Origin of the sequence: Pseudomonas phytophila (genome assembly GCF_025643095.1) — a bacterium.
In the GTDB taxonomy this organism is placed as follows: domain Bacteria; phylum Pseudomonadota; class Gammaproteobacteria; order Pseudomonadales; family Pseudomonadaceae; genus Aquipseudomonas; species Aquipseudomonas quasicaspiana.
Map to the genome: position 1 here is coordinate 3155167 of NZ_CP081201.1, position 54080 is coordinate 3209246.

The following is a 54080-nucleotide window of genomic DNA, read 5'->3' on the forward strand; positions in this document are numbered from 1 at the left end:
GCCCCTGAGTAGGATGGCTTGAGGGCAGCCTGCTCGGACAGAGTGGATCCTCTATGAAACCCATGCCTTTACAGGAATGGCAATCCTCGCGGAGTTCGAAGCGGTCGCAACAACTCGAACACTGCCTAAAAATTGAGAATTGCTCCCGCTCCCATAGCGCGACGTAACGGACCATGTCGCCTTCCTCCAGCGCAATCAGCCCTGCATCAATGATTGATCTGTAGGTATCAGGATCATCCAAGCGCTTGATCATCTTCCCGTCAACCAACTTCCAAGTCTCTACAAGGGTGAGCTTTTGGCCAGTCTCGGTGTAAATGTAGCGATCCCTGAAGACGCCATATTGAGCATAGGTTCTGGTGATGACGGGTCTGTCTCCGTCTGCCTCGAGGATCTGCGCGAAGAACTCCATAGGACCTGGCTTCACGCCTGGCCCATGAAGAAATACCCGGTTTCCGCTGATGCTGCCTGTCTGAACCCCGGCTTCGTTGTAGATATCGTAGTCCGCTGCTGGATTCCTCCAGGCGAGCGGAGCCTCCTCAATGTGGTGACAGAACGCGCCAGTGGCCAGCTCAAGCATTTCGAATCGCTCCATTTCGTCGACGCAACCCATCTTTAATAAGTTGTCAGCAAACCTCATCAGGTACCGGTAGTTGGCACTGGGGTTGGTCCAGGCGCTGGCATTCCAGCATGATCGATACCACTCCTCAGTGTGGCTTTGGGGTTTGAAGGGTTGCATCATTACTGCTCATTATACTGTTTGGATATACAGTAATCGAGTGGCGCGATTTCGGACAGGTCCGGGTGACGAGTAGCACGTTTTGGGGTTTGGTTTTAGTTGGCAGAACGCCGGGGAGGTTGGACCAGATTTTGGACCAGTTGTGAGTTTTGTTGGGGGTTGGTGCAGGCTACAACCCCCGTAATTGCGCTCTATAACCCTCAGAGAACCCCAATGCAAACTGCATGGTGATATTCGCTGTGGAGATCAATTACCTTACCTTTCAATAACTTGGAGTTGGCTGGGTGCAGCCGGTACCGATTTGATGCCCGTTTCCGTCTTTGCCCTGGCGATTTTTATCACGGGCCGAGGCCATTCTTTGGGCCATATCTAGCCAGCATCTGCGACGTAAAGAGTCGGATGACTGGAAATGAATGCGGGATTCATGCCGAATTTGGCGCGCATTGTCGCATAGAGTGAGTGGCAGTTGTATGGCAAGCCGGATTAATCATCCATCGCGCGCACTGCGGGTAGGAGCGAACTTGTTCGCGAGGCGGCGTACCGGGTACACCGGCAAGTGAACGGCTAGAGGACGCAGAGCGCAAACAGCGAATTTGCAATGCTCAAAGACTGAACTGCCGCTTTCCCGAAGATGTCTAGTAACCATCGCTTCCACATTCGGAAGCTGTCCCTGGAGTACAGCCCGTGAATATTTTTGAAGCCTTGAGAGAAAGCCATGACCGTCAGCGTAACTATGCCGACATTCTGGTCAAGACCAGCGGTGATAACGCTGAGCGCGTTGAAGCCTACAAACAGCTGAAAGCTGAACTTCAGGCCCATGAAACCGCCGAAGAGCGCTTCTTTTATATCCCTCTGATGGAACACGATAACGGCGTGGACCTGAGTCGCCACGCGATCTCGGAGCATCACGAGATGGACGAGATGATGGAAACGCTGGATGAGACCGAGATGTCCAGCCCCGCTTGGCTGGCTACTGCCAAGAAGCTGTCCGAGAAGGTTCACCATCACCTGAAAGAAGAAGAGCAGAAGTTCTTTCAGATGGCGGGTAAGCTACTCGACGAGAAGCAGAAAGAATCCCTGGCTGGCAAGTACGTCAAGGAATACGAAGAGCAGCTTACCGAAGCGTGAAAACCGGGGCGGGGCGCATGTCTTGTTCATGCGCTTTGCCGGGCGGTGTAGAATCCGCTTTTTTCGCGTTCAAGGAATGTCATGAAATTTCTGATTTCGGCAGTCGCTCTGACGGTGTTGGCAGGTTGCACCTCGCCATCCAATCAGGCTCGGGCTGTTGGCCCTTACAAGACGTATTCGAGTCAGAAAACTGCGGCTGTGGTTGCGCAGTGCATTGAGTATTCGTGGCAGGACGAAGCTCTGATGGGGGCTGAAGCCGATGCTTTCATGCAATCCAGTGAAAAGGGCTTCACTGTTTACAACACGGGCGCGGAGTTCTTCGCGGATGTCCAGCCTCAAGGCGGTGCAAGTGCGATTCAGTATTACGCGCCGTCTTCAAATCTTGCGACTGAGCGTCGTGGTGCTGCTCTGGCGACTTGTTTGTAAGCATTGACCCAACGTGCAGCGCAAAAAAAGCCCGGCTTCAATAGCCGGGCTTTTTCACGCTCGCACCGATCAATTGTCGGGGGAGCCAGCAGCACCGCCACCGGTGCCGTTAGGGCCGTTCTTGCCAGGACCGCCAGTTTTGCCAACAGCACTGCCAGTGGTGCCGCCATCAGTTGACTTGCCTGCGCCTGAACCTGTGGCTCGACCATTTGCGTCAGCGCTTTTGGTGCTGCCCGACGCCGGTGCTGGGTGAGTACCAGGCGGCACTGCCGAACCAGTCTGGACGCCACCAGTTTCAGGTTTTACCGGACCTGTGCTGGAGGAAGCTGCAAATGCGGAACCAAACGAAAGTGAAAGCAGGCCTGCGAGCAAAAAGTTAGTCGTCTTTGACTTCATCATGGTACGTCTCCAATTTATGAGCGTTACCTGATATTGGTCAGCCACGCCCTCGCAAGAGTGCCCTTGATGGCGACGAACGGTCACATCGCGCTGATCAGGTTCAAGGTTCCAGCTTGTTCAACTCGCAATATTCCAACCAGTCCATACCGGCCATCTGCGCCACTTCCTTATGGACCTCACGCCGCTGGCTTTGATATTCCTCAGGGTTGGCAGCGGTCAGTTGCAATGTCAGCTCCCAGGCAAACAGACCCTGGCGTTCAGCCTCGGCCTCGAAGGCCTCATGCAAACACTCTTCGCGGTATTGCTCACGTGTCAGACCAGCAGCCTGCGCGGCTAGTGGGTTGAGCTTTTCCAGTTCCTGCTGCAATTCAGGATGCTGAGACAGGAAAGTTTCCAGCGCTAATGTGTGGGGATGTTCTGCTGTAGCCATTGGATCTCCGTAGTGTATTTCCAGGCATGTCATCAAACAGACCGTCACTGATGATACTCGTTGGTTTTTTTCCATCCAGTGCTGTGGCACACTCAAAACATATTTCCGCTATTTCAGATTGTGTTCCGATATAGCGGAAAGACCAACGACTTTATTTGCATTAAAACGCAGTCCCTGTAGGAGCTCAGCGAGGTTACGAGGCCAGCGATGACGGTGTGTCAGACATACCTTGATCGCTGGCCTCGTAACCTCGCTGAGCTCCTACAGGATTCGGTTTAATTCGGATTGTATTTTTTACAGGAGACCTTCATGAGCATCACTCGTTATGGCGCAGGTAGCGTCGCTGGGGGCGGGCAGCCGCGTCCTTTCGCTCGTGCTGTTGAAGCCGACGGCTGGCTCCATGTGTCGGGCCAGGTGCCCGCAGAAAACGGCGAAATCATTGTAGGCGGCATCGTTGAGCAGACGCACAAGACCCTGCAAAACCTGGTCGCGATCCTCACTGAAGCGGGCTATGGTCTTGAAGATGTGGTCCGGGTTGGCGTCTGGCTTGAAGATCCGCGGGATTTCTGGAGTTTCAACAAAGTGTTCGGTGAATACTTCACACCCGAACATGCCCCGGCGCGTGCCTGCGTGCAGGCAAGCATGATGGTTGACTGCAAGGTCGAGATTGACTGCGTGGCGTACAAGAAAAAGGCCTGATCTAGAGGAGCTATCCCGGTGTCCATGACACCGCGCTATCTCGCGGCAAATATTGAATGGGTAGGAGCTGCCGAAGGCTGCGATGGCGGTGTCAGGGTGAACGCTTCGCAGCCTTCGGCAGCTCCTACATAAGTACGCAAGGGTTTCCAGACATGACCGAAGACACCATCAAACGCCGGGCCCGCGGGCTCGATCGGGCGTTCGATATCCTCGACTTTCTCAAGGAGCAGGGCAAGCCCATGCGCCCCAACGAGATCGCCAACGGTATCGGCGGCCCCAAATCGACGGTTTATGAACTGGTCGGTTCGCTGCTGGAGCGACGCATCCTGGAGTCCGTGGGCAAGGATGGGCATGTCTACCTGGGGCGTCAGTTGTACTTTCTCGGTCAGGCTCACTTGCGTCATTTCGACTTCACCCGTGAGGCGCAAGTCTGCCTGGGCGATATCGTCAGCCAGACCCGCGAAACCGCGCAGATGTGTCTGCTCAATGGCCGCAAGTACACCGTCGCGTTAATGAAAGAGGGTGAGCGACACTTCCGCATTTCCTCCAACATCGGCGAAAACGCGCCGATTCCGTGGACGGCTTCCGGGCGTTTGCTCCTGTGCCACCTGAGCGATCAGGAAATCGTCGACCTGATCGATGCCGACGACTTCGTGTTGCCCGACGGTCAGCTTCTGCCGATTGAGACCTTCCTTGGCGAAATCCGCAAGGCGGGTGAGGAAGGCTTCTTTTCCTTCAATAGTGTTGCTGACACTTTCACCCATTGCTTCGCTGCTCCGGTCAAAGACAAACATGGCGTGTGCATTGCAACGCTGTGCATCGTTGCTCCGCGAGCCGATGCAAAAAAACACTACGCCGACTACCGCAGAGTGCTGATCGAGAGTGCCAACGGGCTAGCGGCTCGCATCAATGATTAATATCCGGGAGACCACCATGACTATTGCAGCTGTAGAAAAGGGCGCCGCCGCTCCAGGCGATCATCTGGTGCGTGACGTAAGTTTGCCCGCGCTGGTGATCCATCGTCAGGCGCTGGATCACAACATCCGGTGGATGCAGGCGTTCGTCACTAACAGCGGCGCTGAACTGGCGCCCCACGGCAAAACCAGCATGGTTCCGGCGCTGTTTCGGCGGCAACTGGAAGAGGGCGCCTGGGGGCTGACGCTGGCTACGGCGGTTCAGACCCGGGCTGCCTATGCACACGGGGTTCGTCGGGTCTTGATGGCCAACCAGTTGGTCGGCACTGCAAACATGGCGCTGATCGCCGAAATGCTCGCGGACTCTATGTTCGACTTCCATTGCATGGTCGACCATCCGGATAACGTGGCGGCACTGGGCGAATTTTTTGCGGCCCGCGGTTTGCGCCTGAACGTGATGATCGAATACGGCGTAGTGGGGGGGCGTTGCGGTTGCCGTACCGAGCAACAAGTTCTGGAACTGGCCGAGGCGATCGCCGCACAACCGGCCCTGGCGCTAACAGGCATTGAAGGCTACGAAGGCGTGATTCACGGCGATCAGGCTGAAAGCGGCATTCGTGCTTTCGCGGCCTCGCTGGTGCGTCTGGCGGTGGATCTGCAGGATCGTGGAGCATTTGCGCTGGAGCGGCCCATCGTCACAGCGTCGGGTTCGGCCTGGTACGACTTGATCGCCGAAGCTTTCGACGAGCGTCAGGTGCGTGAGCGATTCCTCGGTGTTTTGCGTCCCGGCAGCTATGTCGTGCATGACCACGGCATCTATAAGGACGCGCAATGCTGCGTACTGGATCGCCGTGCTGATTTGCATGAAGGCCTGCGCCCGGCAATGGAAGTCTGGGCTCACGTGCAATCGATGCCAGAGCCTGGCTTCGCCGTGATTGCCATGGGCAAACGCGATGTTGCCTATGACGCGGGCTTGCCAAGTCCATTGCTCTGCTACAAGCCCGGTGTTGTACCGGCGCAAGGCGTGGACGTCAGCGCCTGCAAGGTGACAGCTGTGATGGATCAACACGCATTCATGACCGTCGCGCCGGGATGTGAGCTGAAAGTCGGCGACATCATTGCGTTCGGTTCCTCCCACCCGTGCCTGACGTTCGACAAGTGGCGCAGTGGCTGTCTGGTGGATGAAAACCTGCAAGTCATTGAAAGTTTCGACACGTATTTCTAGTTCGGGAGTCGCACTCAATGAGTGAGCTGATCAGCCATAGTCACCCACGGATCGCCCTGATCGGCGAATGCATGATCGAGCTGCAACAGCATGCCAGCGGCGCACTGCAACAGAGCTTCGGCGGCGATACGCTCAACACGGCGGTTTATATGACCCGCCAATTGGGCAGCAGCGCACAGGTGGATTATGTCACCGCGCTGGGCGATGACAGTTTCAGTGATGCAATGTGCCAAGGCTGGGCGCAGGAGGGCATTGGGCTGAGCAAGGTGCAGCGTCTGTCTGGGCGGTTACCAGGGTTGTACTGCATTCAGACTGACGCCAGTGGCGAGCGTCGTTTCCTGTATTGGCGCAACGAAGCTGCGGTGCGTGACTGTTTCAACACTCCGGACGCTGAAAAGATTCTTGGGGCATTGCCGGACTATGACCTTCTTTACCTGAGCGGGATCACTTTGGCGGTGCTGGGCGAGCAGGGGCGGCAACGTCTGTTCTCAGCGCTGGCTCAAGCGCGTGCTTCAGGTGCCAGGGTGGCCTTCGACAACAATTACCGGCCACGTCTCTGGGCATCGGGTGAACAGGCACGCGAGGCGTATCGTGCGTGTCTGGCCCACGTCGACGTGGCGTTGCTTACCGAGGACGACGAGCAGGCACTGTTTGGCTATACCGACAGCGAGCAATTGTTGAGCGCCTACCGCGAACTGGGCATCAGCGAAGTCGTCGTCAAGCGAGGCTCGCAGAGCTGTCTTGTTGAGTCGGGCGGTGAACGCTTTGAAATTCCTGCTCGACGTGTTGAGCGAGTGATCGACAGCACTGCGGCGGGTGATTCGTTCAGTGCGGCTTATCTGTCAATGCGCCTGCGAGGCGGCAGCCCGGTGCAGGCCGCCGAAGCCGGACATCGTCTGGCGAGTGTGGTGATTCAGCATCCAGGGGCTTTGATTCCCAGGAGTGTGATGCCGGGGTTGTAGGTGATTCCGCTGTCGCGTCTTGTGCAACCTGTGGGAGCCGAGCTGCTCGCGATAAAGTGCCTGATAAATGCAGCGCCCTTATCGCGAGCAAGCTCGGCTCCCACAGGAAAGCATTTCTGTCCTGATGCTTGTGAGGATTTAAAAAAACTCAATCCCGATAAAACACCTGAACCAGGTGATAACCAAACTTGCTCTTGATCGGGCCATGCACCGTGCGCAGCGGCTTTTTGAAGATCACCTGATCAATCGCGCCCACCATCTGCCCAGGGCGGACTTCGCCCAGGTCGCCACCGCGTTTGCCTGAGGGGCAGGTCGAGTGCTTCTTGGCCAGCACATCAAATGCTTCGCCCTTGGCGATGCGCTGTTTGAGTTGTTCGGCCTCTTCGGCGGTTTTCACCAGAATGTGGCGTGCTTGGGCTTTCATGGGGCAGGGGCCTGAAGAAAAAACGGCGGCTATTATCACACAGCAGGCAGACCTTGTTTCCAGGTACTGCCCCTAATGACAAAAAATACGCGCTCTGTTGCACAAGCAGCCTGATCAATCATTGCGTACCGAGGTGTTCTACCGCCAAGCTATGCGCACTCATCCCGGATCGTGATCCGGTTGAACGTCGCACGAGAGGCGGCCTCTTTCAGTCAAATCATTTGTGCGGTGTTGCTTATGGATTTCCCGGCGTTGTTGAAGACTCTGGCCAGTCAGGATGGATCGGACCTTTATCTTTCTACTGGGGCACCGCCCTGCGCCAAGTTCAATGGCGTGCTCAAGCCGTTGGGCACTGAGTCCCTCAAGCCTGGTCAGGTGGCTCTGGTTGCCGACGGGTTGATGGATGCCGAGCAGAAGCGGGATTTCCATCGAGATCTTGAGATGAACCTCGCGGTGTCCATGGCAGGGATCGGGCGTTTCCGTATCAATATCTTCATGCAGCGCAACGAAGTATCGATCGTGGCGCGAAACATCAAGCTGGATATCCCGCGCTTCGAAGACCTGCACCTTCCTCCGGTGCTGCTCGACGTGATCATGGAGAAGCATGGCCTGGTGCTGTTTGTGGGCGCGACCGGTTCAGGCAAATCCACCTCACTGGCGGCGCTGATCGATCACCGCAACCGCAATGCCAGCGGGCACATCATTACCATTGAAGACCCGGTGGAATTCATTCACCGGCACAAGAAGTCGATCGTCAACCAGCGCGAGGTCGGGGTTGATACCCGCAGTTTTCGTGCTGCATTGAAGAACACCCTGCGCCAGGCACCGGATGTCATCCTGATCGGTGAAATCCGCGATCGGGAAACCATGGAACATGCGCTGGCCTTCGCCGATACCGGACACTTGTGCCTTTCCACACTGCACGCCAACAACGCCAATCAGGCGCTGGACCGAATTATCAACTTCTTCCCGGAAGAACGACGCCAGCAACTGCTGCAGGACTTGGGCAACAACCTCAAAGCGTTCGTTTCCCAGCGTCTGGTCAAGACTCTGGATGGCAACCGCAGGGCGGCCGTGGAGGTCATGATGGGCACGCCGACCATTCGCGACCTGATTCAGCGCAATGAGTTGACTGAACTCAAAGGCATCATGGAAAAGTCCGGAAATCTCGGCATGCAGACCTTCGACGGTGCACTGTTCGAGCTGGCAGCAGCCGGTGTGATCAGCGAAGAGGAAGCGCTCAAATACGCCGATTCCCAGAACAACCTCCGCCTGCGCCTCAAGCTGCATGGTGAAGGCGTGACGGCCAACCCCACCGCCGCGCCGAGCGCTCCTGTCGGTACCTCCAGCGTGAACGTGTCGGATTGGGGGTTGGTGGATGAGCGCGATGAGGGTGGGCAGAACTGATTTAATACCGGGCCCGCGATGCAGACGCCGCGACTCTGCAGTTGAATCGAGTTGATTTTATCGCGGGCAAGCCCAGCTCCCACAGGGTTGTGTGCTGGCAGCGAGATAGCTTCTCTGAAGTCAGCTGTCGCGGCCAGCGTTGCTTTGACAGGCGATCATTTTCTCCTGTGGGAGGCGGGCTTGCCAGCGATGCAGACGCCGCGACTCTGCCGTTGAACCGAGTTGATTTTATCGCGGGCAAGCCCAGCTCCCACAGGGTTGTGTGCTGGCAGCGCGATAGCTTCTCTGAAGTCAACTGTCGCGGCTAGCGTTGCTTTGACAGGGGATCGTTTACTCCTGTGGGAGCCGGGCTTGCCCGCGATGCAGACGCCGCGATTTTGCAGTGGAACCGAGTTGCCTTTATCGCGGGCAAGCCCAGCTCCCAAAGGGTTATGTGCTGGCAGCGCGATAGCTTGTCTGAAGTCAGCTGTCGCGGCCAGCGTTGCTTTGACAAGCGATCGTTTTCTCCTGTGGGAGCCGGGCTTGCCCGCGATGCAGACGCCGCGATTTTGCAGTGGAACCGAGTTGCCTTTATCGCGGGCAAGCCCAGCTCCCACAGGGTTGTGTGCTGGCAGCGAGATAGCTTCTCTGAAGTCAGCTGTCGCGGCCAGCGTTGCTTTGACAGGCGATCATTTTCTCCTGTGGGAGGCGGGCTTGCCCGCGATGCAGACGCCGCGACTCTGCCGTTGAACCGAGTTGATTTTATCGCGGGCAAGCCCAGCTCCCACAGGGTTGTGTGCTGGCAGCGCGATAGCTTCTCTGAAGTCAACTGTCGCGGCTAGCGTTGCTTTGACAGGGGATCGTTTACTCCTGTGGGAGCCGGGCTTGACCGCGATGCAGACGCCGCGATTTTGCAGTGGAACCGAGTTGCCTTTATCGCGGGCAAGCCCAGCTCCCACAGGGTTATGTGCTGGCAGCGCGATAGCTTGTCTGAAGTCAGCTGTCGCGGCCAGCGTTGCTTTGACAGGCGAGCGCTTTCTCCTGTGGGCGCCGGGCTCGCCCGCGATGCAGACGCCGCGATTTTGCAGTGGAACCGAGTTGCCTTTATCGCGGGCAAGCCCAGCTCCCACAGGGTTATGTGCTGGCAGCGCGATAGCTTCTCTGAAGTAAGCCGTCCCGGGCTAGCGTTGCTTTGACAGGCTAGTGCTTTCTCCTGTGGGAGCCGGGCTTGCCCGCCATGTAGACGCCGCGATTTTGCAGTGGAACCGAGTTGCCTTTATCGCCGGCAAGCACCGCTCCCACAGGACTGTATTTCAAATTTCGAGTGGTCTGATTACCTCACCGCGCCAGCCACCCACCATCCACATTCCACGCCGCGCCACGCACCTGGCTGCCAGCCTCGCTGGACAGGAACAACACCAGTTCGCCCAGCTGTGACGGGGTCACGAACTCAAGCGACGGCTGTTTCTCGGCCAGCAGGTCATGTTTGGCCTGATCCGCATCGCCACTGGCCGCTGCCCGGTCATCAATCTGCTGTTGCACCAGCGGCGTCAGCACCCAGCCGGGGCAAATCGCATTGCAGGTGACATTCGTCGTGGCGGTTTCCAGGCCGACGACTTTGGTCAGGCCAATCACCCCGTGCTTGGCCGCCACGTAGGCCGCTTTACCGGTGGACCCCACCAGACCATGCACCGAAGCAATGTTAATGATTCGCCCCCAGTTTTTACTGCGCATGCCCGGGAGGCATAGGCGCGTGCTGTGGAAGACCGAGGACAGGTTGATTGCAATGATCGAATCCCAACGCTCAACGGGGAAGTCCTCGACGGCGTCAACGTGCTGAATGCCTGCGTTGTTGACCAGAATGTCGACCCCACCAAACTCGCGCTCGGCGTAATCGATCATCTCCGCGATCTGCTCGGGTTTGCTGACATCGGCGGGATGATGACCCACCTTGCCGCCGAACTTCGCAACTTCGGCAATGACTGCCGAAGCATCGCCGAAACCGTTGAGGATCAAGTCAGCGCCAGCTCTGGCAAGCGACAGAGCGATGCCCAGCCCGATACCGCTGGTGGAACCGGTGACCAGTGCCGTTTTACCTTTAAGACTCATACGTTGCGCCTCACACAATGCCAGTAGCGTAAAAAGTGCCGATCACCACAAACACTGCTAGTGTCTTGATGATGGTGATACCGAAAATGTCTTTGTAAGCCTCGCGATGGGTCAACCCGGTGACCGCCAGCAAGGTAATCACCGCGCCGTTATGCGGCAGCGTGTCCATGCCGCCGCTGGCCATGGCCGCGACCCGATGCAGCACCTCCAACGGGATATTGGCGGCATGAGCTGCATTGATGAAAGTTTCCGACATGGCCGCCAATGCGATGCTCATACCGCCTGACGCCGAGCCGGTGATCCCGGCCAGCAACGTCACGGTGATGGCTTCGTTGACCAGCGGATCTGGAATGCCCTTGAGCCAGTCTGCCAGCACCAGAAAGCCGGGCAGGGAGGCGATGACTGCGCCAAAGCCATATTCCGAAGCGGTATTCATTGCGGCCAGTAACGCACCGTTAACCGCACTTTTGCTGCCTTCCGCCAGACGACTTCGAATGGCCGTGAAGCCGAACGCGAGCACCATCAGGATCCCGATCAGCAAAGCGGCCTCGACTGCCCAGATGGCGGTGAGCTTGGCAATCTCGGTCTGGACCGGTGTCGCCATGCCCGGCAGGGCGAGGGTATGCGTCTTGCCGTACCACTGAGGGATCCACCAGGTGAACAGCAGGTTCATCACGCCAACCAGCAGCAAGGGCGAAATCGCGATCCACGGATTTGGCAGCTTGATGTCTTCCGGCGTATCCGGTTCGTTGCGCAGCGCAGTGCCGTAACCTTCACCGGCGCGCTGGGCTCTATTGCGCTGGCGCTGCAGGTAAAGCATGCCTGCGCAGAACACGAAAATAGTGCCAATCACGCCCAGCCACGGCGCGGCCCACGCGGTGGTATTGAAGAACGTGGTGGGAATGATGTTCTGGATCTGCGGGGTGCCGGGCAGGGCGTCCATGGTGAACGAAAACGCACCGAGGGCGATGGTCGCCGGTATCAAACGCTTGGGGATGTCGCTCTGGCGGAACATTTCAGCGGCAAATGGATAGACTGCGAATACCACCACGAACAGCGAAACGCCTCCGTAGGTGAGCAGGGCGCAGACCAGTACGATGACCAGCATGGCCTGGCGCGTACCCAGCACGCCGATGGCCGCCGCGACGATAGCCCGGGAAAACCCGGACAACTCGATCAGCTTGCCAAACACGGCACCCAGCAGAAACACCGGAAAGTACAGCTTGATGAAGCCGACCATCTTGTCCATGAACACCCCGGTAAAGGCCGGGGCGACGGCGGACGGATCTGTCAGAAGTACAGCGCCTAGGGCGGCTATGGGGGCAAAGAGGATAACGCTGTAACCGCGATAGGCAGCAAGCATCAACAGCCCGAGGGCTGCCAGGGCGATGATTACACTCATTGAGTGTCTCCTGGCCTTGGAATCCGGCGAACTCAGAGGCTGCCGATAGCGCTCTGCATGGCTCGGTGGATCCCGTCGGCATATTGTTATTGTTTTCGGCTGCGGGAGTGCCGCTTGAGTGCTTTAGCGGAAATCGTGCCAGCTCTTCAAGGCATTGATTTGTATGATCTTTATCTGAGTTGGTTGAGGCGACGATTAGGTTCTGTCTCCGAATCGAGACGTTTTATTTTCTTCTGGCAACATTCGATCTATGTAGTAGCTGCCGAAGGCCGCAATCGCAGCCTTCGGCAGCTCCTACAAAAGCCTTGGTGAAAAAATCTGTAGGAGCGCGCTTGCCCGCGATAGCGTCAGCACAGCCGATAAATTTTTCACTGATAGACCGGATCGCGGGCAAGCGCGCTCCTACAGCTAAGAAAGCACTCCAAATCAGAGGGTTGAATATCGTTGGACAGCGTCGCCGATGTTGGGCATGAAATACAGAAGCCATGTGGGAGCGGTGCTTGCCCGCGATTCAGGCACCTCGGTGTGTCTAATGGACTGCGGCGCTTCGATCGCGGGCAAGCACCGCCCCCACTAGAGAGCTCGAGTGAGCAAGGAGATTGCAGGCAACCAGGCCATCTCCTTTCAGAGACACAAGTCTCTCTATTGAGACTCGGCAATCCCCAGCGCGGCCATTTTCTTGTAGAGCGTCGAGCGGCCGAGTCCCAGTTGACTCGCGGCTTCCACGACATTCCCTGCGCATTGCACCAGTGCCTGCTCAATCAACTGCCGATCAAAGCGTTGTCGGGCCTGGCTGAAGGTTTCGAAGCACGCAGGATCAGACGATTCACTTGCCAGGCTATTGACCGGGACCAGGCTGCCAATCGAGGCTCTGATCTCTTTAGCATTGAGCACGAGGTCATCACTGAGCAAGGCTGCACGCTCCAGAACGTTGCGCAGCTCGCGAATATTGCCCGGCCACGCATGCTGGGCGAGCAGCGCCTGTGCGCCCGGTTCGAGTTCGTGCTGGCTGCGCAGCTCTTCGAGGATCGATTCGCTGAGCGCTGGCAGGTCATCCAGCCGATCGCGCAACGGCGGCACCTGAATGGGCAAAACGCTCAAGCGGTAATAAAGGTCCGCGCGAAACTGGCCACGTTTGATGGCCGCTTCAAGGTCAGTAGAAGTCGCAGCAATCAGGCGGATATCGCTCTTGTGCACTTGATTGGAACCGACAGGCTCGTACTCTTTTTCCTGCAGGACGCGCAGCAGTTTGCTTTGCAAGGGCAGTGGCATATCGCCGATTTCATCGAGAAACAACGTGCCACCCTGGGCGATCTGCAGTTTGCCCGGTCGCCCTTTGCGGTCAGCGCCGGTGAAGGCACCCGGCGCAGTGCCGAAAAACTCCGCCTCCAGCAATGTTTCCGGAATGGCCGCGCTGTTGATGCTGACAAATGCTTTGTGTGCCCGTGGTGACGCGTTGTGAATCGCGTGGGCCAGCAATTCCTTGCCGGTGCCCGTTTCACCCAGCAGCAGAACGGGGGATTCAGCACTGGCGCTGCGTCGCGCCCGGCGTTTGACTTCCAGGCTGGCCGCGCTGGTGCCAATGAAATGCGCAAAACTGTATTTGGCCTGACGGGCACGCAACAAGGAACGGGTAGAGGCCAGTTCCTCTTGCATGCTCAGGTAACGCTTGAGTAGCGGCGAAAGCGCCTGAAGCTCATCAAACAGAGCGAAACCAATGGCCCCGATCAAATCACCGGTGTCATCGTGAATCGGCAAGCGCATGACCACCAGCGGGTCCTTGGCGGTATCCATCATGTCCAACAGAATCGGCCGTCCATTAGTGGCGACCTGGCGCAGCAGACTGCCGGGGATGACCTTTTCGCAGGGTTGGCCCAGCGCCAGACTGGAGTCCTGCAGCCCGAAGCGGCGGGCATAACGTTCGTTGATCCAGACAATCTTTGCGTCTTTGTCGACAATCACGGTGCCCTCGCTCGACTGCTCGATGATTTCGAACAGCGAGCGAATCGCCAGTTGGCGAACCCTGCGGTAATCGTTGAGGCTATGGCTCTCTTTCATGGGGTGTTCCGTTGTGCGTCACCGGCGTCTGGCCGTACAGAATGCCCTTTTTTTTAACTGAATCCAGGGTGTGCCGCCGCCAGCAATTCCTTGGTGTAAGGATGTTGGGGGGCGTCGAACAGATCGTGACTGGCGCCACGTTCGACAACCTTGCCGTCTTTGACCACGATCACGTCGTGGGCCAGTGCTTTGACCACGGCCAGATCGTGACTGATGAACAAATACGTGAGCCCGTGCTTTTCCTGCAACTGACGTAGCAAGGCCACGACTTGTTTCTGCACCGTTCGGTCCAGCGCCGAGGTCGGTTCATCCAGCAGTATCAATGCCGGCTTGAGGACCAGGGCCCTGGCGATGGCTATCCGCTGGCGCTGGCCGCCGGAAAACTCATGGGGGTAACGATGCCTGCTTTGCGGGTCGATACCGACTTCTTCCAGCACGCGAATGACTTCGACCTCACATTGCGTCGCGTCCATTTCGCTATGAACTTCAAGCCCTTCACTGATGATTTGCGCCACGGACATACGCGGGCTGAGGCTGCCATAAGGGTCCTGGAAAACCACCTGCATCTGCTTGCGCCAGGGACGCATTTGCTTCTGATTCAGGTTGTTCAGGCTTTGCCCCTGAAAACGGATACTGCCACGCGATTCAAGCAGGCGCAGGATTGCCTGACCAAGTGTCGATTTTCCCGAGCCCGACTCACCCACGATGCCGAGGGTTTTACCGCGCTCGATGCTCAGGCTGATGTCATCCACCGCCTTGAGGTATTCCTTGTGCTGACGGAAGATCCCGCCACCCAACGAGAACCAGACACGCAGGTTCTCCACCTCCAGCACTTTCTCTCGACTGTCCCGGGGCAGCGGTTCGCCAGCAGGCTCTGCGTCGAGCAGCAGTTTGCTGTAGGGGTGCTGTGGTTGTTTGAACAATGAGTGGCAATTGGATTGCTCGACGATTTCCCCGGCGCGCATCACGCAGACACGCTGGGCAATGCTATGCACCAGATTGAGGTCATGACTTATCAGCAGCAGCGACATGTTCAAGCGCTGTTGCAACTCTTTGAGCAGCAGCAGGATCTTGCGCTGCACCGTCACATCCAGGGCCGTGGTCGGCTCGTCGGCGATCAGCAATTCCGGCTCGCAGGCCAGCGCCATGGCGATCATCACCCGCTGGCGCTGACCACCTGACAATTCGTGGGGATAGGCTTTGAGACGCTTCTCCGGTTGCTGGATACCCACCAGTTCGAGCAGTTCAACAATGCGTTTTTGCGCGGCCCGGCCTGTCAGGCCCTTGTGCAGCAGAAGAGTTTCACCGATTTGTTTGGAGACCGTGTGCAGCGGGTTCAGCGAGGTCATCGGTTCCTGGAAAATCATCCCGATCTGATGACCCCGCAAGCGGCGCAAGGTACGGCTGTCTGCGCCAAGCAACTGCTGGTCTCGATAGAGAATGCTGCCGGTGCTAACCGTGCCTTTGGCGGGCAGCAATTGCAGGATCGAATGGGCGGTGACTGACTTGCCGGAGCCGGATTCGCCCACCAGCGCCAGGCATTCACCGGCGCGGATATCCAGGCTCAGGTTCTTGACCACCGTTTGACCGCTGAAGGCGACACTGAGGTCACGGATTTCAATCAGGTTGTCCGACATATCAAGACCTCGGGTCGAAGGCATCACGCAGCGCCTCGCCAATGAATACCAGCAGTGACAGGATCAGCGCCAGGGTGAAGAACGCGGTCAGCCCCAGCCAGGGTGCTTGCAGGTTCTGTTTGCCCTGGGCGATCAGCTCCCCAAGCGAAGCGCTGCCAGCGGGCATGCCGAAGCCCAGAAAATCCAGCGCGGTCAGGGTGGAAATCGCACCGGTAAGGATAAACGGCAGGTAACTCAGGGTCGCATTCATCGCGTTGGGCAGGATATGCCGGGTGATGATCTTGCGGTCGCTCATGCCCAGTGCGCGAGCCGCCTTGACGTACTCAAGGTTGCGGCCGCGTAGAAACTCGGCGCGCACCACATCCACCAGGGCGAGCCATGAAAACAGCGCCATGATCCCCAGCAACCACCAGAAATTGGGTTCGACGAAGCCGGACAAAATGATCAGCAGATAAAGCACCGGCAACCCTGACCAGACTTCCAGCAAGCGCTGACCGATCAGGTCGACCCAGCCGCCGTAATAGCCTTGCAGCGCACCCGCTGCGATACCAATCAGGGCACTGATGGTCGTCAATACCAGGGCGAAGAGAATCGACACCCGGGCACCGAATATCACTCGGGCCAACACGTCCCGCGCCTGATCGTCAGTGCCCAGCCAGTTTTGCGCTGTCGGCGGGCTGGGGGCAGGGCGATTGAGGTCGTAATTGGGGGTGTTGTCGCTGAACGGAATGGGCGGAAACAGCATCCAGCCATCACCCTTTTTGATCAGATCCCGAACGTAGTCACTGCGATAGTCCGGCTGGAACGGCAATTGGCCGCCGAACTCTTGCTCGGTGTAACGCTTGAGTGCCGGGAAATACAGCGAGTTCTGATAACTGAGGACCAGCGGCTTGTCATTGGCGATCAACTCGCCACCCAGCGTCAGCAGGAACAGACCGCAGAACAGCCACAGTGACCACCAGCCTCGGCGGTTCTTGCGAAAGCGGTCAAGCCGTCGCTGGGCCAGCGGAGAAAGTCTGCTCATCAGGCATTCCTCGCGCTGAAGTCGATTCGCGGATCGACCAGGGTGTAGCAGATATCTCCGACCAGTTTTATCAGCAAGCCAAACAGGGTGAAGATGAACAGCGAGCCGAATACCACGGGATAGTCCCGTGAAACCGCAGCTTCATAGCTCATGCGGCCCAGACCATCGAGGGAGAAAATGACTTCGATGAGCAGCGAACCTGCAAAAAACACGCTGATGAATGCCTGCGGAATACCCGCTACCACCAGCAGCATGGCGTTGCGAAACACATGGCCGTACAGCACGCGGCGCTCGCTCAAGCCTTTGGCCCTGGCCGTCACTACGTACTGGCGGGTGATTTCATTCAGAAACGAGTTCTTGGTCAGAATCGTCAGCGTCGCGAAACCACCAATGACCAGTGACGAAACCGGCAGCACCAGATGCCAGAAGTAGTCCGCAATCTTGCCCACAGTGCTCATCTGCTCGAAGTCTTCGGACACCAGCCCGCGTACCGGGAACCAGTTGAGTGACGTGCCCCCGGCGAAGAGCACCACCAGCAGCATCGCAAACAGAAACGCCGGCATTGCGTAGCCAATGATGATGGCGGTGCTGCTCCAGATGTCGAACTGACTGCCGTGCCTGACTGCCTTGCGAATGCCCAGAGGGATCGAAACCAGATACGTGATCAGCGTTGCCCAAAGCCCCAGCGAAATGGACACTGGCATCTTTTGCAGAATCAGGTCAGTGACCGTCGCGCCCCGGAAGAAGCTGTTACCGAAGTCCAGCCGCGCATAGCTTTTCAGCATCAGCCACAGGCGCTCGTGCAGGGGCTTGTCGAAACCATATTGGTGTTCGATGTCTTTGATCAGTTTGGGATCGAGGCCGCGAGACGCGCGTGACGGGTTGGCATTGATTGACTCGCTCGCTGCGCTGCCAGCACTGGAACTGGCACCGCCAATACCTTGCAAGCGGGCAATGGCCTGCTCAACCGGGCCACCGGGCGCCGCCTGAACAATAAAGAAGTTGACCAGCAAAATGCACAACAGCGTAGGAATGATCAGCAATAGACGTCGCAATAAATAGCCGAGCATTCACTTCATCTCCGAGGCGACGGCGGAAGCGCCGCGTTTTTCAGCGAACTGCTCGTTGGTCAGCGGAACAGGGCTGACCTCCCACCAGGTTTCAATCGCCTCCCCATTACTGGCCTGTACTTTCGGAATGCCGAAACGATTCCACCACAGCGTCGATGCACCCGGCGGGTAATAGTTGGGAATCCAGTAATAGCCCCATTGCAGCACACGATCCAGGCAACGGGCGTAATCCACCGTGGTGGATTTCTGATCGGCGCTGACCAGTCCGGCGATCAGGCTGTCCACTGCTGGGTCCTGCAGCACCATGTAGTTACTGGAGCCGGGGTCGCGGGCGCCTTTGGAGCCGAAACTGTTATACAGCTCCATACCAGGCGAGGTTGAAACCGGGTAACCGGTCACGATCATGTCGTAATCACGGGCCATGACTCTGTTCAGAAACTGCGCCGAGTCAATGCGGCGGATCTCGAAGTCGATACCAATCTGCGCCAGCGTGCGCTTGTACGGCAGCAATATTTTTTCAAACCCGGCCTGGCCGTTGAGAAAGGTAAAGGTAAACGGCTCGCCTTGGGCGTTGACCAGATGATCGCCTTTGGGCGTCCAGCCAGCGTCTTCCATCAGCTTCAGTGCCTCAAGCTGCTTGTCCCGGATGTATCCCGTGCCATCTGTTTTCGGGGTGTGGAATACCTTGTTGAACACTTCCGGCGGCACGTTGGCACGCAAAGGCTCAAGAATTTTCAGTTCGGCTGGAGTCGGCAGCTCAGTGGCGGCCAGGGACGAGTTGGAAAAGTAGCTGTTCTGGCGGATGTACATGTTGCGCATCATCTGCCGGTTGGTCCATTCGAAGTCCCAGAGCATCGATAGCGCCTGACGCACCCGGCGATCCTGAAACATGGGGCGATCCAGGTTGAAGACAAAACCTTGAGAACTCTGCACGGCGCCTTTGGCCAGATGGGCCTTTTGCAGGCGGCCGTCGGTCAGCGCCGGGCTGTCGTAGAGAATCGAATAGGCCGTGGCGGAGTACTCGCGGTTGTAGTCGTAAGCGCCGCCCTTGAGGACTTGCCGGGCCACGTCAATGTCGCCGAAGTACTCGACGCTGAAGGTGTCGAAGTTATAGGAACCGCGGTTTACCGGCAGATCCCTGGCCCACCAGTCCGGGTCACGGGCGAAGGTGATGCTGCGTCCTGGGTCCACCTTGGCGACTTTGTAGGGGCCGCTGCCCACCGGAATCTCAAAGCCGCCACCGCCAGCGAAGTCGCGACTCTTCCACCAGTGTTCCGGAAAGACCGGAAGGGAAGTGAGGTCCAGCGGCAACGTTCGACTTTCACTGGACTTGAAGTCAAAGCGGATCCGGGTTGGGGATTCAACCTCAACGCCTTTGACGTCCTGAAATTGTGTCCGGTATGACAGGCTGCCCTGCGTCATCAGCAGGTCGTAGGTGTAGCGCACGTCTTCTGCGGTAATAGGCACGCCGTCTGCGAAGCGGGCTTTCGGATTGATATAGAAGCGCAACCACAGGCCATCATCGCTGCGCTCGATGCGCTCAGCCACCAGACCATAAACGGTGTAAGGCTCGTCCAGCGATCGTACAGCGAGAGGTGAATAGAGCATGCCATTGATTTGCGACACGCCGGTCCCTTTGTCCAGATAGGGCATCAGGTGGTCGAACTGGCCAATTTCCTGAGCCGAGCGACGCATGCTGCCGCCTTTTGGCGCGTCCGGGTTTACGTAGTCGAAATGCTTGAAATCCGCAGAGTAACGGGGCGCTTCGCCATAAACCGTCAGAGCGTGTTGCGGCGCAGCGGACAATAATTGAGGGCCAGAGAGCAGGGCCAGCAGTGCCACGATCAGCGATGAAGAAACAAAACGCATTACTGGGATCCTGACTGACGTCGGCGGGCGAACATCAGGGTTAAGGGTGGCGATGATTAAAGTCATACGACAGGCACGGTCAGGCAACGTTCTTGACCGTTCAATGCAGGCTTCAACAAGGTACCGGAACCCGGGCTGGTTTGTAACTGGATGATGCGCGGTGCAAGTAGGGGTTATGCGCTAAACCCCAGCATTGCGGGGCTCGTGCGCTCCTACAGGGAGGCATGGCGGTTTCTCTAGCACCACAAACAAAAACGGCCCGCCTTGAGGCGAGCCGTTTGTGAGCATCAGTCGCGAGGAATCAATCCTGGCGGCTGGTCACTTCCAGCAGGTGATAACCGAACTGGGTCTTCACCGGGCCTTGCACGACGTTAACGGGCGCGCTGAACACGACAGTGTCGAATTCCTTGACCATCTGGCCTGGGCCGAAAGAACCCAGATCACCGCCCTGGCGGCTGGATGGGCAGCTGGAGTTGGATTTGGCGACTTCCGCAAAATCAGCACCGCCTTCGATCTGCGCTTTGAGCTCGTTGCATTTCTCTTCGCTGGATACAAGGATGTGGCGGGCAGTGGCTTTAGCCATGTGGAATTACTCCTGTGAAAAAAAAGAAAGAGCCTACCGGATTAAGGAAGGCATTTCTCGATAAAGTTCAGAGCATTAACCATCAAGCGAGTTGAGCGGCGTTGTCCGCCGCTCTTTTTCGCTTGTTACCTGTAACGCAGTTTGCTGACGGCTTCGCGCAGCAGATGCTCTGTGGCGTCCCAGCCCAGGCAGCCATCAGTCACCGAGACACCGTAACGCATCGAGCCGCTGATCGGCTGGCAGCCTTCAAACAGATGACTTTCGATCATCATGCCAACCAGTGATGAGTCACCCTGCAAGCGCTGCGCGAGCACATCGTTGAATACTTCCGGCTGGCGCAACGGGTCTTTGCCACTGTTCGCGTGACTGCAGTCGACCATGATGCGTTCGGCAATTTGCTGTTTCGCGAGGCTCTCACGTACTTGCGCCACGCTACTACGATCGTAGTTAGGCCCTTGGTGTCCACCGCGAAGTACGATGTGAGTGTCGGGGTTGCCCTGGGTTTCGATGATCGCCGGATGCCCTTGGCGATCCATGCCGAAGTGACGATGCCCATGAGCAGCCGAACGCATGGCGTCACAGGCAATGGCGACGCCCCCGTCAGTCCCGTTCTTGAAGCCCACTGGCATAGGCAGACCGCTGGCCACCTCCCGGTGGATCTGCGATTCAGTGGTGCGAGCACCAATGGCGACCCAACTGAGCAGGTCGTCAAAATAACCGGCTGCCATGGGTTGCAGGATCTCTGTCGCAACAGGCAGACCCAGGCGCAGCATCTCGCGCATCAGATGACGTGAGAGTGTGAGGCCTGCGGCCATGTCATCACTGCCGTCGAGTTGCGGATCATAAGCCAGGCCCTTCCAGCCAACCGTGGTGCGGGGCTTCTCTACGTAGGCGCGCATCACCAGCAGCATCTGATCGCTGACTTCACCGGCAAGGGCCGCCAGGCGTTCGGCGTATTCAATGGCTGATTGTGGATCATGGATGGAGCAGGGGCCTACCACCACCAGCAGGCGAGAGTCCTGGCCATTGAGGATGGCGCGAACGGCGCGGCGTTGTGCGGCAACCTGTTCAGTGAGGGCAAGATCCAGCGGCAACTGCGATTTCAGTTGCAGGGTACTTGGCAGGCGTTGCGGGGCGGGAATGCTGTCGAGCACGGTCAGGTTGCGGGACGACAGGTCAGACGGTTTTACGGCGATAGACGAATTCATGGTTCTGCTTCCTGGGCTGGCGGGTGCGGCCCGCTCGAGCCCTACTGGGGTGTTCGACAATTTGCCGGGTTGGCGTTTTGTAACGGGTTGCCACCTGTCAGTGACCGAACGGAGGCGGCTTGCTGTCCCGAACGGAGGCTGCTAAATCGCCAGGCAGTGCAAATGTCGGTGCGGTAATAAGTGCTGTAGGTCATGTCGTAATCCTCGATTCAATTAAGTTTTCAGGGGCGCTAAAAAACAAAACCCCCGGTCGGGTAGCCGACCGGGGGTAGAGAATTCTCTGGTTGGCGTCCCCTTGATGTGGGCGCCGGATGGGTATCAGGCGCGCCAGTGGCTAAACCAATACCCAAAATAAGAAGTGTTTTGCGGAGCAACGTCTACCGACTGACCCCACACGGCCGCGCGCGCTACCAGGCGATCAACGCTGGTCTGCAACAGTGGCTGTGAAGTGGATGGCAACATGATACATCTCCGTTAAGTGCAGCGAGCTTACTTCAGCCGTGCTGAGCATTTCAATCAGAAATATCAATGGCAGGCATAGGCAGGCCAAGCAAAATCAGTCGAGTGGAATCGCGCTTTTTTCGTTCGACGAGTTCGAAACAAGATGTTTAAGGCGAGGGATGAATGGAGAAAGCTCCTACAGGCGACTGTCCATTAATCCCGTGTATTCCATCCGCAATTTCTCACTTGGAAAAATCTCAATCAGCTGCTGCTTCAACTTGACGTTGTGGCTCGGCGGGAATGATGCCGTCCTTCATGCCCAGTAAAACCGCCACTTTATGGGCCTCTCCGCGCCGACCTTTCTTGCGGCCAGCCAAAACCTGATAAGTGGTTGCCGGATCAATGCTGTGCTCGCGGGCAAACTCTTGAACAGATTTACCTTGATGTTCAAGCCATGCTTTGGCTTGTGCGGCGGTACGTATTCCGGGCATAGTTCAAAACCGTTCAAATCAGTTTAATTTAACTCGATTCTACCATTCGTAAGGATGGGGTCAACAGGATTACGCATTCAAATGAGTGGAATAGGTTCCCGACTGAGAAAAGAAAGAGAACGCTTGGGTTTATCTCAGCTTGCTTTTGGAGAAATCGGAGGCGTGGAGGCCAACGCTCAGGGCAAATATGAAAGTGGCGATCGTGCCCCCAAGGCCGATTACCTCGCAGCCATCGCCGCAAAGGGCGTGGATGTATTGTTTGTTCTGACCGGAAGCGCTACGCCTATCCTTGTCGAAAATCTAAGCAATGCTGAGGAGAAAGTTCTGGGTAGCTACCGTACCCTCACCAAGGAAGATCAGGATGCCATCAGGCGATTGACCATCACCATGGCTGAGCTGTCAGCTTCATATGCCATCCAGAGCAAGGCGCGTTAATCGCAGGGAAGGCTGAAACTCCACTGCGTTAACGATTAGCGGCGCAAATAATTTCATCATTTGAGGGCATCGGTGATAGCGTGTCCTCAGCGCCATATCAAAATCATTGTGGGCCAGACCTTGCTTGACGCTAGGTCTGGCCCTTTGTTTTTGCTATGGTGATCCGTATTCGTTATGACCGTTTTGCGAGGTGTCTGCTTGATTAAGGTGCTAGTTGTTGATGACCATGATCTTGTCCGGACAGGCATTACCCGCATGTTGGCTGATATAGATGGTCTTCAGGTGGTCGGCCAGGCAGACTCTGGTGAAGAATCGCTCAAGAAAGCGCGCGAGCTGAAGCCTGATGTGGTGCTCATGGACGTAAAGATGCCCGGCATCGGCGGCCTCGAAGCGACTCGCAAAATGTTGCGCAGCCATCCCGAAATCAAGGTTGTGGCAGTTACGGTCTGCGAGGAAGATCCTTTTCCAACGCGGCTGTTGCAGGCCGGTGCGGCGGGTTACATGACCAAAGGTGCTGGCTTGGCGGAAATGGTGCAGGCCATCCGTCTGGTCTTTGCCGGACAGCGTTACATCAGTCCGCAGATAGCCCAGCAACTGGCCCTCAAGTCGTTCCAGCCGCAAGTCAACAACTCGCCCTTCGATCTGCTTTCGGAGCGTGAGATCCAGATTGCCCTGATGATCGTTGGCTGCCAGAAAGTGCAGACCATCTCCGATAAGCTGTGTCTGTCCCCGAAAACCGTAAATACCTACCGTTACCGTATCTTTGAGAAGCTGTCGATTGGCAGCGATGTCGAGCTGGCTTTGCTGGCGGTACGTCACGGCATGGTCGATGCCAGCGCCTGAAATGAACCCATCGTTTGACCCGAGTGCCTTTCTTGCAACCTGTAGTGGCCGTCCTGGCGTGTATCGCATGTTCGATACCGAGGCGCGGCTACTGTACGTCGGCAAAGCCAAGAATCTGAAAAACCGCCTGGCGAGTTACTTTCGCAAGACCGGCCACGCGCCAAAGACCAGTGCATTGGTCTCGCGGATCGCCCAGATTGAAACCACGATCACCGCCAACGAAACCGAGGCGCTGCTGCTTGAGCAGACGCTGATCAAAGAATGGCGTCCGCCTTACAATATTCTGCTGCGCGATGATAAGTCCTATCCCTACGTCTATCTGTCGGATGGTGACTTTCCGCGTCTAAGTATTCATCGCGGCGCCAAGAAACCCAAAGGTCGTTATTTCGGCCCTTACCCCAGTGCCGGAGCGGTACGGGAAAGCCTGAGCTTGATGCAGAAGACCTTTCTGGTTCGTCAGTGTGAAGACAGCTTCTACAAGAACCGCACCCGACCGTGCCTGCAATATCAGATCAAGCGCTGCAAGGGGCCGTGTGTCGGTCTCGTGGAGCCGGAGGTTTACGCGGAAGATGTGCGCCACTCGGTGATGTTCCTCGAAGGTCGCAGTAACACGCTGACTGACGAGTTGAACGCACTGATGGAAAAAGCCGCCATGAGTCTGGATTTTGAACAGGCTGCCGAGTTGCGTGACCAGATTGCGTTGCTGCGCCGGGTTCAGGATCAACAGAGCATGGAAGGCGGCACGGGTGACGTCGACGTCGTCGCTGCCTTCGTCAACCCCGGCGGCGCTTGTGTGCATCTGATCAGCGTGCGCGGGGGCAGGGTGCTGGGTAGCAAGAACTTCTTCCCTCAGGTCGGTATCGAGGAGGAGGTGGGCGAGGTCATGTCGGCCTTCCTGTCGCAGTATTTCCTTGGCGGCGTTGATCGTGAGTTGCCAGCTGAAATCATCGTCAATGTGCTGCATGACGATTTCCCGACCTTGATCGATGCCATTGAAGAGTCTCGAGGTCGCGAACTGGTGATCAGCCACCGCGTTCGTGGCACCCGTGCCCGCTGGCAGCAGATGGCAGTGACCAACGCGGAACAGGCGTTGGCGGCGCGGCTCGCCAATCGTCAGCATGTAGCAGCTCGATTCGATGCACTGCAGAAGGTTCTGAAACTCGATGAGCCGCCGCTGCGCCTTGAGTGCTATGACATCAGCCACTCCAGTGGTGAAGCTACAGTGGCTTCCTGCGTGGTATTTGGTCCTGAAGGGCCGATCAAATCGGATTATCGCCGCTACAACATTGAGGGCGTTACGGCGGGGGACGACTATGCTGCCATGCACCAGGCATTGACCCGACGTTTCAGCAAGCTGAAAGAAGGCGAGGGCAAGTTGCCGGATATTCTGCTGGTTGACGGCGGTAAAGGGCAGATGTCCATGGCCCGGGATGTATTGAATGAGCTGGCAGTGCCTGATCTGATCCTGTTGGGTGTTGCCAAAGGTACGACCCGTAAGGCAGGCTTTGAAACCCTGTACCTGAATGATTCCGCTCACGAATTTACCCTGCCGGGGGATTCTCCGGCGTTGCACCTGATTCAACAGATTCGCGACGAAGCTCACCGTTTTGCAATTACTGGACACCGGGCACGACGCGGCAAGACACGGCGCACTTCGAGTCTTGAAGGCGTTGCCGGAGTAGGGCCGACACGGCGTCGTGACCTGCTCAAGCACTTTGGTGGTTTGCAGGAATTGTCCCGCGCCAGCATCGAAGAAATCGCAAAAGCGCCCGGAATAAGTAAAAAGCTTGCAGAGTCGATTTATGCGAACCTGCACAGCGAGTAGAATGCCCGCTCACCTCGTAGCAAGTTGTGCCGATGAATATCCCTAATCTGATCACCGTTCTACGTGTCCTCCTGATTCCGATCTTCATTCTGCTGTTTTATCTGCCGTACCACTGGAGCTACATGGCAGCCAGTAGCGTCTTCGCTTTTGCCGCGGCGACCGACTGGCTCGATGGTTATCTGGCTCGCCGTCTGGAGCAGAGCACGCCGTTTGGCGCGTTTCTCGATCCCGTCGCGGACAAACTGATGGTTGCAGTGGCGCTCGTGTTGCTGGTTCAGGCCCACGCCAATCTATGGCTGACGTTGCCTGCGGCGGTGATTATCGGCCGTGAGATCGTTATTTCCGCTTTGCGCGAATGGATGGCCGAATTGGGCGCCAGGGCGCAGGTGGCGGTATCGAACCTGGGCAAATGGAAGACCGCCGCACAAATGCTGGCGCTGGTCATCCTGCTGGCTAATCCACCCGCGTTCACATTCTGGGTGGTGCTGGGTTACGTGTTGCTGATTCTCGCTGCAGGCCTGACTTTGTGGTCGATGCTGCAATACCTGAGAGCAGCATGGCCGCATCTGAAAACCACCGCTGATAAAAAATAAGTTTTTAAAACAAAGGGTTGACGGCGCGGTTTGAATGTATAGAATAGCGCCCGTCACCAAGATGCGGGAATAGCTCAGTTGGTAGAGCACGACCTTGCCAAGGTCGGGGTCGCGAGTTCGAGTCTCGTTTCCCGCTCCAAGTTTGTACACATTGAGTGTTTGTTGTTTGAGCACTGGATGTTTGAGGCCGAGTAGCAAAATGGTTATGCCGCGGATTGCAAATCCGCTTACGCCGGTTCGATTCCGACCTCGGCCTCCACTATTAAAGAACCCGAAGATTAACGTCTTCGGGTTTTTTATTGCTTTCGAATTGGCGAAGCCATCACTGCCACCAGAGCTGGTTTCTCTATCTCGCCCTCATCGACCTGATCGTGGTACTCCAGGGCGCGTTCAGTGCGATGCCTCTGCCGTCTTTATCTTTCGAGTTTGTCGAGCGCTTCGTTGAGGCCCGAGATTGCAGATAGCGCCCACACGTGGTGCTGCTCTGTACTGTGCCCGACAGTGATGTCGTATCCGAGCATTGCTGATGCGTGAGAGCGCAGCCGTTCGATGTTTTCGGCAGCGTATGGAGCGCGTTCCTTAAAATACTCATCCAGTCCTTTCGTGAGGATAGATATCGCGCTGAATGCCGCAGCATGCAGAAACAGGTCGTCTGTCCCGCGTGCAGCGCTGAGAAGATCCTCTATTTTGTTGAGAGCCTGTTTCGGGTTAATCATCAGCAATCTCGATCAATAAGGGGGGGGTGAAGCCAGCAGCTACTGCTCGGCCTGCATGACTGCCACTGGCATTCCGTCCAGATGTTTAGGGCCAGGAGGCCTGAATGGCTGCGTCGAACAGAGGGCCCGTGATCCGGCGGTCACTGTATTCGCTGACGAAATAATTGATTCGGTTAGCCAGGTGCTGAATGGATAGCCAGCCCAGGCCATGGTAGTCCCGCAATTCCTCGTCGTTGAGCTTAATCAGGGATTCGTAACTCAAGAAGGACGCCTCGCAGTTGACGAGGACATAGATTGAGCCATCTCCCGCGCGAAGAAGCTGCCAGTAGCCATCCGTAATGTGATGTGTCGCAGGCGTGAGGTGAATCAGATCCATGTTTGATTTTCGTCCGTTACCTTGTAGCGACTCACCATAACATGGCTGCGAGCCACGATCCTGTAGTGTCCGCTCCTGGCCCGAAGGTGGACGTTTTTTAACCTGTTCATCGCTCGAAATGTCCTCGCGCCATGACCAGTCGTCTGAATCTAAGAAATTCGAGTGCAGAGTCCGTTTTTTGTGGTCTCAGTTGTTTCATTTTTAAGAAAAAACCAAAAATGGTCCTTAAAAGAAAATTTGCTGAAGACAGCCGGGACCTTTTATCCCAGCTCAACCTTGCCACGGCGGAAATGATGTCATTGCCGATCAGTAGCATTGGCAGCTGCGAGTGGCGGATTGCTCAATCACGCCAGGAGCAGGCGTTTTTGAGGTGGCACTGCTACATAAGCAATGAAAATGTAGTGAGGCTCAAAGAGCCTCGCTTAGCCACTGCGTGCGTGGCCTGATTTTAAAAACGGCTCTGATGCGCACAAGCATTTCTGCATCTGATACGCGCTGATGGCGTGCGCCGGACTAGCGCGAATGCTGAGGCGGTCCGAGAGGTATAACTCCACCGTAGCGGCCTTTGGATTGGTTACCGCTGGGTAGGGTGGTCACGTCTCTCAGATGCATTTTTTGCAGAAAGTGCATTTCAATGGTTTCAGGCGCACGCCTGATTCGCGGGGTTGTTCCAACAATCTGGCCCTCATATCGCACTTTTCTTGATTTTCCCGATCTATGTCTGTCCCGACCGCGCTGATTTCCCGCGCGGACAGCGAATCAGACCTGGTGCCGATGGATCGCACATTACCCGCATGTTTCACTCAATGGATGCGCCAGCCGCTCGTGCTGGCGGTGGTTTTTCTGCTGGGTGTCTGCGGTTGTAGCCAGCAGCAGGGCCGCGATATCGCAAATCAATTCAGCAAAGGCAAACCTGACGAGATCTTCCAGACCAGCGTTGACCGAATGGCTACGTTAGGCATGCACGATAATCTGCAAAGTCTGTATTTGCTGATGAACAAGCTTTACATGCGCAATCCTGACCAGTGGCGTCAATCGGGCTACACCGATGAGGTCAGTGCTGCGCGGGCGATTCGTCAGGCCATCGAACAGCGTCAGCCGTTGCCGGCTCTTGGGGATCGCCGTGACTTGGCGGCGCTGAGCTATTCCTTGAGTCCGGAGTTTCGCGGCGACCGTGTGGGCGCATTCATCTACGCCATTGGCAGCATGCTGATCACCGCGCACGGTGGTCGCACCGAGTTTTATGTGACGGACTCCATCAATCCGCAGTTTGTCAGCAATGCCGCGCGCAATATCGAAAAAGCCACCTGGCTGCTCAGCCAGCGTCAGGATGCCAATGGCGTCCTGTTGCTGTTTTCCAACGAGATATCCGACCAGACCAGTAACCTGAGTTTCGCCGTGGAGTTTGGCAAGATAGTCGCCCGGCTGGATTTGCTGGCGCAGATTCTGGATGAGCGTTACCGGCGTATCGGTCTTAATTACGCGCAAAGTTTATTGCTGATGAATTTTCTGCCGGTGCAGTAGTGATCCGGGTTGTCATCCAGCCCGGCAATACTTACTTGGCAGGCATATTCTTCAATAGCTCATCAAGCACGGGCGCCATCTTGGTTTCCGTCCCTTGCCACTTCATCATTGATAATCCGCCTTTGCCCCGCAGGTAGTAATGTGCGGCACCCAATCGACGTTTTTCGCTGTCCCATATCTCCAGATCTGCGCTGGACAGATACGGCACGATATCCCAGGTGCGATACGCAACATACGTAAGCCGGTAGGCGCAGCTGGCTGGCACCTGGGTATAGACTTCGGAGTTGATACCGCGGTCCGAGAGCCCACGTTGCACCACTGGGACAAAATCCGTAACCAGCACTTTGGGATTCTGCTCAATGCAGATATTCGTCGGACGCACCGTAAGCGGCTCGACTTCAATCGACGTGCAGCCACTCAATACGCCCAGTCCTGCGAGTACCAAACCACTTGCCAATGCCTTCATCAAAACCGGTTCCTTCCTGGAGTGCAGACCCCTATTGATGGGGTGCTTCAAAGTAATACGCCGCATGAGTTCGCGGCGGGGCGGCATAGTGCCATGTCTGCTCTGGGTAGAATAGGGCGGCGAGGTTAAATAGACATTTCGTGTAAACGTGAGCCTGACAATCCAGTAATATGCGCACTGCTTGTAGGCCGCCAACCTTGCCCCATGGAATGGAACCTGATGATCGACTTTTCGGTAGCGTTACTTTTTGCAGGCGCTTGCCTTGCGCTCACCCTGACACCCGGCCCGGACATGTTGTTGATCGCATCCCGGAGCATGAGTCAGGGCAGGGCATCGGGATTTGTTTCGCTGGCGGGCATTCAGGCAGGGACTTACTGTCATGCGCTGGCGGCGGCCTTGGGTCTGTCACAGTTACTGATTGCTGTGCCCACTGCCTACGATGTTGTCCGATTCGCAGGTGCCGCCTATCTGGCATTTCTCGCATGGAAGGCTTTCACCAGTACCGCCTCGCCGCTTGTGGCCAGCGGAAGCCTCGCGTCGACGCCGCTTGCCCGCATCTTTCGTCAAGGATTATTCACCAATCTGCTTAATCCGAAAATGGCACTGTTCGTTCTGGCTCTGTTTCCACAATTCGTCGATCTAACTAAAGGATCGGTGATTGCCCAGATGCTGATATTCGCGACCATCCTGAACGTCATTGGTTTGTTCGTGAACGGTTCCGTGATCGTCCTGGCGAGTAAGTTAGGGAGCAAACTTTCAGCAAATGCCCGGATTGCGAAGGCGCTTAATCAACTTCTGGGCGCCGTGTTTATCGGCTTGGCTTGTCGATTGGCGCTGGTGTCCGACAAGTAAGCGATATGCGCATATACCTATAACCCGGCTAAATCGAGGGGCGACAGCGCTAGTTTTCCAGGCTGTCGTCCCGCATATTCTCCACGTCAGTCAGAAGCGTTGGCCCTTGTGGATTCCATTGCAAGACCTCTCTGGTCCGGGTGCTGGAAGCGGACATTTCTTTACTGACGAAAGGGTTTAGCCAGCCAAAATGAGCGGCTGCGTTTTCGGCTTGCACAGCAACTAACGGCAGCCGCCACTTATGGGCGATCATCTCCGCGATACTTCTGAACGAAACAGACTCTTCAGCGGTGGCGTGATAGCGCGAACCTGATTCCTGCCTTTCCAGGGCAAGCCGATATAGCTGCGCCGTGTCGTCGATATGCGTTGCGGACCAGCTATTGAGTGCGCCTTCGATATAGGCAGATATTCCAGTCTTGCGGGCTAACTCAATGACTTCCGTTACCAGGCCCTGCTTTCTGGTGTCGTGAATCTGGGAAAGGCGCATGACTGAGACGTTAACCCCGCGCTGATACAGTTCAAGCCCCGCCAGTTCCGAGGCCACCCTTGGGTTGGGATGGTCAGGATTAAAACAGTGCTCGAGCGCTTTTTGCCCGGGGACTGTCGAGCCCATTGCCGTGCTTGATGTAATGATCAGCGGGCGGTGGCTGCCTTCGAGCGCTGCACCGAGAGCAAGGATTGCACGTCGATCTTTCTGGCAGTTTTCCACGAAGTTCGCAAAGTTGTGATCGAAGGCGGTATGGATTACGCCATCGCATTCACCAGTGGCACGTTGCAAACTGTGCAGGTCTTCGATATCTCCCCTGTAAGCCTGCGCACCTATTGCTGTCAGCGCTTGCCTGCCTGACTCGGAACGCGTCAGCCCTATTACCTGATGCCCTGATGCAATGAGATCCGCCGCGACATGGGAGCCAATAAACCCTGTTGAACCGGTTAAAAAAATACGCATGATCGAATTCTCTATGTGCTGATTCGATACAGTGCGCTTAAGCTGCATCCTGTAAAAGCAGGGACATTATCAGGGTATAAATACTACTGGGATAAATATGCCGGACCCGTCGAATAACGCGCTTGGACTTTACTTGAAAGATTGCCGGGGTCGTATTGATCCCTCAGCTCTTGGATTACCGACAGGCCGACGTCGCACGCCCGGTCTACGTCGTGAGGAGGTCGCGGCCCGGGCAAACATCAGCCCAACCTGGTATACGTGGCTTGAGCAAGGGCGGGGCGGTAGCCCGTCTGCCCAAGTGTTGAACCGGATTGTCGAAAGTCTTTTGTTAACCGACTCCGAGCGAGAGCACGTTTTCCTGCTCGCTTTCGGACACCCGCCAGAAGTGGTTTACAAACCATCTGAGGGTGTTACACCCCGGCTGCAACGTCTGTTGGATAGTTTCGAGACCAGCCCGGCCATTATCAAAAGCGCGACATGGGATGTGCTTGCCTGGAACCGTGCCGCAGCGACAGTACTCACCGACTACGGGACATTGCCGGTTGAACAGCGCAATATCCTGCGGCTGATTTTCTGCAGCCCGAAGATCCGCGCGGGTCAACTTGACTGGGAAGCAACGGCCAGGTTTGTGGTCGGTGCATTCAGGGCAGATGCGATTCGTGCCGGTGCCCATTCCGAAGTCATCAGGCTTGTAGAGGAGCTCTGTGCACTAAGCCCTGAGTTTGCTTCGTTCTGGCGTGACAATGATGTGCGTGTCCATGGCGACGGAATCAAACGCCTGCGCCACGAAACCCTCGGATTGATCGAGCTCGAATATTCCGGCTTTGCTGTAGAAGGGCGCCCAGACCTGGGCATGATTGTTTACAGCCCTATGACGACGGCGGATGCCGACCGGATCCGTGCACTTATTCAAGCTTCGGGAGCCAACTGACATGAGATCAATTTCCCGGATCATCGCCGGTTGACCGGCGCCAGCCTGGTATAAGAAGTGCTCGGCATTGCCCTGACTGTCTGCGCATTGGTTGCCTGGCTGAAACAAGCTCACCGACCGCTCGGCAAGGGTGGCCGCGTTTCGACCTGTTCAAGGCTCACGCGGTAGGTGGTGTAGGTGTCGCCGTCCTCCAGGTAAAGGTTGCTCCGATAAACCGAGACAGCGCCTTTGAGTTTGATGTGCAGGCCGTTGGAGACACACTGGATGACCACGTCTTTCAAGTCAGTGTCCGAGACCAGGAAGGGCGGGGTTTTGCCGAGGCGCACCTTCATTGTCTCTTCACTCCTTCCGCGGCCGTCTTTGACGTAGAAACTCAGGTTTTTGGGCTCATCAGGATCTCTGGCATCCTGAACGACGTAGATCGACTGCCCCGAAATGAAGTCTTGCGTGAGGACTATCTCAGAAGGAAATTCCGGTTTGTGCAGGTATGCATAGATGAAAAAGCCTACGAGAAAGAGCGAAAAGATAATCGCGAGAAACTTTTTAACTCTGACTACAAGGGTTTGCCATTCGGTCTTGTTCATGGGGTTCAGCTGTAATTGAAGGAGAATAGCCACAAGCATCGAATCGGCTTGCAGTGCATCGGACTGTAAAGAAACCACTCATCGATCTCAGCGTTGCATAACGGCATCAATTTGGGCAGTTCAACTGTTCAGCGCGAAGATCAATGGTGAAGAGTTTGCTGTTTCTCGCGAGGTAGTAATGCTCCTGATGAATCTTGAACCTTCGCATCATCGCCAACAACTGCGGTTCCTTGCAGGCCAATTGCTCTAGACCAAGGCGTATTTTCGCCTCCATGCTGACCTTGCGTTCCTCCGAGAGGCTGCTTGCTTCAAGGTCGATCCTGTAGCGGTAAATGATAGTGTCGCTGTACATCAAGCCGACGTACTCAAGGGTGGTTATTGCATCCAGCTGTTTTGGCAGGGTCGCGTCCAGCCGGGCCAGCCGCTCGACCAGCAGCGCCTGTTGGGCCTCGTTCTCCTGCTCGGCCTTGAACGCGAAATAGCGTCCAAACCCGGCAATCAGTACCACCGCAGCGATACCCAGATACAAGTTACGTGGGTTGCGCCGTTTCTTGGGCGCCAGCTTCATCAACATATTGAATCACTCGTCCTGAGCATGAAAAATCCCCTGGCGAAACCAGAAGCCAAGGATAAAAACGACATAGCCTGACACAACAGAGAGGCACTCTGCCAATCCAGGGGGGGGCACTGGCCCACAATCGCTCTTGAGGCTGGAGTTCCAAACGTGAATCGGCCGGACGCTTATCGACAGTTTGAACTGCCGCGCCCTCAAGCTGCCAAAACAGCACCACCATGAGGACAGTGAAATGACTGACGAAAAGAAAGAACCGCCAAAGGATGACACACCCGCGCATTCCACCAAGGAAGAGCGTGAGCGTCTGGAGGATTTCAATAAGGGTGGTATTCCGCCAGGCGCTTGTTGAGAGACCAGCGCTTGATCGCTATTCGCGACTGGCTTCGGGCGCGCGAATAGCGATGGTCTGATGATCTTCGTGTGGGACTAACGAGGCTCTTCGGCTGGTTCCCGAGTAATTCGGCCGGCTTTTACCTCATCTGCAAAGCTGAGAAGGCTCGCTTCGGAAGCTTCATAGTTATTGACGATTTCCCTTATGGCATCAGCTTCCGTCTGATTGCCGGTAGCCTCTAAATCCCGAGCTTTCTTGTGCAGGTCCGCGGAAGACCACTTGAGCAGAAACGCTGCCGATATAAGTGCATCCCGAAGTTCCTGATTATCCCTGGTCATGCCTGTCTGGTCCTTTCAAAGTCGACCTCTATAGTTCAGAGGGCGGAGACGCGCCAAATTGTATTTTGAATAGGCGCTCGATATTTAGCGAGAAAAGGGCTGAGTCGCGGCTGAGGTTGAATCGGTGCAGTTCAGCCTGGACATCTTATTGGATCAGCAAGGTTGTCGAGGCCCGGAAACAATAAGAGCTTACGCCAGAAACCTGTGTAAGCCCTTGATTTAAAATGCTGCCCTGAGCCAGTATCGCATCGGCAGTCCAGGGCGACGCATTCTAAGTCCCGGTCTAATCGTTTGACAATCATAATGAAAAATATAAACAAGCCCGCATGATGGCGGGCTTACGCCTCTGGTTCAGAGGTCCTTTTTGATCTCTTTGTCGATATGCTTGTCGGCCTTGTGCCGCTCTTTGTCATCATGTTTGGCGCCTTTATCAACCTCGTCGGCGTCGTGCTTCACACCTTTATCCAGTTCCTTTCCATCGTGCTCGACGCCCTTGTCCAGTTCACGATTATCATGCCGAATGCCTTTTTCCAGTTCGCTCTCAGCGAAGGCGAGCGGTACTGCCGTGCCCACCAGGAAGACAGCCGTTATTGCCGACAGAATGAATTTGCTCATTATCTTTCCCCTAAGCGTGAAAAACTGATCCCTCATGGATCATCAGTTTCGAGCATAGGCCAGGGATATAGGGCCTTCAAGTTGCTCGCAAAGGTTACCAAACGGTGGACCTGTAGGAGCGCACGTGTAATGGTCCAGTTTTTTTGGACCGTTCCGTAGGAGTGTTAGGCCGCCAGTTTTTCGAAAACAGCTGGCGGCAGGTTATTCGAGGCAGAGTGGCAACGTCGATGGTTGTAGTGAGCAATAAAATCCATCACGTCTCGTTCTGCCTCGAAGTGATTCGAGTAACCGTTCTCAGGTGACCAATCGTGTTTCTGTGATCGGAAGTAGCGTTCCACTACCGCATTGTCCCAACAGTTTCCGCGCCGACTCATGCTCTGCACGATTTGCTTCTCGGCCAGATAGCTAACGAAGCGGTCAGCGGTGTATTGGCATCCCTGATCCGAGTGAAACACCAGCTCGGAAGAAGGTCGGCGCAGCCCCACCGCAAGTCGTAAAGCCTGCAATGAAAGCTCGGTATCGGCCGTCCTTGAAAACGCCCAGCCAACGATCCTGCGCGAGAAAAGATCCATCACAATTGCCAGGTACAGCCAACTACCACCGACACGGATATAGGTAATGTCTCCCGCCCAGAACGTGTTGGGATGTTCAGGGTTAAAGCGTCGTGCCAGCACATTGGGCGCAATGTTGGACGGTTTGGTAGCCCGTCGATAGTGCGCATGCTGTGCCCGACGCCTCACCAAACCCAGACTCTTCATCAAGCTGCGCATACGATGACGCCCCATTTGGACGCCTTGTGCCTTCAGCGCTTTAACAAATCCGCGACTGCCCAGCGCGCCTCGATGTTCTTTGTGCAAAAGCCGGATCTTCTTCTCTAACTGCGGCTCGATACTGCGTTTAGCTCGAGGCCGACGCATGGCGTAATAACTGCTGCGAGGTATGCTCAGTACGCAGCACAAGCGTCGAACCGACAGCTTCTTTGTAGCGCCCTCAATCATTTTCTTCGGCCAAACAGCACCTTTAGATGAGAGGGCAACTGCTTTTTTAAAACATCGTTCTCGGCCTCCAGCAGTGCCAATCTGGCCTGCAGCGAGTCGATGAGATCTTGATCCTGAGGCCGGGTAGTTTGCGCGGCTCCTACCTGCTCCTTGCGCCACCGTGAAACCCAGCGCCGCAACGCGGTAGGCCCTACGCCAGTCTGCTCACACGCTTTAGGCACTGAGTAATTCAACTCAACGACAAGGCGAATAGCCTCGGCTTTTTCTTCGGCTGTAACGACCCGAAATCCCATGATGCTTCCTTAGGTTGATACTCCTACATCATGGTCCATAAATATTGAGCCACAACAACGAGCAACGCGAGGCCGCGATAGCGGTGCATCAGGCTAACCGCCATCGCTGCCTCGCAGTGCTCGTGCGCTCCACAAAGCATTACATTTACATCGCGTTCGACGATCGACCGGTGGCGGCGGTAGAAGAGAGGAGCAGCAGTCCCCGCCACTCTGGCTGTCAGAATCAAGCCAGGCCGGTTGAATTGTCGGCGGCTCTCCCTGTCAGTTTTTCTTTTAGGGAGGAACGCTCATGGCAGTCACACTGAAAATGCTCAAAGGCGAGGAAATCCCAAGCGCGCATCGCCGCCCGGATCTAGAGGCTCTGATCGAAGTGAAAAGTCACGACGGATCGCTTCATTATCTGGAGTCAGAAGAAGAGGCGGCGAATCTGGTTGTGGATTTGCACAAGGAAGATCAAGAGGAGGGCGGCTGACAAAGACGCTAAACGCCAGGCAAAGAAAAGCCCGCGATGGGGGAAAGCGGGCCAAGGCCTGATAGAGCCTGCGATTAGATTACGAGGCTCTATGTGAAAACGTTGTGAAGAATGACTGGTTCAGCGCAAGAATTTGCTGTTTTATCTGCTCTCCATGTTGAAAACTAAAACACGATAATAAGCCGCCAGCCAGCCAATTCCGGTCCATCCCGACAGCAGATTCAGCTTGAAGATTGAATTGCTGATTTCAAGCCTGTGAGAGATGGCGTAGAGGTAAGGGTAGAAATACAGCCCGACAGCGCTGGTGATGAACAAAAGGTTTGCGGTAGTAGCCCCCAGGCCTTCGCCATTTCGACACAAGTAGCTGAGCGTAAGTAGAAGTATCAGCAGGGCCAAGTTGAAGATATGCATCCAAAGCGCCTTATAAAGTGATCGTCGCACAGGTAGAGGCGTTATGACATCACTATGGGCGTGCGGTGCAGATAACCCGGCTCTAAAAGAATCTATCGGGTCGATAGACTGAATGAAAAAGCCCGGTGCTTGGCGGGTCTACCTTGAAGACGGGAAATAAATCGGCGTTGGATTGTCTACTCTTGACCAAACTACTGAGCCAGTGGAGTACGCACGATGTATCTAAAACCAGACATCCAGCGAATTTTTGAAACAGCGTTCTTGCCCTCGAGGTGCGAATGCGTCATCGGTGCAAACGACTGCTTCTCGTTGAAGCTCATCAATCCCCAATCGGGCGATATCGAGTTGTATCTTGCGGCGGTGCCTTTGGCTGAGCTTTCCACCAGCAGATCCATCGCCAGGTTGGTGCTCTCATTGAGAGAGCAAAGAGACCTTATGGGCAAGATGGACCTGTCCATGAAGCGACTGGCGTAGAGCAGGCACGAAAAGCCCGCCGGAGGGCCAATCAGTAGTTTGCAGCAATGGCCTGAGCCAGTTGAAGGTCAGACATCAGAGGCTGGTTGGCAGTCGAGCGGTAGTGCTGAACAGCCTGTTCAAACTGCGCACCACGGATATCGCCATCTGAGCCAATAAAAGCCAGAGCGTCGTCACGGGCAGGCGTGAAAAAATCAGCGATTTTTTCGGATGACATTAAGGTCGCCAAAGACGTCCCGACCGTACTTAGACGGATGTATTCAGCGGCCTCTACCTGAGCGCCGGTCAAGGTTGCCAGAGCTATTACCACAGCCTTCCATGAGTTCATTCTTCAATACGTCCATTGCATTTTTGTGGGGGTGGCAAAATAGCATGAGGTGGTAATCACAAGATACGAAAATTCTGGTGCCTGGCTGAACCCACAGACACACACTTTACAACTCGTATCATTGCGCTGGAGGGACCACCTTGATCATGAAACCGGCGAGAAAGCGCGGTGTAGCACTGGCATGGTGAGTTGTATGATCGTGCAAGCGCATCCTGGCTGACCAGTTTCACTTGCCTGAGCACACGGTTTTCAAAGGTCAGGGCGACTCATTCGGGGAGGGTGCCGGACCATGAGGTGTGTCACCTCGAATTGATCACTGCGTGCTGAGGCTATTTGCAGGTTTGCAGGTCTGCGGAGAGCTTTGAGCTTGGGAGATTAAGGTGCTGCGACCGCTTGGAGATACTCGGCACTATCACCCTGACCTACGCAGCTCACGATTGAGGTTTGAAAGTTTGGCCGTATGTCTGACTGCACAAGACATGTCCGGCGCAAGCTCAGGATCATTTGGCTAGTCATCGCCCTTGAGCGAAAATTTACCTTGCATGATAGTGACGCACTCGCCGGAAATTCTGACCTCTTCCGTACCATCGTCGATGTATCGCACATTGATAACGCTCGGCCGTCCTACACTTACTCCTTGCACTACACGAGCTGTCATTTTCTTCCTGGAGTACAAGCTCGCGAGCAACGCAACGGTTGCAGCCGTTGCGCTACCTGTTCCAGGATCTTCGGTCATACGATTAGTGAAAGTCCGAGCCTCCAGATTGACATCGGCGGTGTCATCCAAGCCTCCCGAGACTTTCGTATACGCGTAAATCGAGGTAGCTCCGCTCACAGGCACTGTAAGCCTGAACTCCGCGAGATTCGGGACGCATTGCCTTAACGCATCCTGGCTCTTTAGCTCGACAATAATGAATGGCAAGCCTACGGATGCAACTTGTGGGACATGAGTGGCGATCTCTATTTGATCAGGACTCAAAGACAGGCACGCTGCGACGAGGTGCGTGGGCAGCTAGAACACGTGCTGGACGCTGCCAAATCCAGAAACCTCCGGACGGGGGAGAACCCAGCTCGATGGCGGGGGTATCTGGAAAACTGCATACTCACGAGCTAACATGGTTCGAATGACAAGAGGGCAAGTTTCTAAAATTAAAGTTGAAGTAGTTAATTGTAAGGCGTTGGAGATATCTGAAAAAAATGTGTCTATGGAGCTCCATCATAATCAGATTCCTCAGCGGAATGGCGGGGTCGGGTACATAATAGATCTAACTTGCTATCACTCATGCCGTGGGAGCATGAAGCAGTCGATCAACTCAGGCGTGTTTGATCAGGTTTAACTAGGATCATTAAAGGAGTAGATACATGGTGAACATCAATTCAAAATCAGTAAAAGATTTGGTTCTTTCATCACCATACAAAAAAATAGTAGACGAGTTAAAAAAAGAGCTCAAGCTGAAGGTGTTAGAAGATTACGAAGATATATTCAATCGCTTGGATACCGACGCTGTCAATAGGTCCGGCTTAGACGTGACATCGCTTGAAAGCCTGTTTTCAGAAAGAGCAGGCGAGCTGAAATCATACTCTATAAATAAGCACAAACTAATGAGCGGAATCCAAGAAGAGCAAGAGTACTCCCGCGGGGAGGAACCGGAAGCAATGGATAGAGACTCTAACATTGTGAGCAAGGGGTATGTCCCGGGGTTTCTGCTTGCTAATGCGATAGAATATTTATTAGATGAAAAAAGTAAAAAGGAACTCGAAGACTACTTAAAAGAGTCACGAATTCCTGGGGCGAAAAGTTATGCTAAACAAGTCGCCACTTTTAAACTATGAGACTATAGTTCGCAGAACATCCAGCTGTCATATCGCCGCTACCGACGCTCTGAACACACCACGCTGGAGCGCAAACCCGATGGCGAAGTAATCATCAGGACGGCACCAGCAAAACCTTTATTTACAACTAACTGGGCCAGATCGTGACGCATACCGATGGAAAGGGCCAGACAACTCAACTGCTGCGCAACGACCGTGATCAGCCCAAATGGTGGAAGGATGCCAAAGGGCAGGCCATCACCTATGAATACGACAAGGCCAGGCGCTGGGAGACGCACAGGTCATCGATCCTCATATTGCGCGCATGCTTCACACAGAGGTACAGGCCCTGAACGTAGCCGTTTGCGCTGTGTGAACACCCAGATACCTTGATGCGTTCAGGCATCTCCAAGGAAACGCTGCGCGCCATGCTTGAGGCGGGCGCGGTGCGCTGGTGAGTCGTCATGACGGCAAGTAGCGCGGTATCGGTGATCAGTTGTACAGCTTCTTTCGTGAGGGACATATTTCAGGTCTCTGTGGGGAAGGGGTTGATGCGGTCGATCAGGTGCGCGGCTTGATTGGCGCTTCGTCGCGGCTGAACAGTTGGTCGTGTTTTTCCTGAAACAACGAGATACGGCCGCCACTACCGACGTGCATCGGCGTGTCGAGGCTCGTGTTCTCGCTACGGGTGCCGCGCTTGGTCGGCACCTTGTAGTCGAGCTTGTGCTTGATCTTCACCTGGTGGGATTCGCCGATCTGGGAGAAGTCCAGGGTGACGACCAGCTTCCCGGCTTTGCCATGGTCAACAACCCCGGCGGCTACTTCGGAAATGGCGTGGCCGATCTGGCTGGCGAAAGCACCGCCGTTCAGCTCTTCGAGAAACTCGGCGGTATCGGTTGCGGTGGACATGGGCATTTCTCCGGAAGGGCCTTTAGCCCGCTTGGTGGGATTGATGATTGAGGGGGCGACGTCGTTGGTAGGCGCGGGATTGCATTCGCCGGCCTCCGTGACCGGATGCGATATAGTGGCTATTTGGTTTGAGTTGGGGTATTACGGGTGACCGGCATGGAGCCGGCTCGAGGGATACTATGAAAAAATATCTGTACGGAAAAGAAAGGTTTCTTAAAGGTTTAATTGAGGGAAAAAAAGGAATCAGGTTGAGCGATATCGCCTACTACTCAATTATGGAAAATGAGAATATGCGTGATGATGAGCTCGCCAAAGAGTTTTATTATGATAAAAACCAAATACAGCTGACTATTGCAGGTAGAACATTAAATCCGCTGGAAATGTCGGCCAATCCGTCATTTGTCGTATCACCATACCGATGCTTTTGTGTTTGCCTGAGTGGCAAAAATAACGATCCTGAGCTGTTTGATAGATTCAAAGCCGACGTTTGTATTGAGATCGATGTGAAAAAGCTAGTGAGTTTTCTTACTGTAGCTGCAAGTAATTTTGAAGGAATGACCGTTGTACATAATCCGGTTGATTATTATCCAGCTATTATGGTCGGCCCTTTGCCTGATTTTAATGCCGCCGTATTTTACAAGCGTGATATCTACAAGGTTGAGGATGAGTATCGAATTGCATTAACTGTCCCAATGCACCGTGAATACTTCAAGTCTCAAGATGGCGAACTTGTAAGGATATTTTCAGATGATTCAGAAGACCTTCGGCACATGTCTGTAGATGGTAACGAGGAGTGGATAAATAGGAGTTATGTCACAGCTGTTACCTATCGAAATCATTCATCAGAATCTGGCTCCGCTAGCCCTGCCTCTTTGAGCTGACGCGCTAGTCTTTGGGTTATCACAAACCCTGACGGTGCTGGTGTTAGGATTCGCTTCGCCTCATCGGCTGGTGCTTCCACTAGGTACAGCACCATTGTCTGATAGAGCTCCCGCCGATTGTCGAAGCTGTGGGCTTTCATCAACTGCGGCAATTTTGTTGATCCCGACCGGAACCTCGACCTTGAAAGTCTCGATTCCCATCTTGTCCTTCTCGGCCTTTTGCCGCGCCCGGTAATCCGCTGAGTGCTTCGCCGCTGCTGTTGGTGTCATTATGAGCTTCGAGTCCGTGTACTGGTATGTACAGCCACTGCTGTCGGCGGCGCTGGGCAACTCGGCATTGCAGGCGTCTCATGCGGAGACCTTCGTCTGATGCCATGCACCGGCCGCGTAAAACAAACTTGCCGCCTGCGCCTCGTGCAATGAAACCTGAGCCGGTATAGCGATCCAGCCCGATGCCACCAGGTGGTTCTGATTGCAGCTACCGCGCAACTCCAGGTAGTAATGCTCGATGGCATCCGTCAGATGCTCGACCTTGTAGATGCCCTCAGGCGATATCTCCACCGACTTGACGTACTCAACGCCGCGCTCGTCCCGACACATCGCGCTGATGAAGATCGTCCAGCGGTAGGAGAAATCGAATAGGGCGTTTGCGATCGCCAAGCTGCGGATCTGCTTGTGGCTCTTCCAATTCACCATGATCTGTAAGCCGCTTGGGTCGATGTTTACGACGGCGACGTGCTTGGTGTTGAGCAGGGCGCGGCAACTGCGCTCGGCGCGTGCAAAGCAGTTATCCGCTTTGCGCCGTTTCATATCGAGGCCGCCATCTTGCGCAGCGTGCCTCGCTCAGTGCGGCTGAGCGCTGGCTTCTTCCGCTTGAGCACCGTCTCAGGATCGATGGTGCTTTTTCGGACTGGGGGCAGTGGATGATCCGGAACGCCCGGCCCGATCTGCATCTGCCCTCCAGATGCAAAGAAGGCAGCTTTCGCCGCCTCGAGTTGAGATTGCCGCTGGTTGGCGGCAAGAATGAAGTTGTCTGTCATGTTCAATCCTCCAGGCGGTGGGCTTGGGCCCGTGCTTTATCCACGACCTCGTCAACCATCCTCCCGAGCTCCAGATTGAACTGGACCAGCTCTTGGTGGAGCATCGCGATGTACTCGTCATCTCGTCTGATGGTCTCGATATAGAGGCGGCAGTCTTCATCCTGGCGCGGATCGAATGACAGGAAATCCCACCATGCCCTGCCCGTAATGAACATGCAGCCCTGAACCTGCGGCTTGTGGTCATCGGGCATTCCTTCAAGCCAGGTGCGGACGTGGACCGCCTCATTGAAAGGGCATTTCGACTCAATACCCCCGTACTCGCCAATCAACCCGTCCGGCGAGCAGTCGTACTTCGGATGAACTAAGAAGCCCGACTTGATGACGGTATTCCCGGTCAGGATTTCGTAAAAGTCGTGACTGGACTGCTCAACCTTAGTGCCCCATGCCAACGATTTGCTGCTGACTGAGTGCTTCGATCGCGTTCAAAAGCCAACTCGCGCATGTAGGTATGCGGGCGGCAAGTGGTTTGCGCTTGCCGTGTTTGTCATGATCGCCCCAAGGCAACGACGCAAAGAGAGGAATCGCGCGCTTGCGAACCAAGTTGGGATGAATCAACTGATGGACAGATGCTCAATGGAATTCGTCGCCCGCCGATGTTGGCGACGTATCGAGACCAGGGTCATAGCAATCCTACTCGCTGCCGGGCCGCTCTCGATGGGTTTTCAGGTTTCTCAATGGCCCCTCGGCGACTGGTTACACCAAACAAGTGGCAGAGGTGCCCAGCGGCTACGACAAGGCAACCACCCAGCGCGACCTACGTCTGGGCACGCTTTCCGATAAGACGACTGAGGCTGCTGGAAAATTTGAGGCGGCTTCTGCCAGTGCGGTCTGGCTGCAGACACCGCGAACCAAGCTGCAAAAAAGGTCAAAAAAGCGGTAGAGCGGGTTAGCCCGTAGCGCGCCACGATTTCAGAAACTGCCATTCGTGGCGCGAGTGATCCCTAGCTCGGCTGTTTGTTATCTCTCCTCCTCCGTGACTCAATAAACGTAGCGACAGCAACAGTAATAGTTCTACTTGCGTATAGGTAAGTGCTCAGCACCGAGACAACCATCGAATAGACGAGCAGTGGCGTAATCGTACTTGGGAGCTTGGTGAGGCTATACACGAAGACGCCGCTTGTCGTTGTGCCCGAGGCTATTAAGGTAAGGTAGAGGGTCGACTTAATAGGCCCAAATCTCACCCCAGGAGCGCGAATCTGATCAAAGGCATTGACGATGATGAAAATGAGTAGGGGTACTGAGGCGATTGCTGCAATTGTTTGAAGCTTCGTGAGGGTTGGCTCCATGCCGATACTCCTTTATCTGATTGATGTGGGCCTGCACTCTTGAGTGCGCCGCATTCTAGATGCTCTAGCTTGCTTTGCTCGACTCATTTCCACAGCCGAGGGGCTCATATGACATTGAGATGGTCAAGAAACGGGATACGTGTACTGGTGGACGGGTTAGGACGCTGGCGGTCCTGCCGGGCGTCTATAGCGGGGCTGCAACGACTATGCGGGCTACGTAATAGTTTTCGATGGGTCAGATATCAGGGGGCAGCTGTAAGCAACCTGGATCGCTTTGCGATACGATTCACTGGGGACATGGATTACTTGATCGCCATCAGCCATTGGGATCCTGTAGACCGGACCGCCCACATTCTCTACTTCCAGACTTTGCGGCGAAAGCCAAGATTCTGCGTTAGGCGCAAAGCCAGCCGAAGACAGCTTGCTGCCGGTATATTCAACAACGATTGAAGCCTTGTCTCTATCTGCTTCGCTGAACTCTGGAGCGGATAGAACGATCTTTGCAGCGACATAGTGGATTGCTCCCACCCAGAGGTGGTGGGGAAGATACTGATCACTCACTTCCGATCTCCAGCCTTTGTTAAGTGGGGTGTGCCGCAGGGTTAGTGCGGCACGCGGAGTATCACTTTCGTTCGAAGATGATTTTGGCGCTAACCAAGTGCTGACCATTTATTGTGAGTGTGCAGAAGCTTTCCGGTAGAGCCTTGGTTGATTCATTTTTCATTGGTTCGCATTTCAATATTCCCTTCTTGTCGTCGAAGGGCAACTCGAAACCGGCCAATGTCTTGCTGAACGGAATTGTGTATTTCTGCGCGTAGCCCATCTGACCGATCACTGTAGGCTCGCCATCACCCATAAATCCGGATGTTGGGGTGGCGCACAAAGTACCAACCTTGCGCTCGCCGTCAATTATGTTGGCATCGCTATAACAGCTCATGTAGCCAATTTGGGCAGCAATTGCACCGGGACCTAAATTGGTCCACGTAGGTTGCGGTCCTACAGCGCATCCGCTGAGCAATGACAAGCCGAGAATGCAAGCAGTCAGCGAGGTGTTTTTTATGAGTGACATAGGATGAGCGTCCTTACTGGTAAAAGCCGACACCAATACCGGCAACCAGCCACTATTTCAAGCTCAAAGGTGTGGCGGTGGACAGACCAATGCCTTCAGCATCATTGCTTGAGCTTTCGGACCTGGCCGATTGCGGTATACGTCTGACGCCAGCGCCCGAATTGTGGGAATGGCTGCAAGCCGAGATACTCGCTGAGTCCGCTAGCATCCATAACGAAAATCACGCCCATCTAATAGACTCTGACATCCAGGTGATGTGGGCGTCTTCCAGTTACGTCAAACAAGGCCGCATTCTCCTCGGGCAAGCTGAGCAGGTCATGTTCCGCGCCGGGGGCTGGCAGAAAGCCCGGATGAAACAACAGGTGAGTGACTGGTTGAGCACGAGCTTTATCACACCGCCCAGGCCATAGATCAGTACGGCGCACCCAAGTTCAAGCAGGACGGTCAGCCCAAGTTTGAGATGCGCGGTCATGGCCTTGAAGAGTTCGTTGGCGTGCTTCGCGCTACATTGCGAGCCCTGACGTTCAGACTCTCGTGGATTCAGCAAACAAGCCTGCTGAGGTGGGTAAATTGAACATATCGAGGGCCTGCGGAACCTGTCTGCTTAGATCGGCCTGATCCTTGACAGGACCTTGACGGAATAGACCCATATAAGGGTGTATGCCAGAAGTAGTATCAGTGCAGTTGCTGGAACAAGAACGCTCCGAACAATCCATATCTCATTGGAGCTAAGAAGATTCCTGTTGGGGGGAATGGCCAAGGCGGTGATGGTGGCCATGGCAGTAATGAATGGCGCTTATCCGGATCCAAGCGGCGGAGCGACTCATTACTACGCGAATACCCTGTCGAGGGCTCCGGTCTGGGCGGCGAAGGCCAAGCTGACGTTGAAGCCTGTACGTCACGTCTTCTTCAAAGATGTTCTGTGGGCAGCGTTGCTTTGCGGCAGCCCGCTCGGACAGAGCGGATCCTCTATGAAACCCATGCCTTTGCAGGAATGGCAATCCTCGCGGAGTTCGAAGCGGTCGCAGCAACTCGAACACTGCCTAAAAATTGAGAATTGCTCCCGCTCCCACAGCGCGACGTAACGGACCATGTCGCCTTCCTCCAGCGCGATCAGCCCGGCATCAATGATTGATCTGTAGGTGTCAGGATCATCCAAGCGCTTGATCATCTTCCCGTCAACCAACTTCCCTGTCTCTACCAGCGTGAGCTTTTGGACAGTCTCGGTGAAAATGTAGCGATCCGTGAAGACGCCATATTGAGCGTAGGTTCTGGTGATAACGGGCCTGTCTCCCTCTGCTTCGTGGATCTGGGCGAAGAACTCCATAGGTCCCGGCTTCATACCTGGTTCGTGAAGAAATACCCGGTTCCCGCTGAGGCTGCCGGTCTGGAGACCGGCTTCGTCGTAGATGTCATAGTCCGCGGCTGGGTTTCTCCAGGCGGGCGGAGCTTCCTCGATGTGATGACAGAACGCGCCAGTTGCCAGCTCAAGCATTTCGAATCGCTCCATTTCGTCGACGCTTCCCATCTTTAATAAGTTGTCAGCAAACCTCATCAGGTACCGGTAGTTGGTACTGGGGTTGGTCCAGGCGCTGGCGTTCCAGCATGATCGATACCACTCCTCAGTGTGGCTTGGGGGTTTGACGGGTTGCATCATTACTGCTCGTTATACTGTTTGAATATACAGTAATCGAGCGGCGCGATTCCGGACAGGCCCGGGTGACGAGTAGAAGGTTTTGGGGTTTGGTTTTAGTCGGCAGGACGCCGGGATGGGTTTGGAAAATCGAGAATTGCGGCAAGATTCTAGAATTGCGGCAATTTAAACAACAAGGGCCTACGCCAGAAACCAGCGTAAGCCCTTGATCAGAAATGGTGCCCCGAGCCGGGGTCGAACCGGCACGTCCAAAGGACGAGGGATTTTAAGTCCCTTGCGTCTACCAATTTCGCCATCGGGGCGGTAGCGCTGAAGAGCAGGGAATATATACACCCAACCCATCTGAAGCAAGCCCGCAAGATATTGAAATAAGACAAGATCTTGCGTTTCGGGCCGGAAAAACAGGCGGGCCTTGTCTGTTCGTGACCAAGGCCCTTGGTCCGCACGCGATATGCGGATCGAATTAGCCGTTCAGGACTTGCCTCAGGAATGGCGCAGTTTTGCTGGCTGCAACCTTCACAATTTGCTCTGGTGTCCCGGCAGCGACGATCTCGCCTCCCTGATCACCCGCGCCAGGACCGATGTCGATGACCCAGTCACTTTGCGCCACGACGCGCATTTCGTGTTCGACAACCACGACGCTGTTGCCGGCATCCACCAGCAGGTTGAGTTGTTTCAGCAAGCGATCGACGTCGGTGGGATGCAGTCCGGTGGTAGGTTCATCCAGAACGTACAACGTTGCTCCGCGCTGAGTGCGTTGTAGTTCGGTGGCGAGCTTGATGCGTTGCGCTTCGCCGCCCGACAGCTCTGTCGCGGGTTGCCCCAGCCGCAGATAACCCAGGCCGATATCGCGTAGCACGGTCAGAGGCCTTAGTACCGCGGGTTCGTCTTTGAACAGCGCTACCGCGTCATCTACGGTGAGTCGAAGTACTTCGGCGATGTTCAATCCTTGCCAGGTGATGGTCAGGGTTTCAGGGTTGTAGCGTGCACCTTGGCAGGTGGAGCAGGGCGCGTACACGCTGGGCATGAAGAGCAATTCAACACTGACAAAACCTTCGCCTTCACAGACCGGGCATCGGCCTTTGGCGACGTTGAATGAGAACTGACCTGCGTCGTAGCCTTTCTTGCGGGACGCTGGCGTAGCCGCGAACAGCTTGCGCACCTGATCGAAGAGGCCCGTGTAAGTGGCGAGGTTGGAACGTGGGGTTCGGCCGATGGGCTTCTGGTCGACCTTGACGAGTCTGCGAATGGCGTCCAGTCCGCTGGCAACCTTGCCGCTGGCGGATTGCGGAGCGTCATCCTCCAGGCTTGGCGCATCGGTTTCGGTATTTTCAGTAGCATGCCCCAGATGCAAGCCGACCAGTTCCAGCAGCGCATGGCTGACCAGACTGGATTTGCCCGAGCCGGAAATACCCGTGACCGAGGTAAAACAGCCCAGCGGAAATGCAGCGTTGAGGCTGTTCAGGTTATTACGGGTGACGCCTTCGAGCTTCAGCCATTCGGTTGCTTTGCGTCGCTTGGGCTTGCCTGTTTTGTGCTCGGCAAACAGGTGCAACCGGGTTTGCGACTCTTTGACTTTGGCGAGCCCGGCAGGCGGACCGCTGTAGAGAACGCGCCCGCCGTGCTCGCCTGCCGCCGGGCCGACATCGATCAACCAGTCGGCGCGGCGCATGGTTTCCAGATCGTGTTCGACCACAAACAGCGAGTTACCAGCAGCTTTGAGGCGTTGCAGGGCGCTGAATAGCGCTTCGCCGTCAGCGGGGTGCAGCCCGGCAGAGGGTTCGTCCAGCACGTAGATCACGCCGAACAATTGCGAGCCGAGCTGGGTAGCCAGGCGCAGTCGTTGCAGTTCCCCGGACGACAGGGTGGGCGTACTGCGTTCCAGCGCCAGATAGCCAAGACCCAGGTCGGTCAGGGTACTGACTCTCGCCAATAGGTCCTGAGCGATCCGTTGCGCAGCAATGCGTTTCTCGATGGACAGGTCGTCTTCAAGTGGCGCATCGGAGGCAGCCACAGGACGTAGAACCTCAGCCAGTTGCAGCAGAGACATCTGACCCAGTTCACCGATATCGAAGCCAGCGAACTTCACTGACAGCGCTGCCTGCGTCAGGCGCTTGCCGCCACACAGGGCGCACGGGCTGCCGATCATGAATTGGGCGACGCGCTTCTTCATCAGGGCGCTTTGCGAGTGGGTGAAGGTGTGCAGCACGTAGCGACGCGCTCCGGTGAAAGTGCCTTGATAGCTGGGTTCAAGTTTCTGTTTCAGAGCCTTGCGGGTTTCCGCAGGTGTCAGACCACCGTACACCGGCACGGTGGGTTGTTCGTCGGTGAACAGAATCCAGTCACGCTGCTTCTTCGGCAGATCGCGCCATGGAATGTCCACGTCGTAGCCAAGGGTGACGAGAATATCCCGCAGATTCTGGCCCTGCCATGCCGTGGGCCACGAGGCGACGGCTCGCTGGCGAATGGTCAGCGAATCATCGGGGACCATCGATTGCTCAGTCACCTCATAGACCCGACCCAAACCATGACACTGCGGGCACGCGCCCTGGGGCATATTGGGTGAGAAGTCCTCGGCATAGAGCATCGACTGTCCGGCGGGATAACTCCCCGCGCGGGAGTACAGCATGCGGATCAGGCTCGAGAGCGTCGTGACACTGCCCACCGATGAACGGGTGCTTGGCGTGCCGCGTTGCTGTTGCAGGGCTACCGCCGGTGGCAGGCCTTCGATGGAGTCCACATCTGGCACGCCAACCTGATCGATCAGTCTTCTCGCATAAGGCGCGACCGATTCGAAGTAGCGACGCTGTGCCTCGGCATACAGCGTCGAGAACGCCAGCGAAGACTTGCCGGAACCGGAGACGCCGGTGAACACCACCAGCGCATCACGGGGCACATCCACGTCAACGTTTTTCAGGTTGTGCTCACGTGCGCCGCGTACTCGTACGAAACCGTTGTGCTGCTGAGGTGCAGCGACGGAGAGGGTCTTTTTGTCGGGAGGGGTGTGCTGTGAAGTCATCGTCCAGCCTTGTCATTGGATAAAGGCGACGGCACGGCCCACGCCTGTTGCTTGAGTTGATTAATCAGTGTCTTTCGGCGCGTGGGCGTTTGCGCCAGGGACCTTTGGCGCATGCCCCTGATCGTCCTGCTGACCGCCGGTCTGCGCCTGTTCTTCGCGGGTTTCTTCAGTGCGCTCCTGATGGTCAGCAATGTCCGCCGGGTGCTGCTCGGGGTCGTTGAGATTGTTGCCTGGGAGGTCGCGTTTGTCTTGAGGCATTTGGGTCGTCCAGAGTTTGAGGCTAAAGGTCACAGGATTACGATCAGGGAGCGCTGCTGATCGTTCAATCCAATGCATCCATGTGCCGATACATGCGCTTCGTCGGCTGATGATCAATCAGTTCAAACCCGCTGGCCGCTTTCACGGTCCTCCATTTAAGTCGTGCGATGTCACGAACAGGTAGACGATTGATCTGTAGGAGCTGCCGAAGGCTGCGATGGATGGTTTTATCTCAGAGTGTCCGCCTCGCAGCCTTCGGCAGATCCTACAGAAAGTGCATTCAATGCCTTCTTTTTGATAGGGCGTTTCGGTGAATCACGTAGGAATGGTCCTACGGTCTCCAGGCCTATTGTGTGGGTTTTGAGATTGGCTGTTTAATCCGTTTTTTCCTGACCCACTCACGAGCTTGACAGGGAGCAAGCAGATCCATGATCGAAATCGGTAGAAGACTAAGGCAGGAGCGCAAGCGTCTGGGGCTGTCCCAGAAAGCAATGGGCGAGCTGGGTGGGGTCGCCGCCAATGCGCAGGGCAAGTATGAAAGCGGAGAGCGTGCGCCCAGAGCCGACTATCTCGCTGCCCTGGCAGCGGCGGGAGTAGACGTTTTGTTCGTGCTCACCAGCCGTCGCTCAGCGCGTGTCCAGATTGACAGCGCATTCAGTAAAGTTGAATCCGCGCCCATCAATTCTGAGTTGCTGCTGGTCGAAATCCAGCAAGCGGTGCGGCACTTTGTGTCGACTATAGAGGAGCTATCCAGCAGCCCGGTTGCCATCAGCCCTGAAGGAAGCGTCGGCGACCCGAATGTCGAGGAAGAAAAGTAGCACGCTACTGAGTTTGTTCATTCAATAGCGTGAGAGGCAGCAGGCACTGACGGGTCAGGCGCTGCCTGAGGATTCCGCCAGCACTTTTTCCGCGAGGCTCTGGAGATAAATGGCCAGCGCTACCTCTTCATGGCGCAAGCCTTTACGTTGTCGGGACTTCGGTATCAGCGCAAGCTCTCCCAGCAAAAAGCCTTCCAGCACAGCAGGATGGATGTAGCACTTGCGGCAGACAGCCGGGGTATTGCCCAGTTGCCTGGCGACCTGCTTCACCATATCGACAATGTGTTTTTTTGCGTCGGCCTCCGGTTCCCAGTGCAGTTTGCGTAGGGTGGCGAGTGCCAGCGCGCTGCCTGCCCAGGTTCGGTAGTCCTTCGCTGTGAAATCCGAGCCCGTGAGCTTTTGCAGGTACGCGTTGATATCTGAAGAACTCACGGTATGGCGCTCGCCGTTGTCATCCAGGTACTGGAACAGGTTCTGGCCGGGCAATTCCATGCAGCGTTTGATGACCTTGGCCAGGCGTCGGTCAGTCACATTGATCTGGTGTTCGACGCCGCTTTTGCCGCGAAACTGGAACAGGATGTCGTTGCCATGTACTTCGACGTGCTTGTTGCGCAGCGTGGTCAAGCCGTAGGAACGGTTATCCCGCGCGTACTGGCTGTTACCGATACGGATCAGCGTGGCATCAAGCAACGAGACAACCGTGGCCATGACCTTGTCCCGGCCAATCCCGGGTTCGGCGAGCTGCGCTTCGATCTTCTTGCGGACCTTGGGCAAGGCCAGACCGAATTCGATCATGCGTGAGTATTTGTTCTCATCGCGAACTTCACGCCACCGTGCGTGATAGCGGTATTGCTTGCGTCCGCGCGCGTCGCGACCCGTGGCCTGCAAGTGCCCGCGCGGATCGGGACAAATCCATACATCGGTATAAGCCGGGGGGATGACCAGTGCGTTGATTCGTTTGATTTCCGCTTCGTCACGAATCCGTTGGCCGTCTTTGTCGAAGTAAACGAACTTGCCCCGCAGGATCTTTCGGCTGAAACCCGCCTGGGTATCCTCAACGTAATGCAGGTCCGGCGGCAGTTGGTCGATAACGGTCGAGTCAGGCATGGGTTCAATCCACAGGGCAGGTAATTGGATTGACCGCGCTGTTTCTCAAGGGTGCCCAGTATTTACGCTCAGGCCAGCACCGCTACCGATTTGATCTGCGCCCAGAGCTGTCGCCCCGGCACGAGCTGCAACTGATCGCGGGAATAACGGGTGATACGTGCCAGCAACGGCGTACCGGCTGCGTCGAGACGGACCAGCACATGCGCGGCATTGTCTGCGGGAATCTCGCTGACAACCGTGACCGGCAAGCGATTGAGAATGCTGCTTTGGTGGCCGGGTTCCAGACTGAGGCTGATGTCCCGGGCTTGAACCTTGAAGCGCAGCGCTTTGCCTGATGGCAGTGGTGTATGGGCAAGACGCATTTGCAGATCGCTGTGGGGCAGGGCGACGCTGAGTAATTGATACTCGGCATTGTGGGCAATCACCGTGCCTTCAATCACCACGCCCGCGTCGTCGCCCATGGCCATGGGCAGATCCAGCCGCGCCAGGGTTTCACCAATCGGGCCGCTGGCCAATGCCTTGCCGTCGCTCATCAGCACCAGATGATCAGCCAGCCGCGCCACTTCGTCCTGCGAGTGGCTGACGTAGAGCATGGGAATGTCCAGCTCATCGTGCAGGCGTTCCAGATAAGGCAGGATTTCGCTTTTGCGCTTGCTGTCCAGGGCTGCCAGCGGCTCATCGAGCAGCAGCAGGCGCGGGCTGGTCAGCAGCGCCCGGGCGATACCGATCCGTTGCCGTTCACCACCGGAGAGTTTGTCGGGGCGTCGTTCGAGCAAGTGCTCGATGCCCAGCAACTGCGTCGCGTGCTGCAGATCCACATGACGCTGATCGGCGGGAATGCGCCGCAGGCCAAACTCCAGATTGCCGCGCACGGACAAATGCGGGAACAGGCTGGCTTCCTGAAAGACATAGCCCAGGGCGCGTTTGTGTGGCGGGACGAACAGACCGTTGGCCGTGTCCTGCCAGACTTCGTCATTGATCCGGATAAGCCCGGACTCGGGCTTCTCCAGACCGGCGATACAACGCAGGCAGGTGGTCTTGCCGGAACCTGAGTGCCCGTAAAGCGCTGTCACGCCGCGGCCGGGTAAAACCAGGTCGACGTCCACGCTGAATTCCGGGTACCTCACCTGCAGACGGACCTGAATCTCTGCACTCATGAATCAGCTCCAGGCCGTTTTGGTCTTGCCGCTGGAATAGAGCGCCAGAAGAACCAGGAATGAGAACACCACCATTGAGCCAGCGAGCCAGTGGGCTTGCAGGTACTCCATGGACTCTACGTGATCGAAAATCTGCACTGACACGACGCGGGTTTTCTCGGGGATATTGCCGCCGATCATCAGTACCACGCCAAATTCACCCACGGTATGCGCGAAGCCAAGAATCGCACCGGTAATAAAACCGGGTTTTGCCAAGGGCAATACGACGCTGAAGAAGGTGTCCCAGGGATTGGCTCGCAAGGTTGCCGCCACTTCAAGCGGACGCGCGCCGATAGCAGCAAAAGCGTTGTGCAGCGGCTGTACTACGAAGGGCATGGAGTACAGCACCGAACCGATGACCAGACCAGGAAAGCTGAACGTCAGGGTTCCCAGGCCCAGGCTTTGAGTCAACTGACCGACAGTACCGTTGGGGCCGAGCAGCAACAGCAGGTAAAACCCGATCACCGTCGGCGGCAGCACCAGAGGCAGGGCGACAATGGCGCCGACAGGGCCTTTGAGCCACGAGCGAGTGTGTGCCAGCCACAGAGCGATGGGCGTGCCGATCACCAGAAGAATCAAGGTGGTCAGCGACGCCAGTTTCAGGGTCAACCAGATTGCAGCAAAGTCGGTACTGTCGAGGGGCATCTTACAGTTGGTATCCGAAGGACTTGATCACGGCAGCCGCTTTAGGACCCTTCAGGTATTCAACCAGCGCCTTGGCAGCGGCGTTGTCTTTGCCTTTGTTAAGGATCACGGCATCCTGTTTGATCGGATCGTGCAGCTCGGCCGGTACGATCCACGCCGAACCGCCGGTCACTTTACCGTCTTTGTAGATCTGTGACAGGGCCACGAAACCCAGCTCGGCGTTGCCGGTGGAAACGAATTGATAGGCCTGAGTGATGCTTTGGCCTTCAACGATTTTCGGTTTGGTTGCGTCAGTCAGGCCCAGTTTGGCCAGTACCTGGGTAGCGGCAAGGCCGTAAGGTGCGGCTTTCGGGTTGGCGATGGACAGATGCTGATATTGATTTTTCTTGAGGACGTCGCCTTTGGCGTCCACGTAGCCTTCCTTCGCGGACCACAAGGCAAGGGTGCCAACGGCGTAGGTGAAGCGTGAGCCTTTGACGATATCGCCTTCATTTTCCAGCTTGGCCGGGGTGCTGTCGTCGGCGGAGAGGAAAACTTCGAACGGCGCGCCGTTCTTGATCTGGGTGTAGATCTGCCCGGTGGAGCCGAATGACGCCACCAGCTTATGTCCGGTGTCAGCCTCGAAATCCTTGGCGATGGCCTGAATTGGCGCGGTGAAGTTCGCGGCAACCGCGACCTGGACTTCGTCAGCGAAGGCGGAGCCCATCGCCAGTGCGGCAATGACACTCGTCAGGGATTTGAAGGTGAGGCTTTTGTGAAACGTGCGCATTGAACAGC

62 protein-coding genes, 3 tRNA genes and 2 pseudogenes (1 of these 67 running past the window's edge) are annotated in these 54080 nt (G+C 55.9%); 24 read left to right on the forward strand and 43 right to left on the reverse strand.

Features of this window, described 5'->3' with window-relative positions; all coding sequences use genetic code 11:
• Positions 1–739: the 5' portion of a hypothetical protein gene (locus K3169_RS14265; RefSeq protein WP_231674577.1), read on the reverse strand. It extends 8 nt beyond the left edge of the window; 739 of the gene's 747 nt are visible here — the first part of the coding sequence; its start codon is at positions 737–739; its stop codon lies beyond the left edge, outside the window.
• A gap of 681 nt (positions 740–1420) precedes the next feature.
• On the opposite strand from K3169_RS14265, the gene K3169_RS14270 reads away from it, so the two are divergent.
• Together K3169_RS14270 and K3169_RS14275 are read left to right on the forward strand one after the other, a co-directional pair.
• Positions 1421–1864, forward strand: a complete 444-nt coding sequence (locus K3169_RS14270) for a hemerythrin domain-containing protein (RefSeq protein ID WP_099268926.1) — start codon at positions 1421–1423, stop codon at positions 1862–1864.
• An 81-nt stretch (positions 1865–1945) separates the two neighbouring features.
• The gene (locus K3169_RS14275) at positions 1946–2290 is read left to right on the forward strand and encodes a 2-oxoacid ferredoxin oxidoreductase (RefSeq protein WP_231677573.1); all 345 of its coding nucleotides are present in this window, start codon (positions 1946–1948) and stop codon (positions 2288–2290) included.
• Between the two features lie 69 nt (positions 2291–2359).
• Here K3169_RS14275 and K3169_RS14280 read toward each other — a convergent pair whose 3' ends face one another.
• Together K3169_RS14280 and K3169_RS14285 are read right to left on the reverse strand one after the other, a co-directional pair.
• Positions 2360–2689 (reverse strand): hypothetical protein, encoded by a 330-nt coding sequence (locus tag K3169_RS14280; protein WP_049826835.1) that lies wholly within the window; start codon positions 2687–2689, stop codon positions 2360–2362.
• 100 nt (positions 2690–2789) lie between these two features.
• Positions 2790–3119 (reverse strand): DUF6388 family protein, encoded by a 330-nt coding sequence (locus K3169_RS14285; RefSeq protein WP_231677574.1) that lies wholly within the window; start codon positions 3117–3119, stop codon positions 2790–2792.
• 309 nt (positions 3120–3428) lie between these two features.
• Between K3169_RS14285 and K3169_RS14290 the strand changes: the two genes are divergently transcribed.
• From K3169_RS14290 to K3169_RS14305, 4 genes are all read left to right on the forward strand, one after another.
• The gene (locus K3169_RS14290) at positions 3429–3818 is read left to right on the forward strand and encodes a RidA family protein (protein WP_027899441.1); all 390 of its coding nucleotides are present in this window, start codon (positions 3429–3431) and stop codon (positions 3816–3818) included.
• Between the two features lie 152 nt (positions 3819–3970).
• Positions 3971–4735: an IclR family transcriptional regulator gene (locus K3169_RS14295; RefSeq protein ID WP_263272079.1), complete on the forward strand. Its 765-nt coding sequence runs from the start codon at positions 3971–3973 to the stop codon at positions 4733–4735.
• 16 nt (positions 4736–4751) lie between these two features.
• Positions 4752–5957, forward strand: coding sequence for an amino acid deaminase (locus tag K3169_RS14300; protein ID WP_027899439.1), 1206 nt, complete (start codon positions 4752–4754; stop codon positions 5955–5957).
• A gap of 17 nt (positions 5958–5974) precedes the next feature.
• The gene (locus tag K3169_RS14305; RefSeq protein WP_231677577.1) at positions 5975–6919 is read left to right on the forward strand and encodes a sugar kinase; all 945 of its coding nucleotides are present in this window, start codon (positions 5975–5977) and stop codon (positions 6917–6919) included.
• A gap of 148 nt (positions 6920–7067) precedes the next feature.
• Here K3169_RS14305 and K3169_RS14310 read toward each other — a convergent pair whose 3' ends face one another.
• Entirely contained in the window at positions 7068–7343 is a 276-nt protein-coding gene (locus tag K3169_RS14310) for a peptidylprolyl isomerase (RefSeq protein WP_017133756.1), read from the reverse strand.
• A 237-nt stretch (positions 7344–7580) separates the two neighbouring features.
• On the opposite strand from K3169_RS14310, the gene K3169_RS14315 reads away from it, so the two are divergent.
• Positions 7581–8750 carry a PilT/PilU family type 4a pilus ATPase gene (locus K3169_RS14315; protein ID WP_122704761.1) on the forward strand — a complete coding sequence of 390 codons (1170 nt, stop codon included), beginning with the start codon at positions 7581–7583 and terminating at the stop codon, positions 8748–8750.
• Between the two features lie 1317 nt (positions 8751–10067).
• Here the strand turns inward: K3169_RS14315 and K3169_RS14320 are convergent.
• From K3169_RS14320 to K3169_RS14370, 11 genes are all read right to left on the reverse strand, one after another.
• On the reverse strand, positions 10068–10838 hold the full coding sequence (locus K3169_RS14320; RefSeq protein WP_122397072.1) for a 3-hydroxybutyrate dehydrogenase: 771 nt from the start codon (positions 10836–10838) through the stop codon (positions 10068–10070).
• 10 nt (positions 10839–10848) lie between these two features.
• Positions 10849–12240, reverse strand: coding sequence for a GntP family permease (locus K3169_RS14325; RefSeq protein WP_263272081.1), 1392 nt, complete (start codon positions 12238–12240; stop codon positions 10849–10851).
• A gap of 642 nt (positions 12241–12882) precedes the next feature.
• Positions 12883–14298 carry a sigma-54 interaction domain-containing protein gene (locus tag K3169_RS14330; RefSeq protein ID WP_099271252.1) on the reverse strand — a complete coding sequence of 472 codons (1416 nt, stop codon included), beginning with the start codon at positions 14296–14298 and terminating at the stop codon, positions 12883–12885.
• A gap of 53 nt (positions 14299–14351) precedes the next feature.
• Positions 14352–15935 carry an ABC transporter ATP-binding protein gene (locus K3169_RS14335; protein ID WP_099271253.1) on the reverse strand — a complete coding sequence of 528 codons (1584 nt, stop codon included), beginning with the start codon at positions 15933–15935 and terminating at the stop codon, positions 14352–14354.
• A 1-nt stretch (position 15936) separates the two neighbouring features.
• Entirely contained in the window at positions 15937–16959 is a 1023-nt protein-coding gene (locus tag K3169_RS14340) for an ABC transporter permease (RefSeq protein WP_099271254.1), read from the reverse strand.
• Positions 16959–18029 (reverse strand): microcin C ABC transporter permease YejB, encoded by a 1071-nt coding sequence (locus K3169_RS14345; RefSeq protein ID WP_099271255.1) that lies wholly within the window; start codon positions 18027–18029, stop codon positions 16959–16961. The genes K3169_RS14340 and K3169_RS14345 overlap by 1 nt, the downstream gene beginning before the upstream one ends.
• Positions 18030–19898: an extracellular solute-binding protein gene (locus K3169_RS14350; RefSeq protein WP_263272084.1), complete on the reverse strand. Its 1869-nt coding sequence runs from the start codon at positions 19896–19898 to the stop codon at positions 18030–18032. It lies immediately after the preceding gene.
• Positions 19899–20199: 301 nt separating this feature from the next.
• Positions 20200–20481, reverse strand: coding sequence for a peptidylprolyl isomerase (locus K3169_RS14355; RefSeq protein WP_027898593.1), 282 nt, complete (start codon positions 20479–20481; stop codon positions 20200–20202).
• A 125-nt stretch (positions 20482–20606) separates the two neighbouring features.
• Positions 20607–21689, reverse strand: coding sequence for a 3-deoxy-7-phosphoheptulonate synthase (locus K3169_RS14360; protein ID WP_231677613.1), 1083 nt, complete (start codon positions 21687–21689; stop codon positions 20607–20609).
• A gap of 318 nt (positions 21690–22007) precedes the next feature.
• A complete protein-coding gene (locus K3169_RS14365; protein ID WP_164706065.1) occupies positions 22008–22151 on the reverse strand; it encodes a hypothetical protein in 144 nt (47 codons plus the stop codon).
• 236 nt (positions 22152–22387) lie between these two features.
• Positions 22388–22621, reverse strand: a complete 234-nt coding sequence (locus tag K3169_RS14370; protein ID WP_027898591.1) for a DNA-binding protein — start codon at positions 22619–22621, stop codon at positions 22388–22390.
• Between the two features lie 81 nt (positions 22622–22702).
• On the opposite strand from K3169_RS14370, the gene K3169_RS14375 reads away from it, so the two are divergent.
• The 6 genes from K3169_RS14375 to K3169_RS14400 all read left to right on the forward strand — a co-directional run bounded on the left by K3169_RS14375 (position 22703) and on the right by K3169_RS14400 (position 26576).
• Positions 22703–23056 carry a helix-turn-helix domain-containing protein gene (locus K3169_RS14375; protein WP_263272091.1) on the forward strand — a complete coding sequence of 118 codons (354 nt, stop codon included), beginning with the start codon at positions 22703–22705 and terminating at the stop codon, positions 23054–23056.
• A gap of 198 nt (positions 23057–23254) precedes the next feature.
• Entirely contained in the window at positions 23255–23899 is a 645-nt protein-coding gene (gene uvrY / locus K3169_RS14380; protein WP_027898589.1) for a UvrY/SirA/GacA family response regulator transcription factor, read from the forward strand.
• Between the two features lies 1 nt (position 23900).
• Positions 23901–25724 (forward strand): excinuclease ABC subunit UvrC, encoded by a 1824-nt coding sequence (gene uvrC, locus K3169_RS14385; RefSeq protein ID WP_231667482.1) that lies wholly within the window; start codon positions 23901–23903, stop codon positions 25722–25724.
• Between the two features lie 32 nt (positions 25725–25756).
• A complete protein-coding gene (gene pgsA / locus K3169_RS14390; RefSeq protein ID WP_027898587.1) occupies positions 25757–26317 on the forward strand; it encodes a CDP-diacylglycerol--glycerol-3-phosphate 3-phosphatidyltransferase in 561 nt (186 codons plus the stop codon).
• Between the two features lie 63 nt (positions 26318–26380).
• Positions 26381–26456, forward strand: a tRNA-Gly gene (locus tag K3169_RS14395).
• Between the two features lie 46 nt (positions 26457–26502).
• Positions 26503–26576: transfer RNA gene (locus tag K3169_RS14400), tRNA-Cys, on the forward strand.
• Positions 26577–26730: 154 nt separating this feature from the next.
• Here the strand turns inward: K3169_RS14400 and K3169_RS14405 are convergent.
• Positions 26731–27033, reverse strand: coding sequence for a hypothetical protein (locus K3169_RS14405; protein WP_164581908.1), 303 nt, complete (start codon positions 27031–27033; stop codon positions 26731–26733).
• A gap of 85 nt (positions 27034–27118) precedes the next feature.
• The gene (locus K3169_RS14410) at positions 27119–27409 is read right to left on the reverse strand and encodes a hypothetical protein (RefSeq protein ID WP_255878224.1); all 291 of its coding nucleotides are present in this window, start codon (positions 27407–27409) and stop codon (positions 27119–27121) included.
• A gap of 131 nt (positions 27410–27540) precedes the next feature.
• On the opposite strand from K3169_RS14410, the gene K3169_RS14415 reads away from it, so the two are divergent.
• Together K3169_RS14415 and K3169_RS14420 are read left to right on the forward strand one after the other, a co-directional pair.
• Positions 27541–27855 (forward strand): hypothetical protein, encoded by a 315-nt coding sequence (locus K3169_RS14415; RefSeq protein WP_141562250.1) that lies wholly within the window; start codon positions 27541–27543, stop codon positions 27853–27855.
• Positions 27856–28219: 364 nt separating this feature from the next.
• Entirely contained in the window at positions 28220–28933 is a 714-nt protein-coding gene (locus K3169_RS14420; protein WP_411567048.1) for a hypothetical protein, read from the forward strand.
• Between the two features lie 31 nt (positions 28934–28964).
• Here the strand turns inward: K3169_RS14420 and K3169_RS14425 are convergent, their stop codons facing one another.
• A complete protein-coding gene (locus K3169_RS14425) occupies positions 28965–29399 on the reverse strand; it encodes an Sbal_3080 family lipoprotein (RefSeq protein WP_122808776.1) in 435 nt (144 codons plus the stop codon).
• A 219-nt stretch (positions 29400–29618) separates the two neighbouring features.
• Between K3169_RS14425 and K3169_RS14430 the strand changes: the two genes are divergently transcribed.
• Positions 29619–30251 carry a LysE family translocator gene (locus K3169_RS14430; RefSeq protein WP_263272096.1) on the forward strand — a complete coding sequence of 211 codons (633 nt, stop codon included), beginning with the start codon at positions 29619–29621 and terminating at the stop codon, positions 30249–30251.
• 49 nt (positions 30252–30300) lie between these two features.
• Here the strand turns inward: K3169_RS14430 and K3169_RS14435 are convergent, their stop codons facing one another.
• Positions 30301–31200, reverse strand: coding sequence for an SDR family oxidoreductase (locus K3169_RS14435; protein WP_263272098.1), 900 nt, complete (start codon positions 31198–31200; stop codon positions 30301–30303).
• A gap of 97 nt (positions 31201–31297) precedes the next feature.
• Between K3169_RS14435 and K3169_RS14440 the strand changes: the two genes are divergently transcribed.
• Entirely contained in the window at positions 31298–32131 is an 834-nt protein-coding gene (locus tag K3169_RS14440; RefSeq protein WP_263272100.1) for a helix-turn-helix transcriptional regulator, read from the forward strand.
• A gap of 110 nt (positions 32132–32241) precedes the next feature.
• On the opposite strand, the gene K3169_RS14445 is transcribed toward K3169_RS14440, so the two are convergent.
• From K3169_RS14445 to K3169_RS14470, 6 genes are all read right to left on the reverse strand, one after another.
• Positions 32242–32715 carry a hypothetical protein gene (locus tag K3169_RS14445; protein ID WP_263272101.1) on the reverse strand — a complete coding sequence of 158 codons (474 nt, stop codon included), beginning with the start codon at positions 32713–32715 and terminating at the stop codon, positions 32242–32244.
• Between the two features lie 106 nt (positions 32716–32821).
• Complete coding sequence (locus K3169_RS14450; protein WP_263272102.1) at positions 32822–33289, reverse strand: hypothetical protein; 468 nt, start codon at positions 33287–33289, stop codon at positions 32822–32824.
• Positions 33290–33715: 426 nt separating this feature from the next.
• Positions 33716–33958: a hypothetical protein gene (locus K3169_RS14455; RefSeq protein ID WP_231677620.1), complete on the reverse strand. Its 243-nt coding sequence runs from the start codon at positions 33956–33958 to the stop codon at positions 33716–33718.
• A 351-nt stretch (positions 33959–34309) separates the two neighbouring features.
• Entirely contained in the window at positions 34310–34573 is a 264-nt protein-coding gene (locus K3169_RS14460) for a hypothetical protein (protein WP_099271264.1), read from the reverse strand.
• Between the two features lie 164 nt (positions 34574–34737).
• The gene (locus tag K3169_RS14465) at positions 34738–35652 is read right to left on the reverse strand and encodes an IS3 family transposase (RefSeq protein ID WP_231677976.1); all 915 of its coding nucleotides are present in this window, start codon (positions 35650–35652) and stop codon (positions 34738–34740) included.
• The gene (locus K3169_RS14470) at positions 35568–35864 is read right to left on the reverse strand and encodes a transposase (protein ID WP_095096866.1); all 297 of its coding nucleotides are present in this window, start codon (positions 35862–35864) and stop codon (positions 35568–35570) included. The genes K3169_RS14465 and K3169_RS14470 overlap by 85 nt, the downstream gene beginning before the upstream one ends.
• Positions 35865–36153: 289 nt before the next feature.
• Between K3169_RS14470 and K3169_RS14475 the strand changes: the two genes are divergently transcribed.
• Positions 36154–36336 (forward strand): hypothetical protein, encoded by a 183-nt coding sequence (locus K3169_RS14475; protein ID WP_122398337.1) that lies wholly within the window; start codon positions 36154–36156, stop codon positions 36334–36336.
• 141 nt (positions 36337–36477) lie between these two features.
• On the opposite strand, the gene K3169_RS14480 is transcribed toward K3169_RS14475, so the two are convergent.
• Positions 36478–36747 (reverse strand): superinfection immunity protein, encoded by a 270-nt coding sequence (locus tag K3169_RS14480; RefSeq protein ID WP_027898576.1) that lies wholly within the window; start codon positions 36745–36747, stop codon positions 36478–36480.
• A gap of 216 nt (positions 36748–36963) precedes the next feature.
• On the opposite strand from K3169_RS14480, the gene K3169_RS14485 reads away from it, so the two are divergent.
• A complete protein-coding gene (locus tag K3169_RS14485; RefSeq protein ID WP_099271265.1) occupies positions 36964–37221 on the forward strand; it encodes a DUF1652 domain-containing protein in 258 nt (85 codons plus the stop codon).
• Positions 37222–37252: 31 nt separating this feature from the next.
• Here the strand turns inward: K3169_RS14485 and K3169_RS14490 are convergent, their stop codons facing one another.
• Both K3169_RS14490 and K3169_RS29765 read right to left on the reverse strand, forming a co-directional pair.
• Entirely contained in the window at positions 37253–37549 is a 297-nt protein-coding gene (locus K3169_RS14490) for a DUF2388 domain-containing protein (protein WP_122398336.1), read from the reverse strand.
• A gap of 508 nt (positions 37550–38057) precedes the next feature.
• Positions 38058–38528, reverse strand: a complete 471-nt coding sequence (locus K3169_RS29765) for a PhzF family phenazine biosynthesis protein (RefSeq protein WP_411567037.1) — start codon at positions 38526–38528, stop codon at positions 38058–38060.
• Between the two features lie 15 nt (positions 38529–38543).
• Between K3169_RS29765 and K3169_RS14495 the strand changes: the two are divergent.
• Together K3169_RS14495 and K3169_RS14500 are read left to right on the forward strand one after the other, a co-directional pair.
• Positions 38544–38651, forward strand: a pseudogene (locus tag K3169_RS14495) (site-specific integrase); the annotation flags it as partial.
• Between the two features lie 260 nt (positions 38652–38911).
• Positions 38912–39382: a hypothetical protein gene (locus tag K3169_RS14500; RefSeq protein WP_263272103.1), complete on the forward strand. Its 471-nt coding sequence runs from the start codon at positions 38912–38914 to the stop codon at positions 39380–39382.
• A gap of 241 nt (positions 39383–39623) precedes the next feature.
• Here K3169_RS14500 and K3169_RS14505 read toward each other — a convergent pair whose 3' ends face one another.
• Complete coding sequence (locus tag K3169_RS14505; protein ID WP_263272105.1) at positions 39624–39884, reverse strand: hypothetical protein; 261 nt, start codon at positions 39882–39884, stop codon at positions 39624–39626.
• Between the two features lie 38 nt (positions 39885–39922).
• Complete coding sequence (locus K3169_RS14510) at positions 39923–40270, reverse strand: hypothetical protein (protein WP_263272107.1); 348 nt, start codon at positions 40268–40270, stop codon at positions 39923–39925.
• Between the two features lie 179 nt (positions 40271–40449).
• Here K3169_RS14510 and K3169_RS14515 point away from each other — a divergent pair, with 179 nt between their 5' ends.
• A complete protein-coding gene (locus K3169_RS14515) occupies positions 40450–41151 on the forward strand; it encodes a hypothetical protein (protein WP_263272109.1) in 702 nt (233 codons plus the stop codon).
• A gap of 348 nt (positions 41152–41499) precedes the next feature.
• Here the strand turns inward: K3169_RS14515 and K3169_RS14520 are convergent, their stop codons facing one another.
• The 5 genes from K3169_RS14520 to K3169_RS14545 form a co-directional block, all read right to left on the reverse strand.
• The gene (locus K3169_RS14520; protein ID WP_263272111.1) at positions 41500–41961 is read right to left on the reverse strand and encodes a hypothetical protein; all 462 of its coding nucleotides are present in this window, start codon (positions 41959–41961) and stop codon (positions 41500–41502) included.
• On the reverse strand, positions 41958–42191 hold the full coding sequence (locus K3169_RS14525; protein WP_099268863.1) for a hypothetical protein: 234 nt from the start codon (positions 42189–42191) through the stop codon (positions 41958–41960). Before K3169_RS14525 ends, K3169_RS14520 begins: the two co-directional genes overlap by 4 nt.
• Positions 42192–42193: 2 nt before the next feature.
• On the reverse strand, positions 42194–42640 hold the full coding sequence (locus K3169_RS14530) for a lambda exonuclease family protein (protein ID WP_263272112.1): 447 nt from the start codon (positions 42638–42640) through the stop codon (positions 42194–42196).
• A 1110-nt stretch (positions 42641–43750) separates the two neighbouring features.
• On the reverse strand, positions 43751–44098 hold the full coding sequence (locus K3169_RS14540; RefSeq protein ID WP_263272114.1) for a hypothetical protein: 348 nt from the start codon (positions 44096–44098) through the stop codon (positions 43751–43753).
• A 61-nt stretch (positions 44099–44159) separates the two neighbouring features.
• Entirely contained in the window at positions 44160–44606 is a 447-nt protein-coding gene (locus K3169_RS14545; protein WP_231667474.1) for a hypothetical protein, read from the reverse strand.
• A gap of 77 nt (positions 44607–44683) precedes the next feature.
• On the opposite strand from K3169_RS14545, the pseudogene K3169_RS14550 reads away from it, so the two are divergent.
• A pseudogene (locus tag K3169_RS14550) lies at positions 44684–45224 on the forward strand (putative metallopeptidase).
• A 280-nt stretch (positions 45225–45504) separates the two neighbouring features.
• Here K3169_RS14550 and K3169_RS14555 read toward each other — a convergent pair.
• The 4 genes from K3169_RS14555 to K3169_RS14570 form a co-directional block, all read right to left on the reverse strand.
• Complete coding sequence (locus K3169_RS14555; protein ID WP_263272116.1) at positions 45505–46263, reverse strand: hypothetical protein; 759 nt, start codon at positions 46261–46263, stop codon at positions 45505–45507.
• Positions 46264–46476: 213 nt separating this feature from the next.
• Positions 46477–46562 (reverse strand) — tRNA-Leu (locus K3169_RS14560).
• Between the two features lie 161 nt (positions 46563–46723).
• Positions 46724–49279 carry an excinuclease ABC subunit UvrA gene (locus K3169_RS14565; RefSeq protein WP_263272118.1) on the reverse strand — a complete coding sequence of 852 codons (2556 nt, stop codon included), beginning with the start codon at positions 49277–49279 and terminating at the stop codon, positions 46724–46726.
• Between the two features lie 60 nt (positions 49280–49339).
• Positions 49340–49537, reverse strand: a complete 198-nt coding sequence (locus K3169_RS14570; RefSeq protein ID WP_027898564.1) for a hypothetical protein — start codon at positions 49535–49537, stop codon at positions 49340–49342.
• A 428-nt stretch (positions 49538–49965) separates the two neighbouring features.
• Between K3169_RS14570 and K3169_RS14575 the strand changes: the two genes are divergently transcribed.
• Positions 49966–50355 carry a helix-turn-helix domain-containing protein gene (locus tag K3169_RS14575; protein WP_263272120.1) on the forward strand — a complete coding sequence of 130 codons (390 nt, stop codon included), beginning with the start codon at positions 49966–49968 and terminating at the stop codon, positions 50353–50355.
• Between the two features lie 54 nt (positions 50356–50409).
• Here the strand turns inward: K3169_RS14575 and K3169_RS14580 are convergent, their stop codons facing one another.
• The 4 genes from K3169_RS14580 to modA form a co-directional block, all read right to left on the reverse strand.
• Positions 50410–51462 carry a DNA topoisomerase IB gene (locus tag K3169_RS14580; RefSeq protein WP_027898562.1) on the reverse strand — a complete coding sequence of 351 codons (1053 nt, stop codon included), beginning with the start codon at positions 51460–51462 and terminating at the stop codon, positions 50410–50412.
• Between the two features lie 68 nt (positions 51463–51530).
• Entirely contained in the window at positions 51531–52619 is a 1089-nt protein-coding gene (gene modC, locus K3169_RS14585; RefSeq protein WP_263272123.1) for a molybdenum ABC transporter ATP-binding protein, read from the reverse strand.
• 3 nt (positions 52620–52622) lie between these two features.
• Positions 52623–53303, reverse strand: coding sequence for a molybdate ABC transporter permease subunit (gene modB / locus K3169_RS14590; protein WP_263272125.1), 681 nt, complete (start codon positions 53301–53303; stop codon positions 52623–52625).
• A 1-nt stretch (position 53304) separates the two neighbouring features.
• On the reverse strand, positions 53305–54009 hold the full coding sequence (modA, locus tag K3169_RS14595) for a molybdate ABC transporter substrate-binding protein (RefSeq protein ID WP_263272290.1): 705 nt from the start codon (positions 54007–54009) through the stop codon (positions 53305–53307).
• Positions 54010–54080: the final 71 nt, after the last annotated feature.

Bases quoted from the DNA above. Each gene is read 5' to 3' on its own strand.
- K3169_RS14445 (WP_263272101.1), bottom strand. From the start codon at position 32,715: ATGAACAAGACCGAATGGCAAACCCTTGTAGTCAGAGTTAAAAAGTTT.
- K3169_RS14510 (WP_263272107.1), bottom strand. From the start codon at position 40,270: ATGTCCACCGCAACCGATACCGCCGAGTTTCTCGAAGAGCTGAACGGC.
- modB (WP_263272125.1), bottom strand. From the start codon at position 53,303: ATGCCCCTCGACAGTACCGACTTTGCTGCAATCTGGTTGACCCTGAAA.
- modC (WP_263272123.1), bottom strand. From the start codon at position 52,619: ATGAGTGCAGAGATTCAGGTCCGTCTGCAGGTGAGGTACCCGGAATTC.
- K3169_RS14285 (WP_231677574.1), bottom strand. From the start codon at position 3,119: ATGGCTACAGCAGAACATCCCCACACATTAGCGCTGGAAACTTTCCTG.
- K3169_RS14275 (WP_231677573.1), top strand. From the start codon at position 1,946: ATGAAATTTCTGATTTCGGCAGTCGCTCTGACGGTGTTGGCAGGTTGC.
- K3169_RS14330 (WP_099271252.1), bottom strand. From the start codon at position 14,298: ATGAAAGAGAGCCATAGCCTCAACGATTACCGCAGGGTTCGCCAACTG.
- K3169_RS14555 (WP_263272116.1), bottom strand. From the start codon at position 46,263: ATGATGCAACCCGTCAAACCCCCAAGCCACACTGAGGAGTGGTATCGA.
- K3169_RS14295 (WP_263272079.1), top strand. From the start codon at position 3,971: ATGACCGAAGACACCATCAAACGCCGGGCCCGCGGGCTCGATCGGGCG.
- K3169_RS14415 (WP_141562250.1), top strand. From the start codon at position 27,541: ATGACCAGTCGTCTGAATCTAAGAAATTCGAGTGCAGAGTCCGTTTTT.
- K3169_RS14320 (WP_122397072.1), bottom strand. From the start codon at position 10,838: ATGAGTCTTAAAGGTAAAACGGCACTGGTCACCGGTTCCACCAGCGGT.
- uvrC (WP_231667482.1), top strand. From the start codon at position 23,901: ATGAACCCATCGTTTGACCCGAGTGCCTTTCTTGCAACCTGTAGTGGC.
- K3169_RS14370 (WP_027898591.1), bottom strand. From the start codon at position 22,621: ATGCCCGGAATACGTACCGCCGCACAAGCCAAAGCATGGCTTGAACAT.
- K3169_RS14480 (WP_027898576.1), bottom strand. From the start codon at position 36,747: ATGCATATCTTCAACTTGGCCCTGCTGATACTTCTACTTACGCTCAGC.
- K3169_RS14475 (WP_122398337.1), top strand. From the start codon at position 36,154: ATGGCAGTCACACTGAAAATGCTCAAAGGCGAGGAAATCCCAAGCGCG.
- K3169_RS14315 (WP_122704761.1), top strand. From the start codon at position 7,581: ATGGATTTCCCGGCGTTGTTGAAGACTCTGGCCAGTCAGGATGGATCG.
- K3169_RS14490 (WP_122398336.1), bottom strand. From the start codon at position 37,549: ATGAACTCATGGAAGGCTGTGGTAATAGCTCTGGCAACCTTGACCGGC.
- K3169_RS14350 (WP_263272084.1), bottom strand. From the start codon at position 19,898: ATGCGTTTTGTTTCTTCATCGCTGATCGTGGCACTGCTGGCCCTGCTC.
- K3169_RS14460 (WP_099271264.1), bottom strand. From the start codon at position 34,573: ATGAGCAAATTCATTCTGTCGGCAATAACGGCTGTCTTCCTGGTGGGC.
- K3169_RS14565 (WP_263272118.1), bottom strand. From the start codon at position 49,279: ATGACTTCACAGCACACCCCTCCCGACAAAAAGACCCTCTCCGTCGCT.
- K3169_RS14430 (WP_263272096.1), top strand. From the start codon at position 29,619: ATGATCGACTTTTCGGTAGCGTTACTTTTTGCAGGCGCTTGCCTTGCG.
- K3169_RS14505 (WP_263272105.1), bottom strand. From the start codon at position 39,884: ATGTCCCTCACGAAAGAAGCTGTACAACTGATCACCGATACCGCGCTA.
- pgsA (WP_027898587.1), top strand. From the start codon at position 25,757: ATGAATATCCCTAATCTGATCACCGTTCTACGTGTCCTCCTGATTCCG.
- K3169_RS14470 (WP_095096866.1), bottom strand. From the start codon at position 35,864: ATGGGATTTCGGGTCGTTACAGCCGAAGAAAAAGCCGAGGCTATTCGC.
- K3169_RS14340 (WP_099271254.1), bottom strand. From the start codon at position 16,959: ATGAGCAGACTTTCTCCGCTGGCCCAGCGACGGCTTGACCGCTTTCGC.
- K3169_RS14290 (WP_027899441.1), top strand. From the start codon at position 3,429: ATGAGCATCACTCGTTATGGCGCAGGTAGCGTCGCTGGGGGCGGGCAG.
- K3169_RS14425 (WP_122808776.1), bottom strand. From the start codon at position 29,399: ATGAAGGCATTGGCAAGTGGTTTGGTACTCGCAGGACTGGGCGTATTG.
- K3169_RS14345 (WP_099271255.1), bottom strand. From the start codon at position 18,029: ATGCTCGGCTATTTATTGCGACGTCTATTGCTGATCATTCCTACGCTG.
- K3169_RS14335 (WP_099271253.1), bottom strand. From the start codon at position 15,935: ATGTCGGACAACCTGATTGAAATCCGTGACCTCAGTGTCGCCTTCAGC.
- K3169_RS14365 (WP_164706065.1), bottom strand. From the start codon at position 22,151: ATGTTGCCATCCACTTCACAGCCACTGTTGCAGACCAGCGTTGATCGC.
- K3169_RS14405 (WP_164581908.1), bottom strand. From the start codon at position 27,033: ATGATTAACCCGAAACAGGCTCTCAACAAAATAGAGGATCTTCTCAGC.
- K3169_RS14525 (WP_099268863.1), bottom strand. From the start codon at position 42,191: ATGACAGACAACTTCATTCTTGCCGCCAACCAGCGGCAATCTCAACTC.
- K3169_RS14455 (WP_231677620.1), bottom strand. From the start codon at position 33,958: ATGACCAGGGATAATCAGGAACTTCGGGATGCACTTATATCGGCAGCG.
- K3169_RS14485 (WP_099271265.1), top strand. From the start codon at position 36,964: ATGTATCTAAAACCAGACATCCAGCGAATTTTTGAAACAGCGTTCTTG.
- K3169_RS14435 (WP_263272098.1), bottom strand. From the start codon at position 31,200: ATGCGTATTTTTTTAACCGGTTCAACAGGGTTTATTGGCTCCCATGTC.
- K3169_RS14515 (WP_263272109.1), top strand. From the start codon at position 40,450: ATGAAAAAATATCTGTACGGAAAAGAAAGGTTTCTTAAAGGTTTAATT.
- K3169_RS14500 (WP_263272103.1), top strand. From the start codon at position 38,912: ATGGTGAACATCAATTCAAAATCAGTAAAAGATTTGGTTCTTTCATCA.
- K3169_RS14440 (WP_263272100.1), top strand. From the start codon at position 31,298: ATGCCGGACCCGTCGAATAACGCGCTTGGACTTTACTTGAAAGATTGC.
- K3169_RS14310 (WP_017133756.1), bottom strand. From the start codon at position 7,343: ATGAAAGCCCAAGCACGCCACATTCTGGTGAAAACCGCCGAAGAGGCC.
- K3169_RS14360 (WP_231677613.1), bottom strand. From the start codon at position 21,689: ATGAATTCGTCTATCGCCGTAAAACCGTCTGACCTGTCGTCCCGCAAC.
- K3169_RS14420 (WP_411567048.1), top strand. From the start codon at position 28,220: ATGCGCCAGCCGCTCGTGCTGGCGGTGGTTTTTCTGCTGGGTGTCTGC.
- K3169_RS14300 (WP_027899439.1), top strand. From the start codon at position 4,752: ATGACTATTGCAGCTGTAGAAAAGGGCGCCGCCGCTCCAGGCGATCAT.
- K3169_RS14545 (WP_231667474.1), bottom strand. From the start codon at position 44,606: ATGTCACTCATAAAAAACACCTCGCTGACTGCTTGCATTCTCGGCTTG.
- modA (WP_263272290.1), bottom strand. From the start codon at position 54,009: ATGGGCTCCGCCTTCGCTGACGAAGTCCAGGTCGCGGTTGCCGCGAAC.
- K3169_RS14580 (WP_027898562.1), bottom strand. From the start codon at position 51,462: ATGCCTGACTCGACCGTTATCGACCAACTGCCGCCGGACCTGCATTAC.
- K3169_RS14305 (WP_231677577.1), top strand. From the start codon at position 5,975: ATGAGTGAGCTGATCAGCCATAGTCACCCACGGATCGCCCTGATCGGC.
- K3169_RS14375 (WP_263272091.1), top strand. From the start codon at position 22,703: ATGAGTGGAATAGGTTCCCGACTGAGAAAAGAAAGAGAACGCTTGGGT.
- K3169_RS14570 (WP_027898564.1), bottom strand. From the start codon at position 49,537: ATGCCTCAAGACAAACGCGACCTCCCAGGCAACAATCTCAACGACCCC.
- K3169_RS14325 (WP_263272081.1), bottom strand. From the start codon at position 12,240: ATGAGTGTAATCATCGCCCTGGCAGCCCTCGGGCTGTTGATGCTTGCT.
- K3169_RS14520 (WP_263272111.1), bottom strand. From the start codon at position 41,961: ATGAAACGGCGCAAAGCGGATAACTGCTTTGCACGCGCCGAGCGCAGT.
- K3169_RS14410 (WP_255878224.1), bottom strand. From the start codon at position 27,409: ATGGATCTGATTCACCTCACGCCTGCGACACATCACATTACGGATGGC.
- K3169_RS14450 (WP_263272102.1), bottom strand. From the start codon at position 33,289: ATGTTGATGAAGCTGGCGCCCAAGAAACGGCGCAACCCACGTAACTTG.
- K3169_RS14355 (WP_027898593.1), bottom strand. From the start codon at position 20,481: ATGGCTAAAGCCACTGCCCGCCACATCCTTGTATCCAGCGAAGAGAAA.
- K3169_RS14575 (WP_263272120.1), top strand. From the start codon at position 49,966: ATGATCGAAATCGGTAGAAGACTAAGGCAGGAGCGCAAGCGTCTGGGG.
- K3169_RS14280 (WP_049826835.1), bottom strand. From the start codon at position 2,689: ATGATGAAGTCAAAGACGACTAACTTTTTGCTCGCAGGCCTGCTTTCA.